48 protein-coding genes and 2 pseudogenes (1 of these 50 running past the window's edge) are annotated in these 56736 nt (G+C 71.7%); 19 read left to right on the forward strand and 31 right to left on the reverse strand.

The genetic code is table 11. The features are described from left to right. Both pyk and ACZ4N5_RS16870 read right to left on the reverse strand, forming a co-directional pair. On the reverse strand, positions 1–537 hold the 5' end (the start) of the coding sequence (gene pyk / locus ACZ4N5_RS16865) for a pyruvate kinase (protein ID WP_467757833.1). Its footprint begins 900 nt before the window's first position; 537 of the gene's 1437 nt are visible here — the first part of the coding sequence; it begins with the start codon at positions 535–537; its stop codon lies beyond the left edge, outside the window. A gap of 239 nt (positions 538–776) precedes the next feature. Beyond that, positions 777–1511 (reverse strand): SIMPL domain-containing protein, encoded by a 735-nt coding sequence (locus ACZ4N5_RS16870; protein WP_467757834.1) that lies wholly within the window; start codon positions 1509–1511, stop codon positions 777–779. A 138-nt stretch (positions 1512–1649) separates the two neighbouring features. Here ACZ4N5_RS16870 and ACZ4N5_RS16875 point away from each other — a divergent pair, with 138 nt between their 5' ends. Beyond that, the gene (locus ACZ4N5_RS16875; RefSeq protein WP_467757835.1) at positions 1650–3455 is read left to right on the forward strand and encodes a bifunctional metallophosphatase/5'-nucleotidase; all 1806 of its coding nucleotides are present in this window, start codon (positions 1650–1652) and stop codon (positions 3453–3455) included. Positions 3456–3655: 200 nt separating this feature from the next. Here ACZ4N5_RS16875 and ACZ4N5_RS16880 read toward each other — a convergent pair whose 3' ends face one another. The 7 genes and pseudogenes from ACZ4N5_RS16880 to ACZ4N5_RS16910 all read right to left on the reverse strand — a co-directional run bounded on the left by ACZ4N5_RS16880 (position 3656) and on the right by ACZ4N5_RS16910 (position 12177). Next, positions 3656–5101: a lysine N(6)-hydroxylase/L-ornithine N(5)-oxygenase family protein gene (locus ACZ4N5_RS16880; protein WP_467757836.1), complete on the reverse strand. Its 1446-nt coding sequence runs from the start codon at positions 5099–5101 to the stop codon at positions 3656–3658. Further along, a complete protein-coding gene (locus ACZ4N5_RS16885; RefSeq protein ID WP_467757837.1) occupies positions 5098–6459 on the reverse strand; it encodes a pyridoxal phosphate-dependent decarboxylase family protein in 1362 nt (453 codons plus the stop codon). The genes ACZ4N5_RS16880 and ACZ4N5_RS16885 overlap by 4 nt, the downstream gene beginning before the upstream one ends. A 218-nt stretch (positions 6460–6677) precedes the next feature. Next, entirely contained in the window at positions 6678–9170 is a 2493-nt protein-coding gene (gene pepN / locus ACZ4N5_RS16890; protein WP_467757838.1) for an aminopeptidase N, read from the reverse strand. 309 nt (positions 9171–9479) lie between these two features. Continuing rightward, positions 9480–9968: pseudogene (locus ACZ4N5_RS16895) on the reverse strand (response regulator); the annotation flags it as partial. Between the two features lie 193 nt (positions 9969–10161). Next, complete coding sequence (locus ACZ4N5_RS16900) at positions 10162–10506, reverse strand: chorismate mutase (RefSeq protein ID WP_467757839.1); 345 nt, start codon at positions 10504–10506, stop codon at positions 10162–10164. Positions 10507–10585: 79 nt separating this feature from the next. Further along, positions 10586–11041, reverse strand: coding sequence for a GNAT family N-acetyltransferase (locus ACZ4N5_RS16905; protein WP_467757840.1), 456 nt, complete (start codon positions 11039–11041; stop codon positions 10586–10588). 353 nt (positions 11042–11394) lie between these two features. After that, positions 11395–12177 carry a serine protease gene (locus tag ACZ4N5_RS16910; protein ID WP_467757841.1) on the reverse strand — a complete coding sequence of 261 codons (783 nt, stop codon included), beginning with the start codon at positions 12175–12177 and terminating at the stop codon, positions 11395–11397. Between the two features lie 222 nt (positions 12178–12399). Between ACZ4N5_RS16910 and ACZ4N5_RS16915 the strand changes: the two genes are divergently transcribed. Next, positions 12400–13293: a hypothetical protein gene (locus tag ACZ4N5_RS16915; RefSeq protein ID WP_467757842.1), complete on the forward strand. Its 894-nt coding sequence runs from the start codon at positions 12400–12402 to the stop codon at positions 13291–13293. Between the two features lie 114 nt (positions 13294–13407). Further along, positions 13408–14154 (forward strand): ankyrin repeat domain-containing protein, encoded by a 747-nt coding sequence (locus ACZ4N5_RS16920; RefSeq protein WP_467757843.1) that lies wholly within the window; start codon positions 13408–13410, stop codon positions 14152–14154. A 190-nt stretch (positions 14155–14344) separates the two neighbouring features. Here ACZ4N5_RS16920 and ACZ4N5_RS16925 read toward each other — a convergent pair whose 3' ends face one another. Together ACZ4N5_RS16925 and ACZ4N5_RS16930 are read right to left on the reverse strand one after the other, a co-directional pair. Next, complete coding sequence (locus tag ACZ4N5_RS16925; protein ID WP_467757844.1) at positions 14345–15259, reverse strand: SDR family oxidoreductase; 915 nt, start codon at positions 15257–15259, stop codon at positions 14345–14347. Then, on the reverse strand, positions 15256–16011 hold the full coding sequence (locus tag ACZ4N5_RS16930) for an SDR family oxidoreductase (protein ID WP_467757984.1): 756 nt from the start codon (positions 16009–16011) through the stop codon (positions 15256–15258). The genes ACZ4N5_RS16925 and ACZ4N5_RS16930 overlap by 4 nt, the downstream gene beginning before the upstream one ends. 121 nt (positions 16012–16132) lie before the next feature. Here ACZ4N5_RS16930 and ACZ4N5_RS16935 point away from each other — a divergent pair, with 121 nt between their 5' ends. The 4 genes and pseudogenes from ACZ4N5_RS16935 to ACZ4N5_RS16950 all read left to right on the forward strand — a co-directional run bounded on the left by ACZ4N5_RS16935 (position 16133) and on the right by ACZ4N5_RS16950 (position 19696). After that, on the forward strand, positions 16133–16885 hold the full coding sequence (locus ACZ4N5_RS16935) for an enoyl-CoA hydratase family protein (protein ID WP_467757845.1): 753 nt from the start codon (positions 16133–16135) through the stop codon (positions 16883–16885). Further along, positions 16882–17748, forward strand: coding sequence for a CoA transferase subunit A (locus ACZ4N5_RS16940; protein ID WP_467757846.1), 867 nt, complete (start codon positions 16882–16884; stop codon positions 17746–17748). Before ACZ4N5_RS16935 ends, ACZ4N5_RS16940 begins: the two co-directional genes overlap by 4 nt. Next, a pseudogene (locus ACZ4N5_RS16945) lies at positions 17745–18467 on the forward strand (CoA-transferase subunit beta); the annotation flags it as partial. The gene ACZ4N5_RS16940 and the pseudogene ACZ4N5_RS16945, both read left to right, overlap by 4 nt. 164 nt (positions 18468–18631) lie before the next feature. Beyond that, positions 18632–19696: an NAD(P)H-dependent flavin oxidoreductase gene (locus ACZ4N5_RS16950; protein ID WP_467757847.1), complete on the forward strand. Its 1065-nt coding sequence runs from the start codon at positions 18632–18634 to the stop codon at positions 19694–19696. A gap of 52 nt (positions 19697–19748) precedes the next feature. Here ACZ4N5_RS16950 and ACZ4N5_RS16955 read toward each other — a convergent pair whose 3' ends face one another. From ACZ4N5_RS16955 to ACZ4N5_RS16965, 3 genes are read right to left on the reverse strand one after another with little or no spacing between them, the layout of a single operon-like run. Then, entirely contained in the window at positions 19749–20906 is a 1158-nt protein-coding gene (locus ACZ4N5_RS16955; protein ID WP_467757848.1) for an acetyl-CoA C-acetyltransferase, read from the reverse strand. Positions 20907–20948: 42 nt separating this feature from the next. Beyond that, positions 20949–21566: a TetR/AcrR family transcriptional regulator gene (locus ACZ4N5_RS16960; RefSeq protein ID WP_467757849.1), complete on the reverse strand. Its 618-nt coding sequence runs from the start codon at positions 21564–21566 to the stop codon at positions 20949–20951. 15 nt (positions 21567–21581) lie between these two features. Next, a complete protein-coding gene (locus ACZ4N5_RS16965; protein WP_467757850.1) occupies positions 21582–22373 on the reverse strand; it encodes an SDR family oxidoreductase in 792 nt (263 codons plus the stop codon). A 150-nt stretch (positions 22374–22523) separates the two neighbouring features. On the opposite strand from ACZ4N5_RS16965, the gene ACZ4N5_RS16970 reads away from it, so the two are divergent. Both ACZ4N5_RS16970 and ACZ4N5_RS16975 read left to right on the forward strand, forming a co-directional pair. Next, a complete protein-coding gene (locus ACZ4N5_RS16970) occupies positions 22524–23705 on the forward strand; it encodes an acyl-CoA dehydrogenase family protein (RefSeq protein WP_467757851.1) in 1182 nt (393 codons plus the stop codon). Then, a complete protein-coding gene (locus ACZ4N5_RS16975) occupies positions 23705–24703 on the forward strand; it encodes an acyl-CoA dehydrogenase family protein (RefSeq protein ID WP_467757852.1) in 999 nt (332 codons plus the stop codon). The genes ACZ4N5_RS16970 and ACZ4N5_RS16975 overlap by 1 nt, the downstream gene beginning before the upstream one ends. Here the strand turns inward: ACZ4N5_RS16975 and qcrB are convergent. The 3 genes from qcrB to ACZ4N5_RS16990 form a co-directional block, all read right to left on the reverse strand. Beyond that, positions 24678–26339, reverse strand: a complete 1662-nt coding sequence (gene qcrB / locus ACZ4N5_RS16980) for a cytochrome bc1 complex cytochrome b subunit (protein ID WP_467757853.1) — start codon at positions 26337–26339, stop codon at positions 24678–24680. The two genes, ACZ4N5_RS16975 and qcrB, sit on opposite strands and share 26 nt — an antisense overlap. An 81-nt stretch (positions 26340–26420) precedes the next feature. Beyond that, entirely contained in the window at positions 26421–26975 is a 555-nt protein-coding gene (locus ACZ4N5_RS16985; protein WP_467757854.1) for a HutD/Ves family protein, read from the reverse strand. Beyond that, positions 26972–27691 (reverse strand): vWA domain-containing protein, encoded by a 720-nt coding sequence (locus ACZ4N5_RS16990; protein WP_467757855.1) that lies wholly within the window; start codon positions 27689–27691, stop codon positions 26972–26974. The genes ACZ4N5_RS16985 and ACZ4N5_RS16990 overlap by 4 nt, the downstream gene beginning before the upstream one ends. 172 nt (positions 27692–27863) lie before the next feature. Here ACZ4N5_RS16990 and ACZ4N5_RS16995 point away from each other — a divergent pair, with 172 nt between their 5' ends. Further along, complete coding sequence (locus ACZ4N5_RS16995) at positions 27864–28784, forward strand: rhomboid family intramembrane serine protease (RefSeq protein ID WP_467757856.1); 921 nt, start codon at positions 27864–27866, stop codon at positions 28782–28784. 258 nt (positions 28785–29042) lie between these two features. Then, a complete protein-coding gene (locus ACZ4N5_RS17000; RefSeq protein WP_467757857.1) occupies positions 29043–29942 on the forward strand; it encodes a chitosanase in 900 nt (299 codons plus the stop codon). 285 nt (positions 29943–30227) lie between these two features. On the opposite strand, the gene ACZ4N5_RS17005 is transcribed toward ACZ4N5_RS17000, so the two are convergent. The 3 genes from ACZ4N5_RS17005 to ACZ4N5_RS17015 form a co-directional block, all read right to left on the reverse strand. Further along, a complete protein-coding gene (locus ACZ4N5_RS17005) occupies positions 30228–31688 on the reverse strand; it encodes a glutamate synthase subunit beta (protein ID WP_467757858.1) in 1461 nt (486 codons plus the stop codon). Then, complete coding sequence (gltB, locus tag ACZ4N5_RS17010) at positions 31681–36300, reverse strand: glutamate synthase large subunit (protein WP_467757859.1); 4620 nt, start codon at positions 36298–36300, stop codon at positions 31681–31683. Before gltB ends, ACZ4N5_RS17005 begins: the two co-directional genes overlap by 8 nt. Before the next feature lie 397 nt (positions 36301–36697). Further along, complete coding sequence (locus ACZ4N5_RS17015; protein ID WP_467757860.1) at positions 36698–37429, reverse strand: VIT1/CCC1 transporter family protein; 732 nt, start codon at positions 37427–37429, stop codon at positions 36698–36700. 272 nt (positions 37430–37701) lie between these two features. Between ACZ4N5_RS17015 and ACZ4N5_RS17020 the strand changes: the two genes are divergently transcribed. The 7 genes from ACZ4N5_RS17020 to ACZ4N5_RS17050 all read left to right on the forward strand — a co-directional run bounded on the left by ACZ4N5_RS17020 (position 37702) and on the right by ACZ4N5_RS17050 (position 46016). Then, complete coding sequence (locus ACZ4N5_RS17020) at positions 37702–38832, forward strand: ADP-ribosylglycohydrolase family protein (RefSeq protein ID WP_467757861.1); 1131 nt, start codon at positions 37702–37704, stop codon at positions 38830–38832. Positions 38833–39323: 491 nt separating this feature from the next. Continuing rightward, positions 39324–40562, forward strand: a complete 1239-nt coding sequence (locus ACZ4N5_RS17025) for an ADP-ribosylglycohydrolase family protein (protein ID WP_467757985.1) — start codon at positions 39324–39326, stop codon at positions 40560–40562. A gap of 7 nt (positions 40563–40569) precedes the next feature. Continuing rightward, positions 40570–41739, forward strand: a complete 1170-nt coding sequence (locus ACZ4N5_RS17030; protein WP_467757862.1) for an ADP-ribosylglycohydrolase family protein — start codon at positions 40570–40572, stop codon at positions 41737–41739. After that, positions 41727–43091, forward strand: a complete 1365-nt coding sequence (locus tag ACZ4N5_RS17035; protein ID WP_467757863.1) for an ADP-ribosylglycohydrolase family protein — start codon at positions 41727–41729, stop codon at positions 43089–43091. Before ACZ4N5_RS17030 ends, ACZ4N5_RS17035 begins: the two co-directional genes overlap by 13 nt. Beyond that, on the forward strand, positions 43088–43981 hold the full coding sequence (rbsK, locus tag ACZ4N5_RS17040; RefSeq protein WP_467757864.1) for a ribokinase: 894 nt from the start codon (positions 43088–43090) through the stop codon (positions 43979–43981). The genes ACZ4N5_RS17035 and rbsK overlap by 4 nt, the downstream gene beginning before the upstream one ends. After that, entirely contained in the window at positions 43978–45180 is a 1203-nt protein-coding gene (locus ACZ4N5_RS17045) for a CaiB/BaiF CoA transferase family protein (RefSeq protein WP_467757865.1), read from the forward strand. The genes rbsK and ACZ4N5_RS17045 overlap by 4 nt, the downstream gene beginning before the upstream one ends. Then, positions 45177–46016: an HpcH/HpaI aldolase/citrate lyase family protein gene (locus tag ACZ4N5_RS17050; protein WP_467757866.1), complete on the forward strand. Its 840-nt coding sequence runs from the start codon at positions 45177–45179 to the stop codon at positions 46014–46016. The genes ACZ4N5_RS17045 and ACZ4N5_RS17050 overlap by 4 nt, the downstream gene beginning before the upstream one ends. Positions 46017–46182: 166 nt before the next feature. On the opposite strand, the gene lgt is transcribed toward ACZ4N5_RS17050, so the two are convergent. The 11 genes from lgt to hisI all read right to left on the reverse strand — a co-directional run bounded on the left by lgt (position 46183) and on the right by hisI (position 55911). Further along, entirely contained in the window at positions 46183–47289 is a 1107-nt protein-coding gene (gene lgt / locus ACZ4N5_RS17055) for a prolipoprotein diacylglyceryl transferase (protein WP_467757867.1), read from the reverse strand. 138 nt (positions 47290–47427) lie between these two features. Beyond that, positions 47428–48204: a DsbA family protein gene (locus tag ACZ4N5_RS17060; RefSeq protein ID WP_467757868.1), complete on the reverse strand. Its 777-nt coding sequence runs from the start codon at positions 48202–48204 to the stop codon at positions 47428–47430. Between the two features lie 176 nt (positions 48205–48380). Next, positions 48381–49196 (reverse strand): tryptophan synthase subunit alpha, encoded by an 816-nt coding sequence (gene trpA / locus ACZ4N5_RS17065; protein WP_467757869.1) that lies wholly within the window; start codon positions 49194–49196, stop codon positions 48381–48383. Beyond that, positions 49193–50485, reverse strand: coding sequence for a tryptophan synthase subunit beta (gene trpB / locus ACZ4N5_RS17070; RefSeq protein WP_467757870.1), 1293 nt, complete (start codon positions 50483–50485; stop codon positions 49193–49195). The genes trpA and trpB overlap by 4 nt, the downstream gene beginning before the upstream one ends. Positions 50486–50741: 256 nt before the next feature. Beyond that, the gene (gene trpM / locus ACZ4N5_RS17075) at positions 50742–50951 is read right to left on the reverse strand and encodes a tryptophan biosynthesis modulator TrpM (protein WP_467757986.1); all 210 of its coding nucleotides are present in this window, start codon (positions 50949–50951) and stop codon (positions 50742–50744) included. A 244-nt stretch (positions 50952–51195) separates the two neighbouring features. After that, a complete protein-coding gene (trpC, locus tag ACZ4N5_RS17080; RefSeq protein ID WP_467757871.1) occupies positions 51196–52005 on the reverse strand; it encodes an indole-3-glycerol phosphate synthase TrpC in 810 nt (269 codons plus the stop codon). Between the two features lie 166 nt (positions 52006–52171). Continuing rightward, positions 52172–52624, reverse strand: coding sequence for a DUF2752 domain-containing protein (locus ACZ4N5_RS17085; RefSeq protein WP_467757872.1), 453 nt, complete (start codon positions 52622–52624; stop codon positions 52172–52174). 93 nt (positions 52625–52717) lie between these two features. Continuing rightward, a complete protein-coding gene (locus tag ACZ4N5_RS17090; RefSeq protein ID WP_467757873.1) occupies positions 52718–52966 on the reverse strand; it encodes an HGxxPAAW family protein in 249 nt (82 codons plus the stop codon). Between the two features lie 158 nt (positions 52967–53124). Further along, positions 53125–53778, reverse strand: coding sequence for a TIGR02234 family membrane protein (locus ACZ4N5_RS17095; RefSeq protein WP_467757874.1), 654 nt, complete (start codon positions 53776–53778; stop codon positions 53125–53127). A gap of 220 nt (positions 53779–53998) precedes the next feature. Continuing rightward, complete coding sequence (locus ACZ4N5_RS17100) at positions 53999–55486, reverse strand: anthranilate synthase component I (RefSeq protein WP_467757875.1); 1488 nt, start codon at positions 55484–55486, stop codon at positions 53999–54001. 11 nt (positions 55487–55497) lie between these two features. After that, positions 55498–55911 carry a phosphoribosyl-AMP cyclohydrolase gene (gene hisI, locus ACZ4N5_RS17105; protein WP_467757876.1) on the reverse strand — a complete coding sequence of 138 codons (414 nt, stop codon included), beginning with the start codon at positions 55909–55911 and terminating at the stop codon, positions 55498–55500. Positions 55912–56053: 142 nt separating this feature from the next. On the opposite strand from hisI, the gene ACZ4N5_RS17110 reads away from it, so the two are divergent. Then, the gene (locus ACZ4N5_RS17110; protein ID WP_467757877.1) at positions 56054–56689 is read left to right on the forward strand and encodes a TIGR03085 family metal-binding protein; all 636 of its coding nucleotides are present in this window, start codon (positions 56054–56056) and stop codon (positions 56687–56689) included. Positions 56690–56736 lie beyond the last annotated feature (47 nt).

Below are 56736 nucleotides of genomic sequence, written 5' to 3' on the forward strand. Positions count from 1 at the left end.
CCAGCGGAGGTCGTCTTCGTCCTTGTCGGAGAGGGCGGGGACGGAGACGGCGACGCCGGGGAGGTTGAGGCCTTTGTGGTCGGAGACCATGCCGCCTTCGATGACGGCGGTGTGGACGCGGGGGCCGTCGACGGAGGTGACTTCGAGGCAGACTTTTCCGTCGTCGACGAGGATGCGTTCACCGGGAGTGACGTCGGCTGCCAGTCCGTCGTAGGTGGTTCCGCAGTGTTCGCGGTCTCCTTCGGCGCCTTCTTCGACGGTGATGGTGAAGGTGTCTCCGCGTTCAAGGAGTACGGGGCCTTCGGTGAAGCGGCCGAGTCGGATCTTCGGGCCTTGAAGGTCGCCGAGGATTCCGACGCTGCGGCCGGTCTCGTCGGAGGCCTTTCGCACGTGTCGGTAGCGCTCCTCGTGGTCGGCGTGGGTGCCGTGGCTGAGGTTGAAGCGGGCTACGTCCATTCCGGCTTCGACCAGGGCTTTGATCTGGTCGTACGAGTCGGTGGCGGGGCCCAAGGTACAGACGATTTTTGCTCGGCGCATGATTCGAGCCTAGGCCTTACCGGTCGGTAGAGAATTCGTCGCGCATGACTACTCAACAACCTTTGCGTGAAGGGTTATTGACAACTGTTGAATTGTGCGCCGGGGTGCTCCGATGAGCAGAATGGTTCCCGGTGCATCCGGTGTATTTATCTGCCGGCATCCGTCCAGTATCCGTCCGGCTGTGCGATGGGTACGCGGCAGAGTCGGTGGGTGACTTTCCGTGATGTTTTCATGAGCGGCTAGAGCCGTGGCGGTGCCATGGTGAAGCGGGCGTTGACCTGGGCGTGGACGTGTTGGCGTTGGGGTTCGAGGTCGAGGGGGGCGGGTTCGTCCTCGAAGGATCCTGCTCCGGGGGTGGCTGCGCGCAGGGAGCGGGTGGCTTGGGGGGTGTAGGCGTTGCGGTGGGTGTCTTCGGCGCCGATGTCGGCGAGTTCGACGAGGGCGGTGAGGGTGGTGTCGAGGGCTTCGGCGTATTCGCGGGCGCGTTGGACGGCTTCGCGGACGGCTTGCCGGCGTGCGGTGCGGTGGGCGGGTGAGGTGGGGCGCAGGGCCCACCAGGGGCCGTCGACGCGGGTGAGGTCGAGGTCGGCGAGGGCGGTGGTGAGTTCGCCGAGTGCGGTGAAGTCGTTGAGTTCGGCGGTGATGTGGACGAGGCCGTGGTGGGTGCGGACGCGTTCTCCGCGGCCGTGTCGGCCGAGTTCGGGGCTGATGGTGAAGGCGCCGGTTTCGAGGTGTTCGACGGCGTCGCCGTAGGTTTTGACGAGGTCGAGGACGAGGGTGTTGCGGCGGGTGAGGTCGGCGAGGGCTTCGCGGCGGTCTTTGCCGCGGGCGGTGACGGAGATGCCGATGCGGGCGATTTCGGGGTCGACTTCGAGGTGGGCTTCGCCTCGGACGGCGATGCGGGGTGTGTCGGGGGTGCCGTAGGGGACGGCGGGTGAGTTCTGCTGGTTGGTGGGGGCGGCGTTGGGGGTCATACGTCCCACTGTGTCACTGGGCGGGTGGTGTGTGATGCCGTCGGGTCATCAGATGGAAACCTCCAGGGGCTTTTGCGGAGGCGGGTGTTGGGTCAGAATCTACGCGCGTCGTTGACCTTTTCCCGAGGAGTTCGAGACATGCCGTTGAACCGCCGGAAGTTCCTGAAGAAGTCCGCCGTGACGGGTGCGGGGGTGGCGCTCGCGGGTGCGGGCGCGGCTCCGGTGGCGCAGGCCGCAGAGGCGAAGGGGGGTCCCGGGCCGGTGAAGCGGTATGCGCTGACGGTGATGGGGACGACTGATCTGCACGGTCACGTGTTCAACTGGGACTACTTCAAGGACGCGGAGTACTCGGACAAGGCGGGCAATGCGCAGGGTCTGGCGCGGATCTCGACGCTGGTGACCGACATCCGTGCGGAGAGGGGCCGTTGCAACACGCTGCTCATCGACGCCGGTGACACGATCCAGGGCACTCCGTTGACGTACTACTACGCGAAGGTGGATCCGATCACCGCCAAGGGTGGTCCGGTGCACCCGATGGCGCAGGCGATGAACGCGATCGGCTATGACGCGGTGGCGCTGGGGAACCACGAGTTCAACTACGGCATCGAGACGTTGCGGAAGTTCGAGTCGCAGTGTCGCTTCCCGCTGTTGGGGGCGAACGCGCTGGACGCGAAGACGCTGAAGCCGGCGTTCCCTCCGTATTTCATGAAGGAGTTCCATGTCCATGGCGCTCCGCCGGTGAAGGTGGCGGTGCTGGGTCTGACGAACCCGGGTATCGCGATCTGGGACAAGGCTTATGTGCAGGGGAAGTTGACGTTCCCGGGTCTTGAGGAGCAGGCGGCGAAGTGGGTGCCGAAGCTGCGGTCGATGGGTGCGGACGTGGTGGTCGTGTCGGCGCACTCGGGTGCGTCGGGGACTTCTTCGTACGGTGACCAGGTGCCGTATGTGGAGAATTCGGCGGCGCTGGTGGCTCAGCAGGTGCCGGGGATCGACGCGATCCTGGTGGGTCACGCGCACCTGGAGATCCCGGAGTTGAAGGTCACGAACACGGCGTCGGGGAAGACGGTGGTGTTGTCGGAGCCGCTGGCGTACGCGGAGCGGATGTCGGTGTTCGACTTCGAGCTGGTCTTCGAGAAGGGCCGTTGGACGGTCGAGTCGGTGGCGGCGTCGGTGCGCAACACGAACGCGGTGGCGGACGACCCGAGGATCACGCGGCTGCTGAAGGACGAGCACGACGTGGTGGTGGCGTACGTCAACCAGGTGGTCGGCACGGCGACGGAGACGCTGACGACGGTGGAGGCGCGGTACAAGGACGCGCCGATCATCGATCTGATCACGAAGGTGCAGGAGGACGTGGTCAGGGCGGCGCTGGTGGGGACGCAGTACGCGTCGCTGCCGGTGATCGCGCAGGCGTCGCCGTTCTCGCGGACGTCGGAGATCCCGGCGGGCGATGTGACGATCCGGGATCTGTCGAGTCTGTATGTGTACGACAACACGCTGGTCGCGAAGGTGTTGTCGGGTGCGCAGGTGCGGGCGTACCTGGAGTACTCGGCGAACTACTTCGTGCAGACGGCCGCGGGTGCGGTGGTCGACACGGAGAAGCTGACGAACGCGAACAACCGTCCGGACTACAACTACGACTATGTGTCGGGGCTCCGGTACGACATCGACATCGCGCAGGCCGAGGGTTCGCGGATCAAGAATCTGACGTACAACGGTGCGGCGCTGGATGATGCGCAGCAGTTCGTGTTCGCGGTGAACAACTACCGTGCGAATGGCGGCGGTGCGTTTCCGCATGTCGCTTCGGCGACCGAGGTGTGGTCGGAGTCGACGGAGATCCGGACGCGGATCGCGGAGTGGGTGACGGCGAAGGGTGTGCTGGACCCGAAGGAGTTCGCTTCGGTGGACTGGAAGTTGACGCGGGACGGTTCGCCTGTGTTCTAGGGCGGGGCGGGTTCGGTTTCACGGCGTCGGCGCGGTTTCTCGCGTCGGCGCCGTTGCCGTTCGGGCCTGCGGATTCGGCCTCACGGGTGTGCGAGCGGCCGGGTCTGCGGGCGGGGTGCGCCTGCTGGGTCTGCAGGCGTGCCTGCCCGCTGGGTCCGGGGGCGTTCGGGCCGGCGTCTCCGCCGTCTCCCGCCGGTTCTTCATCTTCCTTCGACCAGGGGGATCAGGGGAACGAGGGGGGTGAGGGTCCGGGTTTCCCGGCCCTGGCGGGCGTTCGGGATGCGGGGGGTCTGTTCGAGGCCGAAGGTGGTGAAGGCGGTTCGGCCGGGGAGGGGGTAGGGGTCCTTGCCGGTGAGGGAGTTGAGGATGGTGGCGCTGCGCCAGGCGGCGAGGCCGAGGTCGGGGGCGCCGACGCCGTGGGTGTGGAGTTCGGCGTTCTGGACGTAGACGCGGCCGGTGACGGCGGGGTCGAGGATCAGGCGGAACTGGTTGTCGATGCCGGGGCGTTCGGCGTTGTCGCGGCGCAGGTAGGGGTCGAGTCCGGCGAGGAGTGGGGCGATGGGGCGTTCGCGGTAGCCGGTGGCGAGGACGACGGCGTTGGTGGTGAGGCGGGAGCGGGTGCCCTGCTGGCCGTGTTCCAGGTGGAGTTCGATCTTGGTGGTGGCGATGCGTCCGGCGGTGCGGACGGTGACGGCCGGGGTGAGGACGGCGTCGGGCCAGCCGCCGTGCAGGGTGCGGCGGTAGAGCTCGTCGTGGATGGCGGCGATGGTGTCGGCGTCGATGCCTTTGTGGAGTTGCCATTGGGCGGCGACGAGCCGGTCGCGGACGGGTTCGGTGAGGGCGTGGAAGTAGCGGGTGTAGTCGGGGGTGAAGTGTTCGAGGCCGAGTTTGGAGTACTCCATGGGTGCGAACGCTTCGGTGCGGGCGAGCCAGTGGATCTTTTCTTTTCCGGTGGGGCGGTTGCGCAGGAGGTCGAGGAAGACTTCGGCGCCGGACTGGCCGGCGCCGATGACGGTGATGTGGTCGGCGGTGAGGAACTGGTCGCGGTGTTTGAGGTAGTCGGCGGCGTGGATGACGGGCACGCCGGGTGCTTCGACGAGTGGTTTGAGTGGTTCGGGGATGTGGGGGGCGGTGCCGACGCCGAGGACGATGTTGCGGGTGTGGGTGCGGCCCAGGGCCTGTGCTTCGCCGTTGGCGTCGAGCTTGGTGAAGTCGACTTCGAAGAGGTCGTGTTCGGGGTTCCAGCGGACGGCGTCGACCTGGTGGGCGAAGCGGAGTCCGGGGAGGTTGTCGGCGACCCAGCGGCAGTAGGCGTCGTATTCGGCGCGCTGGATGTGGAAGCGCTCGGCGAAGTAGAAGGGGAAGAGGCGGTCGCGGGCCTTGAGGTGGTTGAGGAAGGACCAGGGGCTGGTGGGGTCGGCGAGGGTCACGAGGTCGGCGAGGAAGGGCACTTGGAGGGTGGCGCCGTCGATGAGGAGGCCGGGGTGCCAGTCGAAGCCGGAGCGTTGTTCGTAGAAGACGGTGTCGAGTTCGGTGAGGGGGTGGGCGAGGGCGGCGAGGGAGAGGTTGAAGGGGCCGATGCCGATGCCCACCAGGTCGCGGGGTGTTTCGGCGGCGGGTCGCTGGGGGTGGGGCGTCGGGCTCATCGGGGGGTGTGTCCTTCCACCAGTTTCAGGAGCACGGCCAGGTCGCCCGGCCGGGTGTGGGGGTTGAGGAGGGTGGCTTTGAGCCAGCGGCGGCCGTCGAGGGTGGCGCGGCCGAGGACGGCGCGTCCTTCGTTCAGGAGGGTGCGGCGTACGGCGGCGACGGTGTCGTCGGTGGCGCCGGTGGGCCGGAACAGGACGGTGCTGATGGCCGGTCGGTCGTAGAGCTCGAAGCCGGGGTGGGCGGTGATGAGGTCGGCGAGTTCTTGGGCGTGGGCGCAGACCTGGTCGACGAGTTCGCCGATGCCGTGCCGTCCGAGGGTTTTGAGGGTGACGGCGATTTTGAGGATGTCGGGGCGGCGGGTGGTGCGCAGGGAGCGGCCGAGCAGGTCGGGGAGGCCTGCTTCGGTGTCGTCGTCGGCGTTGAGGTAGTCGGCTCGGTGTCCGAGTGGGGTGAGGTCGGCGGGGTCGCGTACGGCGAGGAGTCCGGCGGCTGCGGGCTGCCAGCCGAGTTTGTGCAGGTCGAGGGTGACGGTGTCGGCGCGGGCGAGTCCGTCGAGTTTGGTGCGGTGCCGGTCGCTGAAGAGGAGGCCTCCGCCGTAGGCGGCGTCGATGTGGAGGCGGGCGCCGTGGGTGGCGCAGAGTTCGGCGATGTCGGGCAGTGGGTCGATGAGTCCGGCGTCGGTGGTGCCGGCGGTGGCGGCGACGAGGAGGGGGCCGCGCAGGTCGGTGAGGGCGCTGTCGAGGGCGGCGGGGTCGAGGGTGCCGGCGTCCGCGGGGACGACGACGGGTTCGGGGAGGCCGAGGAGCCAGGTGGCGCGGTGGAGGGAGTGGTGGGCGTTCGCCCCGCAGACGAGTTGGACGCCGTTGTGGGTCTCGCGGGCGAGGAGGAGGGCGAGTTGGTTGGACTCGGTGCCGCCGGTGGTGATGAGGGCGTCGCCCCGGGTGCCGTAGACCTGGTGGGCGAGGGCCTGGGTGAGGAGTGTTTCGAGTTCGGAGGCGGCGGGGGCCTGGTCCCAGGAGTCGAGGGAGGGGTTGAGGGCGGAGGCGGCGAGGTCGGCGGCGGTGGCGACGGCGAGGGGTGGGCAGTGCAGGTGGGCGGTGCACAGGGGGTCGGCGGGGTCGGCGGCGCCTTCGGCGAGGGCGCGGACGAGGGTGTGCAGGGCGTCGTCGCTGCCGTGGTGGGGCAGGGGGTCGCCGAGGGCGGCGCGCAGGCGCCTGGCGACGTGTTCGGGTCCTCCGGCGGGGAGGGGGCCTCCGCGTGCGGCGGTGCCTTCGGCGAGTGCGTGGAGGACGGTGTCGAGCAACGGCCGTAGTGCGTCGGGGCCTTCGGGTCCTGAGGCGAGGGGCGGCGTGCTCATGGGTGTCCTCCGGTGGACGCGCGGCGGGGTCTTTCCCGGCGTGTACGCGTTTTGGGCAGGTGCGCCCGCCAAGAAGAACGATTCGGTCCCGGCGGGGGTACTGCCGTACGGAGGAAATGTGTGGGAGGGGGTCGGCAGGCGGCCGGGTGCGTCGAACGCCGGAGGGCTGCGGGGCAGCCGTCCGGCGTTCGGGTTCGAGTCCTGGTGTCTGGGGGTGTCTAGGCCTGCCTCACCCGCAACGCCCGTGCGAGGTCGTCGAGTTGGTCGGTGAGTTTGCGGCGCAGGGCCGGGATGGGGTCGGCGTCGCGGAGGCAGGTCTCGCCGAGGGCGAGGGTCTCGGGGGCGACGGCGCCGGCGGGGAAGGCCCAGCGGCCGGCGGCTTCGGCCATGGCGGGGCCGCGCCGTCCGGCGACGGCCACGGCGTCGGGCCAGTAGCGCTCGACGTACTCGCGGACGAGGTCGGTCTGTTCGGGCTGCCAGAAGCCCTGGGCGGTGGCGGTGAACAGGTAGTTGGAGAGGTCGTCGGTGGCGAACATCGCGTCCCAGGCGGCGCGTTTGGCCTGCGGGTCGGGCAGGGCGGCGCGGCAGCGGGCGGCGCCTTCCTGGCCGGTGGCGCTGGGGTCCTGGACGAGTTCGGCGTCGATCACCGCGTCGTCGACGGCGCCGAGGACGGAGAGTCGGCCGAGGATGCGCCAGCGCAGTTCGGGGTCGAGTTCGGGGCCGCCGGGGACGGTGCCCTCGGAGAACCAGGCGCTGATGGTGTCGGGGTGGGCGGCGACGTCGATGAGGTGGCGTACGGCGGTGAGGCGCAGGCCGGGGTGGGAGCCGTCCTCGGTGCGGCGGATGAGGTCGCGGCACAGGTCGGTGAGGGTGGCGAGGGCTGCGGGCCGCTGCTCGGGGCGCAGGTAGCGGTCGGCGACGTGGGCGGTCGCGAAGGACAGGATGCCCTGGACGAGGGCGAGGTCGGTCTCGTGCGGCAGGTGGGTGCGGGCGGCCTCGATGTAGGCCGTGGCGGGCAGTTCGCCGTCGCGTACGGCGTCGCGGAGGGCGTTCCAGACGACGGCCCTGGTGAGGGGGTCGGGGAGGCCGGAGAGGGCGGCTCGTACGGTCTTGAAGGACTTGGGGTCGAAGCGGACCTTGGCGTAGGTGAGGTCGCCGTCGTTGAGGAGGAGCAGGTCGGGGCGGCGGCCGGGGCGGGGCCCGGCGGAGTCGCCCTGGGGGACGTCGAGTTCGAAGCGGTCGCGCAGGATCAGCCGGTTGTCCTCGCCGGGGACGGTGTCGTAGGCGCCGACGGCGATGCGGTGGGGGCGGCTGCCCTGGTGGTCGACGGTGAGGTGCCACTGGCCGTCGGCTTCGGTGATCTCGGGCCGGAGGGTGTCGACGCCGGTGGTGCGCAGCCAGGCGTCGGCCCAGGCGTGGACGTCGCGTTCGGTGGCGGAGGCGAGGTTGTCGATGAAGTCGGCGAGGGTGGCGTTGGCGAACTTGTGGCGGGCGAAGTGGGTGTTGATGCCGGCGAGGAAGTCCTTCTCGCCGAGCCAGGCCACGAGTTGGCGCAGTGCGGAGGCGCCCTTGGCGTAGGAGATGCCGTCGAAGTTGAGCATGGCGGACGCGGTGTCGGGGACGGCGTCCGGGTCGGGGGCGACGGGGTGGGTGGAGGGGCGCTGGTCGGCGTCGTAGCCCCAGGACTTGCGGGCGACTCCGAAGTCGACCCAGGTGTCGGTGAAGCGGGTGGCTTCGGTGAGGGTCTGGTAGCCCATGTACTCGGCGAAGGACTCGTTGAGCCAGATGTCGTCCCACCAGCGCAGGGTGACGAGGTCGCCGAACCACATGTGGGCCATCTCGTGGGCGATGACCATGGCGCGGGTCTGCCGCTCGGTGTCGGTGACGGCGGAGCGGTAGATGAACTCGTCGCGGAAGGTGACGAGTCCGGGGTTCTCCATGGCGCCGGCGTTGAATTCGGGGACGAACGCCTGGTCGTAGGAGTCGAAGGGGTAGGGCTCGTCGAACTTCTCGTGGTAGCGGTCGAAGCAGGCGCGGGTGATGTCGAGGATCTCTTCGGCGTCGGCGTCCAGGTACGGGGCGAGGGAGCGGCGGCAGTGGAGGCCGAAGGGGAGGCCGCGGTGCTCGGTGCGTACGGAGTGCCAGGGGCCGGCGGCGACGGCGACGAGGTAGGTGGAGACGAGGGGGGTGGGGGCGGCTTTCCAGTGGCCGTCGCCGAGGTGTTCGGTGATGCCGTTGGCAAGGACGGTCCAGCCTTCGGGGGCGGTGACGGAGAGTTCGAAGACGGACTTGAGGTCGGGCTGGTCGAAGGCGGCGAAGACGCGCTGGACGTCTTCCATGAACAGCTGGGTGTAGAGGTAGGTCTCGCCGTCGGTGGGGTCGGTGAAGCGGTGCATGCCCTCCCCGGTGCGGGAGTAGCGCATGCTCGCGTCGACGCGCAGTTCGTGTTCGCCGGCGGTGAGGCCCTTGAGGGGCAGCCGGTTCTCGTCGAGGGTCTCGGGGTCGAGGGGCCGGCCGTCGAGGGTGACGGAGCGCAGTTCGGCGGGCTTCAGCTCGACGAAGGTGTCCGCGGCGGTGCGGGTGGTGAACCGGATGACGGTCAGGGAGTCGAAGGTCTCGTCCCCTCCGGTCAGATCGAGTTCGATCCCGTAGTGGTGGACGTCGAGGAGCTTGGCACGGGTCTGCGCTTCGTCGCGCGTCAGTACGGACATGGGAACATGCTGCCCGATGCCGCAGGCAGGACACAGGGGTGGTCCGGCATGTGCGTTTTGTCGCCTCCCGGTCACGGGCTGCGGTTACGGTGTGCGGCCCTGTTCCAGCCGGCCGCTGTCCCGCGAGGCGTGCCGGTCGTCGGGCGCGGGGTGCCGGTTCCCGTTGGGCTCGTGGGGCTCGTGGTTCCCGTTGGGCTCATGGGGCTTGTTGGGCTCGTGGGGCCCGCGCGGATCCTTCCCGGACTCCGGTCGGTCCTCTCCCGGCTCGTGCGGGTCCTCCCGCGGCGGGTGCGGGTCCTGCTCGGGCCTGCGCCGGCCGGGGATGCGTCCGTCGGGGTGCGCGAGGGCCGGGTCGGGGGCGTGTCCCTTGACGAGGGCGCGCAGTTCGCGCAGTTCCGCTTCGAGGGCCTGGTGGCGGCGCTGGGCTTCGTAGAGGTAGCGGACCTTGGTGCGCAGGACCCAGGGGTCGACCGGTTTCATGAGGAGGTCGGCGACGCCGAGGGCGAAGGCGGTGGCGGTGAGTCCGGCGTCCGGGCCGAAGCCGGTGAGCAGGATGACGGGGATGTGCTGGGTCTGCTCCAGGCGCCGCATGTAGCGGACGACGTCGAGGCCGCTGACGCCGGGCATGCGCACGTCGAGGAGGAGCAGGGCGACCTGGCCGCGCAGGACTTCCTTGAGCGCCTCGTCGCCGCCCGTGGCCCGCACGACCCGGTAGCCGAGCGGGGCCAGGGCGCTCTCCAGGGCGTACAGGGTGCCCTCGTGGTCGTCGACGATGAGGATCTTGGCATCCGACGGCATGGCCCGACGTCCCCTCGTTTGGGCATACCAGCTTATGCCCGTACGGACGCACGACGCGGGCCCGTGGTGGTGACGGAAGTGCTCGCCGACGAGGACGGGCGTGGCGTGCTCGACGGCGCCCACGGACGGTGTGTGTTGGGCAGGAAGTGTGCGGGAGTGCACAGCGCAGGATGCCCGCTGTGGGCCCCCGGTGTCACTCCCCCGGGTCGGCCGTGGCGGTTCCCGCGTCGTCCGCGATGCGCTCGTGGTGCCGGATGACCTCGGCAATGATGAAATTCAGCAGTTTTTCGGCGAAGGCCGGATCCAGCTTGGCGCTCTCGGCGAGGCGGCGGAGCCGGGCGATCTGGTGGGCCTCGCGGGAGGGGTCCGCGGGCGGCAGCTGGTGGGCGGCTTTGAGGTGGCCGACCTGCTGGGTGCATTTGAAGCGCTCGGCGAGCATGTGCACGACGGCCGCGTCGATGTTGTCGATGCTGTCGCGCAGCCGGGCGAGTTCCGTGCTGACGGCGCGATCGACTTCCTGGGGCTTGCTGGTGCTCATGACGTCCAACCCTACGTGGCCCGCGGGGGTCCGATCATGGGCGGCTCCGTCCGGCGGGACCGCGCCGAAGGGCAAGTTCTTACGGCTGTGGGCCGGTGAGCACCTTGTGGAAGTGCACGTCCTGGTGACCGCCCGGGATGCCGTCCGTGCGGCCGGTCTCGCGGTAGCCGTGCCCGCGGTAGAAGTCGGGGGCCTGGAAGGTGAACGAGGAGACGATCATCTCGGTGCAGCCGCGCCGGACGCTCTCCTCCTCGGCGGCAAGGAGCAGTTTGGTGCCCCAGCCCGCGTGGCGCTGGTCGGCCCGTACCCAGAGCATGTCGACGGCGCAGCAGCTGCCCCATACCCAGGCGGTGAGCCCGCCGACGAGTTCCCCGTCGGCGTCGGTGACCCGGACCGAGACCGGCTCGGGGTCTCCGGCACCGGTCGCCTTCGCGTTGAAGGCGGTGAGTTCGTCGTCGAGCCGCTGTTGCAGGGCGTCGTCCTTGGCGCCGATCAGCAACGACGCGGTGACGGGCGGGTGGTGTCGGCTGGTCATGGCGGTGAGTATGCCAACGCCGGGGCGTGGGTGACGAGTGCGTTTCCGCGCCCGCCCCGGGCTCCCGCATCCGGGCCGCACGCTCCCCGCGCGTTCCCCGCGGACGCCTGCACGCCCCCCGTGTGCTCCCTGCGGGCCGTCGCACGCCCCCATAGGCTCCCGTAGGCCGTCCGCGCGCTCGGCGCGGGTCCTCCGCTCCCCACGGGTCTCGCGGGCTCCGCATGGGCCGTCCACGCCCTCCTGCCGCGGCGCCGCGCGGGTGCCGCGGCGGTCGCCCGCGACCGGGGTCGCGGGCGCCGCTGATGCTGGTGCTGCTGGTGCTGCTGGTGCTGGTGCTGGTGCGGCCGGCAAGGTCAGAGGCCGGCGGCCGCCCTGGCTATGTCGGCGGCGAAGGTCGAGACCTCGCTGTACACGCCGGGGTATCCGGGCTCCGCGCAGCCCTGGCCCCAGCTGACGATCCCGACCTGGATGTAGGCGCCCGTGTCGTCCTTGCGGAACATGGGTCCGCCGGAGTCGCCCTGGCAGGTGTCGACGCCGCCCTGGGCGACGAATCCGGCGCAGATCTCGTCACTGGGGACGAGGTCGCTGCCGTACGCCTGCTGACAGGTGGCGTCGTCGACGAAGGGGACGGTGGCCTTGAGCAGGTAGCGCTGCTGCCCGCCGCCCTCGCGGGTGGCACCCCAGCCGGCGACGGTGAAGTCGCCGTTGTTGTAGGCGGTGTTGGTGGCGATCTTCAGGGTGGGCTGCTCGATGGGCTTGGCGAGTTTGATGAGGGCCCAGTCCTTGCCCTTGCCGGTGTAGCCGGGGGCCTGGAGCAACTTGGTCGACTTGACCTTGACGGCGCTGCTGCTCTGCAGGTCCACGACGCCCGCGGTGGCGGTGATGGAGGTGTTGGTGCCGGAGCCGTTCACGCAGTGCGCGGCGGTCAGGACGATGCTCTTGGTGTAGAGGGCGCCGCCGCAGCCCATGGAGAGGCGGACCATGAACGGGAACTCGCCCTGCGCGGCACGTGTTCCGCCGACGACGGGTGCGGGTGCGGCGTGTGCGGACAGCGGCTGGAGGGACACGGCGGCGAGTACGACCGCGGCGACGGCGAGCAGTCTTCTGATGACGCCGAGCTTCTTGAGAGACTTCAACGTGCTTCCTTTCGTGGGGGGTTGTCCGCTGGGCAGGCGCACAGGAAACGGCCTATGGCATGCTCCTGCCAAGCTGGTGCGGATTATGGGGACCGGCCGCCGAACCGGGCAAGAACCGCATTCCGGCCAGCCGCCGCCCCGACCCGCCACCGCGCCCCCCGCCACCGGGCGGAACCCCGCTTACAGTGGAGAGGAGTTCCGGCGTCTTCTGGGGGTGCGGGCGTGGCGAACGGCGGACCCGTCGAGCACGGCTACCCGCATCTGGAGACGGTGCGGGCGGCGATCACCGCGCTCTACAAGCGGCTCTCGTACGACACCATCCACACCTTCGCGACCAGCGTCGCCCCCGCCGACGTGGCCTTCGCCGACGTCGACGACCTGCATCTGGGCGCCCAGCGCGTGGCCCGCGAGATGGTGCGGCACTACCGGCTGCCGGACGCCCGTATGATCGTCGGCTTCCGCGAGATGACTCACGCGGCGCACGTCGAACTCGCCGCGGGGCCCGAGTACTTCATCGAGCTCAACGACCGCTTCCGCACCCACCGCAGGGACATCGGCGCCGCCCTCGCCCACGAGGTGATGCACGTCTATCTGCACCGCCTCGATCTCGCGTTCCCCGGCACCCGCGACAACGAGATCCTCACCGACACGGCCGCCACCTACCTCGGCGCGGGCTGGCTCCTCCTCGACGCCTACCGCGAGGACTCCGCGTCCTCGCAGAAGCTCGGGTATCTGACCCCGGAGGAGTTCGGTTACGTCCTCGCCAAGCGTGCCCTGGTCTTCGGCGAGGACCCCTCGGTGTGGTTCACCAGCCCGCAGGCGTACACCGCGTACACGAAGGGCATGACGCTGGCCCGCCGCGACGAGCAGCAGCCCCCGCTGACCGCGGCGGGCTGGGCGGGCCGCCGCCGCTATGCCAGGGACCGCCGCCGCGCCCAGGACCACCACACCCCCGACCACTCCGGTGTCCCCTACGCCTTCGCGCCCGACGACCGCGGCCCGCTGCGTGTGTCCTTCCCGTGCCCGACCTGCCACCAGCGCATCAGGGTGCCGGTACGCGGCCGGGTGCGGGCACGGTGCGCGCTGTGCCGGACGGTCCTGGAGTGCGACACGTAACGGACGAGCCTCGGGCGCTTCGGGGCGGAAGGGCTGACACCCGCGATGTGCGGGTGAGGCAGAACACCCCAAAAGTCTTTGCCTCGCGGGTCCGTGGCGAGCGAGGGTCGAAGGATGAGCGCGAACGACCCGACCGCACGACTCTTCCCCGCCCTGTACGAGGGGGACGAGGACGCGGTCGTACGGCTGCTGCGCGCGGGAGTGAGCGTCGAGGCGGTCGACGAGGACGGCCAGAGCGCCCTGTACCTGGCGGCGGTGAGCGACCGGCCCGGCATCGTGCGGCTGCTGCTGGCCGGTGGCGCCGAGCCCGACCGCCTCAGCCTGGGCACGGACGCTCCGCTGTGCGGCGCGGCCTGCGGTGGTCACACGGAGGTGGTCCGCGCCCTGCTCGCGGCCGGGGCGAACCCGGACACCGTGGAGGCGTTCGGTTTCACCGCACTGACCTGGGCGCTGCGGCGGGGGCACACCGCCGTGGCGGAGGCGCTCCTCATGGCGGGCGCGGACCCCGACCGGCCCGGCCCGGCGGGCGAGCCCCCGCTGGTGACGGCCGCGCACCGGGGCTCCGTCGGCTGCGTACGGGCTCTGCTCGCGCACGGGGCGGGCGCGCGGGGCGAGGCGCTGGCGGAGGCCCGCCGCCTGCTCGGCGTGGGCATCGAGGTCGAACTCAAGGGGAGTCTGGCCCGCACGCACGGCCCCGGCCACCCCTCGGTCACCCACCGCCACCCGTCGCCCGAGGGCATGACCATCGAGGTCCAGCTCCTGGACGCCCGGGGACGGCCCTTCGCCGGAGACGACCTCCAGACCGGCCACGCGGAGATCACCACCCTGCTGAAGGCGAGCACGACACGCCCCGGACGCTGAACGCCGGGTGTTCCGGGCCGGCACGGCTTCGCGCACGCCGGCTCCCGGACGTGGACGGGACGCCGCCTGGTCCCCGCCGAGCGCCGTCGGCCGACCCGACGTCCCCGTCTTCGCCCCCTGGGGTGCCGCCCCCGGGGAGCCTCCGCCGCGGGGCCGGCGGGGACAACGGGGCGGGACAACGACGGGCCTCCTACCGTGCGCCGTACACCGCCCCCGGAGTCTGTGCCGCCGTCAGGAGTTTCCTGGCCGTTTCGCCGGCCTCCGCCGGGGTCCACCTGGCTCCGTTGTCGGCGCTCGGGCCCGGTCGCCAGCCCTCCATCACGGTGATCCGGCCGCCCTCGGTCTCGAAGACGCGGCCGGTGACCCCGGCGCTCGCGGCCGATCCGAGCCAGACGACCAGCGGCGAGACATTGCCGGGGGCCATGGCGTCGAAGCCACTGCCCGGGGCGGACATGGTGTCGGCGAAGGTCCGCTCGGTCATCCGGGTGCGGGCGGCCGGGGCGATGGCGTTGACGTGGACGCCGTACCGTCCCATCTCGGCGGCCGCGACCAGCGTCAGGGCGACGATGCCGGCCTTGGCTGCGCTGTAGTTGCCCTGCCCGACCGACCCCAGCAGGCCCGCTCCGCTGCTGGTGTTGACGACACGGGCGTCGGGCGCGCGGCCCGCCTTCGCCTCCGCCCGCCAGTGCGCCGCCGCCTGCCTGAGCGGCAGGAAGTGCCCCTTCAGATGGACCCGCATCACGGCGTCCCAGTCGTACTCGTCGAGGTTGACCAGCATCCGGTCGCGCAGGAACCCGGCGTTGTTGACGAGCGTGTCGAGACGCCCGTACGTCTTCAGGGCGGTGCGGAGGAGGGACTCGGCGCCCTCGGTCGTGGCGATGTCGCCGCCGTGGGCCACCGCTTCGCCGCCCGCCGCCCGGATCTCCTCGGCCACCTGCCGGGCCGGGCTGTCCGGTCCGGGGGTGCCGTCGAGACCGACGCCGAGGTCGTTCACGACGAGCCGGGCGCCCTCGGCGGCATACGCCAGCGCGTGCGCCCTGCCGAGCCCGCGGCCCGCGCCCGTGACGATCACGACCCGCCCCTCACACAGCAATCGTGCGCTCATACCGCTTCTCCCTGCTGGTCCTTGTTGGCGGTGGCGGCGTCGAGGAAGGCGGGCCTCTCCCCGCCTCCGTGGACGAGGATCGAGGCACCGCTGATGTAGGCGGCGGCGTCCGAGGCGAGGAAGACGGCTGCGGCGCCGACGTCGGACGGCCGGGCGAGGCGGCCCAGCGGGACGGTGCGGGCGACGGCGGCGATGCCGTCCTCGCCGCCGTAGTGCAGATGGGCGAGTTCGGTGCGGACCATGCCGACGACCAGGGTGTTGACCCGGATCCGGGGCGCCCACTCGACGGCCATCGAACGGGCCAGGTTCTCCAGTCCCGCCTTGGCCGCGCCGTAGGCCGCGGAACCGGGCGAGGGGCGCGACCCGCTGACGCTGCCGATCATCACGATGGAGCCCCGGGCCCGCCGGAGGTGCTCGTACGCGGCGATCGACGCGGTGAGCGGGGCGGTGAGGTTGAGCTCGATCACCCGGGCATGCCGCTCGGCGTCCGCCTCGGCCAGCGGCCGGTAGGGGGCGCCGCCCGCGTTGTTGACCAGGACGTCGAGCCGGGGCAGGGCGTCGAAGAAGGCCCGCACCGCGGCCGGGTCGCGCAGGTCGACGGGGACGAAGTCGGCGTCCTCGAGGGGGACTTCGGGTGGCCGGCGGGCGCAGACCACGACGTGTGCGCCGGCCCGCGCGAAGGCCTGTGCGATGCCCGCCCCGACTCCTCTGGTGCCGCCGGTGACGACGACGGTCCGGCCGCCGAGGTCCACGGCGGCGCCTTCGCGGTCCTCGGTGTCCACGTTGTCCACAGGGCCTCCCGCACGGCCGCGATCGCTGCTAGCTTCGCATCACACCTAACAAACGTTTGGTGGAAAGGTAGCTGATGCGCCCATGGGTGTCTCCACCTCGTCCCCGGAAAAGGGGATTTCCGTCGTCACGGTCGACTTCCCGCCGGTGAACGCACTGCCGGTGCGGGGCTGGTTCGACCTCGCCGACGCCGTGCGCGCGGCGGGCGGCGACCCCGGGATCCGCTGCGTGGTCCTCGGAGCCGAGGGACGCGGTTTCAACGCGGGCGTCGACATCAAGGAGATGCAGCGCGACACCTCCGGTCACGGCGCGCTGATCGGCGCCAACCGCGGCTGCGCCGAGGCCTTCGCGGCGGTGTACGAGTGCGAGGTGCCCGTCGTCGCGGCGGTGCACGGCTTCTGCCTGGGCGGCGGCATAGGACTCGTGGGGAACGCGGACGCGATCGTGGCGAGCGAGGACGCCACCTTCGGCCTGCCGGAGCTGGACCGCGGGGCGCTCGGCGCGGCCACGCATCTGGCCCGGCTCGTCCCCCAGCACCTGATGCGCGCCCTGTACTACACCTCGCGCACGGCGACCGCGGCCGAGCTGCACACGCACGGCTCGGTGTGGAGGGTCGTACCGCGCGAGGGACTGCGGGCGGCCGCGCTGGAGCTGGCACGCGAGATAGCCGCCAAGGACGGGCACCTGATCCGTCTCGCCAAGGCCGCCATCAACGGCATCGACCCCGTCGACGTGCGCCGCAGCTACCGCTTCGAGCAGGGCTTCACCTTCGAGGCCAATCTCGCCGGAGTGGCCGACCGCGTCCGCGACACCTTCGGCAAGGAGGCCCCCCGGTGAGCGACAAGACCATGTCGGCGCAGGACGTCGTCGGCCGGCTGGAGAGCGGGATGACCCTCGGCATCGGCGGCTGGGGCTCGCGCCGCAAACCGATGGCCCTGGTGAGAGCACTGCTCCGTACCGAGATCACCGATCTCACCGTCGTGGCGTACGGCGGCCCGGACGTCGGCCTGCTCGCCGCCGCCGGACGGATCCGCACGCTCGTCACCGCGTTCGCGACGCTCGACTCCGTCCCGCTCGAACCGCATTACCGCGCGGCCCGCGAGCGCGGCGCGTTCGAGCTGACGGAGGTGGACGAGGCGATGTTCATGTGGGGGCTGCACGCGGCGGCGAACCGGCTGCCGTTCCTGCCGGTGCGCGCGGGTCTCGGCTCGGACGTGATGCGGGTCAACCCGGGTCTGCGGACGGTCACCTCGCCGTATCCCGACCCGGGATCGGGGATACGGGAGGAGCTCGTCGCGATGCCCGCGCTGCGCCTGGACGCGGCCCTGGTCCACCTGAACCGCGCGGACCGCCTGGGCAACGGCCAGTACCTGGGCCCGGACCCGTACTTCGACGACCTGTTCTGCGAGGCCGCGGACACGGCGTACGTCTCCTGCGAGCGGATCGTCGACACGGCGGAGCTGACCAAGGAGGCCGCGCCGCAGACCCTGCTGGTCCAGCGGTCGTCCGTGACGGGCGTGGTGGAGACTCCGAACGGCGCGCACTTCACCTCGTGCGTCCCGGACTACGGGCGGGACGAGGCATTCCAGAAGCTGTACGCGACCACGCCGTACGCCGAGTTCGCCGAGCGGTTCCTCGGCGGCGGCGAACACGCCTATCAGAGCGCCGTCCAGGCCTGGCAGAGGGAGGGGGACCAATGAGCGCCGACCGAGCCGAGTACTGCGTGATCGCCTGTGCCGAGGCCTGGCGGGACAACGGCGAGGTACTCGCCAGTCCCATGGGCCTGATCCCGTCCATCGGCGCCCGGCTGGCCCGGCGCACCTTCTCGCCCGACCTGCTGCTGACCGACGGCGAGGCGCTGCTCGTCGGCCTCGACGGCACCCCGGAGGGCTGGCTGCCGTACCGCAGACATCTGACCGCGGTGACCGGCGGGCGGCGGCACGTGATGATGGGCGCGAGCCAGATCGACCGCTTCGGCAACCAGAACATCTCCTGCGTCGGCGACTGGTCCCGGCCCCGGCGCCAGCTGCTGGGCGTGCGCGGCGCCCCGGTCAACACCCTGAACAATCCGACCAGTTACTGGATCCCGAAGCATTCCCCGCGCGTCTTCGTGGAGCGGGTCGACATGGTGTGCGGGGTGGGGTACGACCGGGCCGCCGCCGCCGGGCCGAGCGCCACCCGCTTCCATCGCCTCCCCCGGGTGGTGACCGACCTCGCCGTCCTCGACTTCGCGACGCCGGACCACTCGATGCGGCTGGTGTCCGTCCACCCGGGTGTCACCGCCGAGCAGGTCGGGGAGGCGACGGGGTTCGAGCTGACGATCCCGGACAAGGTGCCGTTCACCCGCGAACCGACCGCGGAGGAGCTGGAGTTGATCCGCACGGTGATCGACCCGAAGGGCCTGCGGAACCGGGAGGTACCCGATCCGGGGAGTGCCGCCCGGGGCGGGGAAATACCCGGCGGGGGCAGCGACGCGCGGAACCCGGAGACACCTGGCGGAGCCCGGGACCGGGAAACGGCCGGCGAAGGCGGCGGCCCGCGGGACCGGGGTGTCCCCGGTGGTGCGCGTGGGGGTGGGCGCTGATGGAGACCGCGCTGACCGGGCTCGTCGGCGTCCGGCATCCCATCGTGCAGACGGGCATGGGCTGGGTGGCGGGGCCCCGGCTGGTCTCGGCGACGGCGGACGCGGGCGCGCTGGGCATCCTGGCCTCCGCGACGATGACACTCGACCAGCTCCGCGACGCGGTGCGGGAGGTCAAGTCCCGTACGGACCGGCCCTTCGGCGTGAATCTGCGCGCCGATGCCGGGGACGCCGGCGACCGGGTGCGGATCATCGTCGACGAGGGCGTGCGCGTCGCGTCGTTCGCGCTCGCCCCCTCCCGCGAACTGATCGCCGGGCTGAAGGAGGCGGGCGTGATCGTCGTGCCGTCCGTCGGCGCCCGGCGGCACGCCGAGAAGGTGGCCGCCTGGGGCGCCGACGCGGTGATCGTGCAGGGCGGCGAGGGCGGCGGCCACACCGGGGAGGTGGCGACGAGCGTGCTGCTGCCGCAGGTGGTGGACGCCGTGGACATCCCGGTGGTGGCGGCGGGCGGCTTCCACGACGGGCGGGGGCTGGTGGCGGCGCTGGCTTACGGGGCGGCGGGCATCGCGATGGGCACGCGTTTCCTGCTGACCTCCGACTCGACCGTCCCCGACGCGGTGAAGGCGAGGTATCTGGCGGCGACGGTGAAGGACGTCACCGTGACGACGGCTGTCGACGGGCTGCCGCACCGCATGCTGCGCAGTGAACTCGTCGACGCCCTGGAGGGTGCGGGCCGTACGAGGGCGTTCGTCCAGGCCGTGCGGCGCGCGGCCGGATTCCGGCGGATCTCCGGCCTGTCCTGGTCCCGGATGATCCGCGACGGCCTCGCCATGAAGCACGGCAGGGACCTGTCGTGGAGTCAGGTCCTGCTCGCCGCCAACACCCCGATGCTCCTCAAGGCGTCGATGGTGGACGGCCGGACGGATCTCGGGGTGATGGCGTCGGGACAGGTCGCGGGGGTGATCGAGGATCTCCCGTCGTGCGCGGAACTGGTCGAACGGGTGATGGCCGAGGCCCGGGAAACCCTCAACTCCCTTGCTGTGAAGGGTGCTTCACTGCGGGGATGACTCAACCGATCCGAGAACCGCGAGTCCCGGCGGCTGACGTCCGTCCCGGGCGTCAGAGCCGCTCGATGATCGTCACGTTCGCCTGGCCGCCGCCCTCGCACATCGTCTGAAGTCCGAACCGGCCGCCGGTCCGCTCCAGTTCGTGCAGCAGGGTCGTCATCAGCCGCACGCCCGTGGCGCCGAGGGGATGGCCGAGGGCGATCGCGCCGCCGTTGACGTTGACCTTCTCCGGGTCGGCGCCGGTCTCCTTGAGCCAGGCGAGGACGACCGGGGCGAAGGCCTCGTTGATCTCGACGAGATCGATGTCGCCGATGGACATGCCGGTCTTCTTCAGGGCGTACGCGGTGGCCGGGATCGGGGCCGAGAGCATCCTGATGGGATCCTCGCCGCGCACCGAGAGGTGGTGCACGCGGGCTCGGGGGATCAGGCCGTGTTCGCGGACCGCGTGCTCGGAGGCGAGCAGCATCGCGGCGGCGCCGTCGGAGACCTGGGAGGAGCAGGCGGCCGTGATGGTGCCGCCTTCGACGACCGGGTTCAGGGCCGCCATCTTCTCCAGGGTGGTGTCCCGGCGGGGGCCCTCGTCGACGGTGACCCGGTCGTGGGCGACGGTCTCGCGGGCGAAGCGGCCCTCGTCGACGGCGCGGATCGCCCGCTGGTGGGAGCGGAGGGCGAACTCCTCCTGGTCGCGGCGGCTGATGCCCCATTTGGCGGCGATGAGTTCGGCGCCGTGGAACTGGTTGACGGGGCGGTCTCCGTAGCGGGCGCGCCAGCCCTCGCTGCCCGCGAAGGGGCCCTCGGTGAGGCCGAGCGGTTCGGCGGCCTGGCGGGAGGCGAAGGCGATGGGTATCTGGCTCATGTTCTGCACGCCGCCGGCGACGACGAGGTCCTGGGTGCCGGAGAGGACGCCCTGGGCGGCGAAGTGCACGGCCTGCTGGGAGGACCCGCACTGCCGGTCGACGGTGACGCCCGGCACCTCCTCGGGCAGTCCGGCCGCCAGCCAGCTGGTGCGAGCGATGTCCCCGGCCTGTGGTCCGACCGTGTCCAGGCAGCCGAAGACGACGTCCTCGACGGCTGCCGGGTCCACGCCGGACCGTTCGACCAGGGCCCTGAGCACGTGCGCGCCGAGGTCGGCCGGGTGGACCCCGCTCAGCCCTCCCCTGCGCCGCCCGACGGGCGTGCGGACCGCTTCGACGATGTAGGCCTCGGCCATGACGACTCCCTTGCGGACGTGGGTGGTTCGCGCGTGGTTCGCTTACGTCTCCTCGCGGACGGAGATGCCGTCGAGCACCATCGACAGGTACTGCCGGGCGATCTCCTCCGGGCTGTGCTGACCGCCGGGCCGGTACCAGGAGGCGGCGACCCACACGGTGTCGCGCACGAACCGGTAGGTGAGGCGGATGTCGAGGTCGGCCCGGAAGACCTCGGCGTCGACTCCGCGTTCCAGGGTGCTCAGCCACGCCTTCTCGAAGTTGCGCTGGGACTCGGCGAGGAAGGCGAAGCGCTGCTGTGCGGCGAGGTGCCGGGCCTCCTTCTGGTAGATCGCGACGGCCGCGCGGTGCCGGTCGATCTCCCGGAAGGATTCGGTGACCAGTGCCTCCAGGGTTTCCCGGGGGCCGAGTTCGGAGTCCAGGACGGTGTCGTAGCCGTCCCAGAGCTCGTCGAGGAAGGTCCGCAGGATCTCCTCCAGCATCGATTCCTTGGAGTCGAAGTGGTAGTAGAGACTGCCCGCGAGCATCCCGGCCTCGTCCGCGATCTTGCGGACGGTGGTGGCGTTGTAGCCCTGTTCGGCGAACACCTCGGCGGCGGTGCCGAGCAGTTCGCGGCGGCGCTCCGGGGTGGCGGTCACCTGGGGCTTCTTCTTGGTAGGCACACGGTCATTGTCGCCCTATGGGTGCTGGCTGCTCACGGACACGACCTCGCCGGTCAGATACGAGGAGTAGCCGGAGGCGAGGAACACGATCACGTTGGCCACCTCCCAGGGTTCGGCGTACCGGCCGAAGGCCTCGCGGGCGGTCAGTTCCTCCAGCAGTTCGGGGGTGGTGACCTTCACCAGGTGGGGGTGCATGGCGAGGCTGGGCGAGACGGCGTTGACCCGCACCCCGTACGCGGCGGCCTCGATCGCGGCGCAGCGGGTGAGCGCCATGACACCTGCCTTCGCGGCGGCGTAGTGGGCCTGTCCGGACTGGGCGCGCCAGCCGACGACGGAGGCGTTGTTGACGACGACTCCGCCGTGGCCGCGCTCCCTGAGCCGCCGCAGCGCGGCGCGGGTACAGCGGAACGTGCCGTTCAGGGTCACGTCGAGGACCTTCGACCACTGTTCGTCGGTCATGTCGACGAGGGGTGAGGTGCCGCCGAGGCCCGCGTTGTTGACGACGATGTCGAGTCGGCCGTGGAGGTCGGCGGCGGTGTCGAAGAGGGCCTGGACCTGGTCCTCGGCGGTGACGTCGCAGGGCAGTGCGGTCACCTTGCCGGGGCCGAACTCCGCTGCCAGGGTCTCGGCGGTCTCCTTGAGCCGGCGGGTGTGCGCGTCGCTGATCAGGACGCGCGCGCCCTCCTCCAGGAACCGGCGTGCCGTGGCCCCGCCGATGCCTGCGCCCGCCGCGGCGGTGATGACGGCGGTGCGGCCCTTCAGCAGCCCGTGCCCGGGTACGTACGCCGGACTCTCGACGTCGTTCATGACCCCAAGCTAACCTACCAAACACTTGTTAGGGAACCTTGCCGTCACTCCCGGGACCCTCTCCCAAGCCGACCGGGAAACCCCGCCCGGGACGGCGTCGCCCACCCTGGGCCCACGCCGTCCGGAGCCCGCCGCCGAAAGGTGCCGCCGATGGATCTCACCCGCTCCCCCGCCGACGAGGCGTTCCGTGCCGAGGCCCGCGCCTGGCTCGACGCCCATGTCCCGGCGGCTCCGCTGCCCTCCCTGGAGACCGCGGAGGGCTTCGCAGCTCATCGCGCGTGGGAGGCCGAACTGGCTGCGGACCGCTGGTCGGTGGTGTCGTGGCCGGCGGAGTACGGCGGCCGGGACGCGGACCTCGTGCGCTGGCTGGCCTTCGAGGAGGAGTACCACGCGGCGGGCGCGCCCGGCCGGGTCGGGCAGAACGGCGTCAGCCTCCTCGCGCCGACCCTCTTCGACCACGGCACCGCGGAGCAACGCGCGCGGGTGCTGCCGCCGATGGCGACGGGCGAGGTGGTCTGGGCGCAGGCGTGGTCCGAGCCCGAGGCGGGCTCGGACCTGGCGTCGCTGAGGTCGCGCGCGGTGCGCGCGGACGGCGGCTGGCGCTTGACGGGCCACAAGACATGGTCGTCGCGGGCCGCGTTCGCCGACCGCGCGTTCGGCCTGTTCCGCAGCGAGCCGGGTCTGGCGAAGCCCCATCAGGGCCTGACGTATCTGATGTTCGACCTGAGCGCGCCGGGTGTGACGGTCCGCCCCATCGGGCGCCTGGACGGCAGGCCGGCCTTCGCGGAGCTGTTCCTGGACGAGGTGTTCGTCCCCGACGAGGACGTGATCGGCGAGCCGGGGCAGGGCTGGCGGGTGGCGATGTCGACGGCGGGCAACGAACGCGGTCTGACGCTGCGTTCGCCGGGCCGTTTCCTGGCCGCCGCCGACCGGCTGGCCGCGTTGTGGCGCACCCACGGCGACCCGTCCGACTCGGCGCTGCGCGACCGGGTGGCCGACGCGGTGATCGGCGCCCGCGCCTACCAGCTCTTCACGTACGCCAACGCCTCGCGGTTCCTCGAAGGGAGTGGGGGCGCCCCCGCTCGAGCGGAGCCGAGAGTGGGGGACGTCGGCCCGGAGTCCAGCCTGAACAAGGTGTTCTGGTCGGAACTCGACATCGCGCTGCACGAGACGGCGCTCGATCTGCTGGGTGCCGAGGGCGAGTTGGCGGACACCGAGTGGTCCGAGGGACATGTGTTCTCGCTCGCGGGCCCCATCTACGCGGGCACCAACGAGATCCAGCGCGACATCATCGCCGAGCGGCTGCTCGGCCTCCCGAAGGGCCGCCGCTGATGCGCTTCCTCCTCGACGCCGAACAGCGCGCCTTCGCCGACTCCCTGGACGCGATGTTGACCTCCGCGGACACGCCGTCGGCCGTACGGGCGTGGGCCGACGGCGACCACGCGCCCGGCCGGTCCCTGTGGTCGCGGCTCGCCGACGCGGGGGTCTTCGCGCTGGCGGTCCCGGAGGCCTACGAGGGGGTGGGCCCGCTGCCCGTGGAACTGACGGTCGCGTTCGTGGAGTTGGGGCGGCACGCGGTTCCGGGTCCGGTGGTGGAGACGGTCGCCGCGGCCGTTCTGCTGAGCGAACTGGGCGAACTGGGCGAGCCGGGCCCGGCGGAGCGGCTGCTGCCGGGGCTGGCCTCGGGCAAGAGCGTCGCCACGCTGGCCCCGGCCGGCGGGTACGCGCTCGACGCGGACGCGGCGAAGGTCCTGCTCGCGGTGGACGGCGACGGTCTGCGGCTCGCGCCCGGCCACGGCCCGGTGCGGGCGTCCGTGGACCGGGCCCGGCGGCTCGCCCTTCCGGCGGCGGGCGGCGAGCTCCTGGCCACGGGCCCGCAGGTCACCCGCGCCGTTCGCCGGGCCCTGACCTGGGCCCGGCTCGCCACCGCCGCCCAGGCCCTCGGGGTCGGCCTCGCGCTCCTCGACCGGACCGTCGAATACGTCGGGCAGCGCACGCAGTTCGGTGTTCCCGTCGGCTCGTTCCAGGCGGTCAAGCACCGGCTCGCGGACGCGATGATCGCCCTGGAGTTCGCGCGCCCGCTGCTGTTCGGCGCCGCGCTGTCGATGGCACCGGCGGACGTGGCCGCCGCGAAGGTCACGGCGGGCGAGGCCGCGTACAGCACGGCCCGGACGGCGCTGCAACTGCACGGCGCGATCGGCTACACGGCCGAGTACGACCTGTCCCTCTGGTTCACCAAGGCCCGCGCCCTGCGGACGGCCTGGGGCACCCCGGCCGAGTGCAGGGCCGAGGCGCTGGCCGGTCTCAGTGGTGGTCGTCCCCGCTCGTGATCTCCCGGTACTCCTTCGCCGTCGGCTTCGGGATCCGGGTGCCGGGCCCGTACAGGGCGCGCGCCAGCCGGGCGCGCAGTCTCCGGGCGGGTCCGACCCGGCGGACCACTCCGTTGGCGTCGACGAGCGGGCCCACCTCGTAGGGCGGCGTCTGTTCGTGCTGGGTGAGGGTGAACCGCTGTGCCGGGGTGAGCGGTTCGTGGACCTCGACGTACTCGCCGTGCGGCAGGAGCTTGATGATGCCGGACTCGCGTCCGTGCAACACCTTGTCGTGGTCGGCGCGTTGCAGCCCGAGGCAGACCCGTTTCGTGACGACGTAGGCGAGGGCGGGCCCGGCGAAGACGGCGACGCGGACGAACCAGGTGATCGCGTTGATCGACAGATGGAAGTGGGTGGCCCACAGGTCGTTGCCGCCGCCGACCAGCAGGACGGCGTACAGCGTCAGCCAGGCGACGCCGAGCGCGGTGCGGGTGGGCACGTTGCGGGGCCGGTCCAGGATGTGGTGCTCGCGCCGGTCGCCGGTGACCCATGCCTCGATGAACGGGTAGACGGCGATGGCGGTCATGATGAGCGGGAAGAGCGAGAAGGGGATGAAGACGCCCAACTGGAGTGTGTGGCCGAAGGCGTTGATCTCCCATCCCGGCATCACCCGGATCAGTCCCTCGGAGAATCCGAGGTACCAGTCGGGCTGGGCGCCGGTGGTCACCAGGTCGGGGCGGTAGGGCCCGAAGGCCCATACGGGGTTGATGGTGGCGATCGCTCCCATGATCGCCAGGACCCCGAAGACCAGGAAGAAGAAACCGCCGGCCTTGGCCATGTAGACCGGCATGAACGGCATGCCGACGACCGACTTCTGGTCACGTCCGGGCCCCGGATACTGCGTGTGCTTGTGGTAGAAGACCAGGATCAGATGGGCGACGACCAGTCCCAGCATGATGCCCGGCAGCAGCAGGACATGGATGGGGAAGAACCTCGGGATGATGTCGTGCCCCGGGAACTCCCCGCCGAAGAGGAAGAAGGAGATGTACGTCCCCACGACCGGGATCGACAGGATGGCGCCCTGCGCGAAGCGGACGCCGGTGCCGGAGAGCAGGTCGTCGGGGAGCGAGTAGCCGGTCAGTCCGGTGATGAGGCCGAGCATCAGCAAGGTCCAGCCGAACAGCCAGTTGACCTCGCGCGGCTTGCGGAACGCGCCGGTGAAGAACACCCGCATCATGTGCGTGAGCATCCCGGCGAGGAAGACGAGCGCCGCCCAGTGGTGGATCTGCCGGATCAGCAGTCCGCCGCGCACGTCGAAGCTGATGTCGAGCGTGGACTCGTACGCCCGCGTCATGATGATGCCGTTCAGCGGCCCGTACGAGCCGTGGTAGACGACCTCGACGCCGCTCGGCTCGAAGAACAGGGTGAGATAGACGCCGGTGATGATCAGGACGAGGAAGCTGTAGAGGCAGACCTCGCCCAGCATGAACGACCAGTGGTCCGGGAAGACCTTGCGCATATTGGCCTTGGCCAGCGAGTAGACGCCCAGCCGCCCGTCGGCCCAGTCGGCGAGCCGCTCGCCCTTACCGGTCTCGGCTCGTCGCCGGGTACCTGAAGTCTCGTCGTTCCGGGTTGAGTTGATCTCTCGCGCACCCATAAGCCGCCCCCTCGGCCCACCAGGGTGGCACGCCCCTTCCCGGAAGCCAACGGTGCGACGTACGCCAAGCCGAGGAAACGCTCATGGGGCCGAGCGGATCACGGCGACGGGACCCGGCGCCCGGAGTGCGGCGTCGTCGTGGGTCAGCAGCACGGCGTCGTACCGCCCGAGCACCCGGCCCCCCACCTCGGCGGACTCTCCGAGCGCGACGACCAGAACGGCCGGTCCCGCCGGGACGAGGACGGGCACCCCGGGATGCAGCACCTCGACCTCCGGCGCCGGCGGACCGTCCCGGCGCCACATGACGTTGAGGTTCACGACCGGGCCCGCGAGCAGCCGGCAGTCGGTGGGCAGGTCCCCGGGAAAGCGCTGGGGCACGTACCGGGTGTCCACGCGCCGGTGCTCGCCGCCGACGGTCAGGTCCATGCCGACGCCCTCGACCATGGTGAGGATCCGGTCCACCCCGGTGAACGCCGAGAACGGCCCGTCGGCATCGACGTCGGCCAGGCTCACCCGCCACGCGAAGCCGGACATGTCCGCGCCCTCGGGCCGGACGACGATCTCCCGGGTGACCCCGCCGCCGTTCTTCCAGGGCACGGCGGTCCGCCCCGCCGCGGGCAGCAGGTCCACGGTCACGCGACGATCCCGTGGGCCCGCGCCGCCGCCAGCCACTGCGGGAACTCCGCCACCAGGCGGTCGTACAGCTCCCCGTCGGTCACCTTCCGCGGATCCGAACCGGCGTGGAAGAAACCGGCGTTGTCGACGACCCGCTTCCGCGGCACCGCCAAATCGTCGAGCTTGCGCAGGAACTCGAACTGGCGGCTGCCCGGATCGCCGAACCCTATGAACTGCCAGAACAGCGGCAGCCGGGCCGCCTTGCACAAGTACCGTTCGGCGGCGAGTTTGTTGATCGGCCCCCCGTCGGTCTGGAAGACGACGAGGGCCGGGGCATCGGACCCGCTGTCGAGATAGTGGTCGATGACGGCGTCCATCGCGAGGTGATAGCTGGTCCTGCCCATGTGCCCGAGCCCGGCCGCGATCCGTTCGATCCGCCCCTGGTGGTTGTCGAGCGCGATGTCGGTGACCGCGTCGACGTCCGTGGAGAAGAAGACGACCGGGACGGTGCCGTCGTCGTCGAGGTGGGCGGACAGACCGAGCACCCGGTCGGCGAGGGCCTGCACGCTGCCGTCGTCGTAGTACGGCTTCATCGAGCCCGAGTAGTCGACCACCAGGTACACGGCGGCCCGTTGTCCGCTCAGCCCGTGCTTGGTGAGGCAGACCCCGGCGCTCTTGTACGCGCCGACCAGCGCGGGCGCGGTCTCCTCGACCTTGGTGAGGCTGATTCCGGCCATACGGGGCTCCCGTCGCGCGAGGGTCACGGAACGCCGAGATTACGTCACGGTGTCGGCCCGCCCGCCTCACGGACCCCGCCGTTCCCCTGCGCCCGGAGTGTCGCTATTTTGATCTTCGCCGTCCCCACCGGCTCACCGTTACCCCTTACCCGTGCGTTCCGAGGAGCCGGCCGTGGAGTCCGAGTCCGCCGTCACCACCTGCTACCGCCACCCCAAGGTGGAGTCGCATGTGCGCTGCACCCGCTGCGACCGCTACATATGCCCGAGCTGCATGCGCGAGGCGGCCGTCGGCCATCAGTGCGTGGAGTGCGTGAAGGAGGGCGCGAAGTCCGTCCGGCAGGCCCGCACGGCCTTCGGCGGCAGGATCTCGACGGTGCCCGCGGTGACGTACACCCTCATCGGCCTCAATCTGCTGGCCTACCTGGCCGAACTGCTCCGCTCGTCGGTCGTGGACCGGTTCGAGATGCTCGGCGCGGGTCTGGTGGACGGAGACGGGATCCACTATCTCTGGGACGCCGTGTACTCCCCGGACTACCACGCGGAAGGCCTGGTCAACGGGGAGTGGTACCGGCTGCTGACCGGCGCGTTCCTCCATCTGCCGCCCACCGAGGGCACCTTCGGGATCGCTCACATCGCGATGAACATGTTCGCGCTGTGGAACATCGGCCGGACCGTCGAGGCCCAGCTCGGCCGGGTCCGCTACCTCGCCCTGTATCTGCTGTCGGCGCTCGGCGGCTCGGTCCTCGTGCTGCTGATCGCACCCGACGAGCACACGGTCGGCGCGTCGGGCGCGATCTTCGGCATCGGCGCCGCGTACTACGTGATGGCGCGCCGGTTCGGCACGGACATGGGGGGCGTCAACCGGTTCATGGGGGGCCTGCTGATCTGGCTGCTGATCTCGGCGGGGCTCACGTCCTGGCAGGGTCACCTGGGCGGCCTGCTGGCGGGCGGGGTCGTGACGGCGGCCTTCGCGTACGCTCCCCGCAACCGCTGGCGGGCGGCGGTCCAGGCGGCCGTCTGCGTGGGGCTTCTCACACTGCTGGTGGTCCTCGCGGTGCTCAAGGTGTCGGCCCTGAGGAACGGCTCCGTGTAGAGGGGCCCGAGGGCGGGCACGCCCGCCGCGGCGCGGGCTGCGGCCCAGGGCCGCAGGACGGGCAACAGCCCCTGCCCGCACCCGTGTCGGGCCCCGCGCGGGCGCAGCGCGGGCCCTGCACGCGACGCCCGACCGGCCGTGCCCCGGGTGGCTTGCCCGGGTGGCGCACGCGTGCCGCCCGAAGGGCACAGGCGTGCTGTACCCGTGCGGCATCCCGGCTTCCCCACCCGTACGCCATCCCTGCGTACCCTGTGCGTCATGAAACGTGCGGGTTGCCTGTTGTTCGCCGTCGTCCCCGTACTGGTCACGGCGGCGGTCTACTTCGCCACGCCCGAGCACACGTCCACGGCCGACGACAAGGGCTCGGCGTCCGTGTCGCAGCAGGCCCGCGAGAAGGCCAAGGCCAAGGCCGAGCGGACGGCCGACGACGAGGTCGTCGCCGACATGCCGGCGGGTCTCGCCGCTCCGGACAAGAAGGAGCTGGCGCAGGAGATCGTGGCGAGTGCCGAGAACTCCACGCTGAAGTGGCACGAGGCGTACCGCTACATCGAGGACATCGGTGACGGCCAGGGCTACACGGCGGGCATCGTCGGCTTCTGCACCGGCACCCACGACCTGCTCACCCTCGTCCAGCGCTACACCGACCAGCATCCGGACAACGGGCTCGCCCGCTATCTCCCGGCCCTGCGCAAGGTCGACGGCACGGACTCCCACGAGGGCCTGGACCCGGGCTTTCCCGCGGCCTGGCGCCACGAGGCCACCCTCGCCGCCTTCCGCAAGGCCCAGGACCACGAACGCGACAGCGTCTACTTCGACCCCGCCGTCCGGCTCGCCAAGCTCGACGGTCTCGGCACACTCGGCCAGTTCATCTACTACGACGCCATGGTGCTGCACGGTCCCGGCACCAGCGACAACAGCTTCTACGGGCTGCGCGAGCGCGCCATGCGCGAGGCGAACCTGCCGTCCGACGGCAGCGACGAGAAGGCGTACCTCGACATCTTCCTGGACATCCGCCGCGAGGCCATGAAGGCCAAGAACCCGAAGCGCGACACCACGCGCATCGACACGGCCCAGCGCCAGTTCCTCTACGACGGGAACCTCGACCTGCACACACCGCTGCAGTGGAAGGTGTACGGCGAGACGTACCGCGTGCCCTAGCGCGGGCCCTCGCCGCATCCGGGCCGGGTGCACCCGGCCCGGCGTTCCCGGTCGCGTTCACCTGCGCCGGACTCCCCTGTCCGCGCGGCAGGACGGAAGCCGGCACCGAGGACAGCGCGGTGGAGTTCCCCGCCACCTGGACGAGTTGACCCCGAGAAGCACCCGGGCATGCGGCGGCGCCTGCCAGGTCGTCCGGTCGGGGACAGTGAGGCAGGCGCCGTCTCGTGTTCCGCACGCCTTTGTGCGGGACGTTTTTGAGTGACCGTCAGGTCACGCGTTCTCGGGTCAGACCATCAGCGAGCGGTCCGTGGGACGGATCGGGGCCGGCAGGTCGCTCGCACCGGTGAGGAAGCGGTCGACACCACGGGCGGCCGAGCGGCCCTCCGCGATGGCCCAGACGATGAGGGACTGGCCGCGGCCCGCGTCACCGGCGACGTACACGCCGGGAACGTTGGTCGCGAAGTCGGCGTCGCGGGCGATGTTGCCGCGCTCGTCGAGCTCCAGACCGAACTGGGAGACCACGCCGTTCTCGACGTCCGTGCCGGTGAAGCCCATCGCCAGCGTCACCAGCTGGGCGGGGATCTTGCGCTCCGTGCCCGGCTTCTGGTTCAGCTTGCCGCCGGTGAACTCTACCTCGACCAGGTGCAGCCACTGGACGTTGCCGTCCTCGTCGCCCTCGAAGTGGGTGGTGTTGACGGAGTAGACCCGCTCACCGCCCTCCTCGTGCGCGGAGGTGACCTTGTAGAGCATCGGGAACGTCGGCCAGGGCTGGCCCGGGTTCCGCTCCTCGCCCGGCCGCGGCATGATCTCCAGCTGCGTGACCGAGGCCGCGCCCTGGCGGTGGGCGGTGCCCACGCAGTCCGCGCCCGTGTCACCGCCGCCGATGACCACGACGTGCTTGCCCTCGGCGGTGATCGGGGGCGCCACGAAGTCGCCCTCCTGCACCTTGTTGGCCAGCGGCAGGTACTCCATGGCCTGGTGGATGCCGTTCAGCTCCCGCCCGGGGACGGGCAGGTCACGGGCGGTCGTCGCGCCGGCGGCGATGACCACGGCGTCGTACCGCTTGCGCAGGTCCGTCGCCTTGAGGTCGCGGCCGATCTCGATGCCCGTGCGGAAGCGGGTGCCCTCCGCGCGCATCTGCTCGATGCGGCGGTTGATGTGCCGCTTCTCCATCTTGAACTCGGGGATGCCGTAGCGCAGCAGGCCGCCGACGCGGTCGGCACGCTCGTACACGGCGACCGTGTGACCGGCCCGCGTGAGCTGCTGCGCCGCGGCGAGACCGGCGGGGCCCGAACCGATGACCGCGACCGTCTTGCCCGACAGGCGCTCGGGGATCTGCGGGGCGACGTCGCCCGTGTCCCACGCCTTGTCGATGATCGAGACCTCGACGTTCTTGATGGTCACGGCGGGCTGGTTGATGCCCAGCACACACGCGGACTCGCACGGCGCGGGGCACAGCCGGCCCGTGAACTCCGGGAAGTTGTTCGTGGCGTGCAGGCGCTCGGAGGCGGCCTGCCAGTCCTCGCGGTACGCGTAGTCGTTCCACTCGGGGATCAGGTTGCCCAGCGGACAGCCGTTGTGGCAGAACGGGATGCCGCAGTCCATGCAGCGCGAGGCCTGCTTGGAGATGATCGGGAGCAGCGAGCCCGGAACGTAGACCTCGTTCCAGTCCTTGACGCGCTCCTCGACCGGCCGGGACCTGGCGACCTCACGGCCGTGGTTCAGAAAGCCCTTGGGATCAGCCATTGGTCGCCGCCTCCATCATCTTCTCGGTGATCTCGGACTCGTTGAGTCCGGCTCGCTCGGCGGCGTCCTTGGCGGCGAGCACTGCCTTGTAAGTGCTGGGAATGATCTTGCTGAAGCGGTCCACGGCCGCGGGCCACTCGGCGAGCAGCTTCTCGGCGACCGTCGAAGCGGTCTCCTCCGCGTGCCGGCGCACGACGTCGTGCAGCCACTGCTTGTCGGTGTCGTCGAGTTCCTCGACGGCGTCCGCGTTGCCGACGTTCACGTTGTCGCGGTCGAGGTCGATCACGTAGGCGACACCGCCGGACATGCCGGCCGCGAAGTTGCGGCCCGTCTCGCCGAGAACGACCGCGCGACCTCCGGTCATGTACTCGCAGCCGTGGTCGCCCACGCCCTCGGAGACCACCGTCGCTCCGGAGTTGCGGACGCAGAAGCGCTCGCCGGTGCGGCCGCGCAGGAAGAGCTCGCCGCCCGTGGCGCCGTACGCGATGGTGTTGCCCGCGATGGTCGAGTACTCGGCGAGGTGGTCGGCGCCCCGGTCGGGACGGACGATCACCCGGCCGCCGGAGAGGCCCTTGCCGACGTAGTCGTTGGCGTCGCCCTCCAGGCGCAGCGTGACGCCGCGCGGCAGGAAGGCGCCGAAGGACTGGCCGGCCGAGCCCGTGAAGGTGATGTCGATGGTGTCGTCGGGCAGGCCCGCGCCACCGAACTTCTTCGTCACCTCGTGGCCGAGCATGGTGCCGACCGTGCGGTTGATGTTGCGGATCGCGACCTGGGCGCGGACCGGCTGGGCGTCGGTCGCGGAGTCCGCGGCGAGCGCGTCGGCGGCCAGCTTGATCAGCTCGTTGTCGAGCGCCTTCTCCAGGCCGTGGTCCTGCTCGATGACCTGGTGCAGCGCCGCGCCCTCGGGCAGTTCGGGCACGTAGAAGAGCGGGGACAGGTCCAGGCCCTGCGCCTTCCAGTGGGTGACGGCGCGCTCCACGTCGAGGTTCTCGGCGTGGCCGACTGCCTCCTCGATGGTGCGGAAGCCCAGCTCGGCGAGGATCTCGCGGACCTCTTCGGCGATGAACTTGAAGAAGTTCACGATGTACTCGGCCTTGCCGGCGAACCTCTCGCGCAGCACCGGGTTCTGGGTGGCGATGCCGACCGGGCAGGTGTCGAGGTGGCAGACGCGCATCATGATGCAGCCGGAGACGACGAGCGGCGCGGTCGCGAAACCGAACTCCTCGGCGCCGAGCAGCGCGGCGATGACGACGTCACGGCCGGTCTTGAGCTGGCCGTCGGTCTGGACGACGATGCGGTCGCGCAGGCCGTTGAGCAGCAGGGTCTGCTGGGTCTCGGCGAGGCCGAGCTCCCAGGGGCCGCCCGCGTGCTTGAGGGAGGTCAGCGGGGAGGCGCCCGTACCGCCGTCGTGGCCGGAGATGAGGACGACGTCCGCGTGGGCCTTGGAGACACCGGCGGCGACCGTGCCGACGCCGACCTCGGAGACCAGCTTCACGTGGATGCGGGCCTTCGGGTTGGCGTTCTTGAGGTCGTGGATCAGCTGAGCCAGGTCCTCGATGGAGTAGATGTCGTGGTGCGGCGGCGGGGAGATCAGACCGACACCCGGGGTGGAGTGACGGGTCTTGGCCACCCACGGGTAGACCTTGTGGCCGGGCAGCTGGCCGCCCTCGCCGGGCTTGGCGCCCTGGGCCATCTTGATCTGGATGTCGTCGGCGTTGACGAGGTATTCGCTCGTCACGCCGAAGCGGCCGGACGCGACCTGCTTGATCGACGAGCGGCGGGCCGGGTCGTACAGCCGGTCCGCGTCCTCGCCGCCCTCACCGGTGTTGGACTTGCCGCCCAACTGGTTCATGGCGATGGCGAGGGTCTCGTGCGCCTCCTTGGAGATGGAGCCGTACGACATGGCGCCCGTCGAGAAGCGCTTGACGATCTCGGAGACGGGCTCGACCTCGTCGAGGGAGATCGAGGGGCGGTCCGAGGTGAAGCCGAACAGGCCGCGCAGCGTCATCAGACGCTCGGACTGCTCGTTCACGCGGTCCGTGTACTTCTTGAAGATCTCGTAGCTGCCGGAGCGCGTCGAGTGCTGGAGGCGGAAGACCGTCTCCGGGTCGAACAGGTGGGGCTCGCCCTCGCGGCGCCACTGGTACTCGCCGCCTATGTCCAGGGCGCGGTGCGCGGGCGCGATGCCGGAGGCCGGGTAGGCCTTGGCGTGCCGGGCGGCGACCTCCTTGGCGACGACGTCGAGGCCGGCGCCGCCGATCTTGCTGGCCGTGCCGTTGAAGTACTTCTCGACGAAGGCCTTCTCCAGGCCGACGGCCTCGAAGACCTGGGCGCCGCGGTAGGAGGCGACGGTCGAGATGCCCATCTTGGACATGACCTTCAGGACGCCCTTGCCGAGCGCGTAGATCAGGTTGCGGATGGCCTGCTCGGGCTCGATGCCCTGGAGGAAGGTGCCGGCGCGGACCAGGTCCTCGACGGACTCCATGGCCAGGTACGGGTTGACCGCCGCGGCGCCGAAGCCGATGAGCAGGGCGACGTGGTGGACCTCGCGGACGTCTCCGGCCTCGACCAGCAGGCCCACCTGGGTGCGCTGCTTGGTGCGGATGAGGTGGTGGTGGACGGCCGCGGTGAGCAGCAGCGAGGGGATCGGCGCGTGCTCGGCGTCGGAGTGGCGGTCCGACAGGACGATCAGGCGGGCGCCGTTCTCGATGGCGGCGTCGGCCTCGGTGCAGATCTCCTCGATGCGGGCGGCGAGGGATTCGCCGCCGCCGGAGACCCGGTACAGGCCGGACAGCGTCGCGGCCTTCATGCCGGGCATGTCGCCGTCGGCGTTGATGTGGATGAGCTTGGCCAGCTCGTCGTTGTCGATCACCGGGAAGGGCAGGGTGACACTGCGACAGGAGGCGGCCGTCGGCTCCAGCAGGTTGCCCTGCGGGCCCAGCGAGGAGCGCAGGGAGGTGACCAGCTCTTCGCGGATCGCGTCCAGCGGCGGGTTGGTGACCTGCGCGAACAGCTGGGTGAAGTAGTCGAAGAGCAGACGCGGGCGCTGCGAGAGCGCGGCGATCGGCGAGTCGGTGCCCATCGAACCGATCGGTTCGGCGGCGGCCTTGGCCATCGGCGCGAGGATGATCCGCAGCTCCTCCTCCGTGTAACCGAAGGTCTGCTGGCGGCGGGTGACCGAGGCGTGGGTGTGCACGATGTGCTCGCGCTCGGGGAGGTCGGAGAGCTCGATCTCGCCGGCTTCCAGCCACTCCGCGTACGGCTTCTCGGCGGCGAGACCGGCCTTGATCTCGTCGTCCTCGATGATGCGGTGCTCGACGGTGTCGACGAGGAACATCTTGCCGGGCTGGAGGCGGCCCTTGCGGACGACCTTGGCGGGGTCGATGTCGAGGACGCCGACCTCGGAGCCGAGGACGACGAGGCCCTCGTCGGTGACCCAGTAGCGGCCGGGGCGCAGACCGTTGCGGTCGAGGACCGCGCCGACCTGGCTGCCGTCGGTGAAGGTGACGCAGGCCGGACCGTCCCAGGGCTCCATCATCGTGGAGTGGAACTGGTAGAAGGCGCGCCGGGCCGGGTCCATGGAGTCGTGGTTCTCCCACGCCTCCGGGATCATCATCAGCACGGAGTGCGGGAGCGAGCGGCCGCCGAGGTGCAGGAGTTCGAGCACCTCGTCGAAGGAGGCCGAGTCGGAGGCGTCCGGGGTGCAGACGGGGAAGATCCGCTGCAGCTTGTCGTTGTCACCGCTGTGCCCATTGTCGGCGGAGCCGAACAAGTCGGAGACGAGCTGGGACTCGCGGGCGACCATCCAGTTGCGGTTGCCCTTGACCGTGTTGATCTCGCCGTTGTGCGCGACGAAGCGGTATGGGTGGGCGAGCGGCCAGCTCGGGAAGGTGTTGGTGGAGAACCGGGAGTGCACGAGCGCGATCGCGGAGGCGAAGCGGCGGTCGGACAGGTCCGGGAAGAAGGGCTCCAGCTGGCCGGTGGTCAGCATGCCCTTGTAGACGATGGTCCGTGCGGACAGCGAGGGGAAGTAGACCCCGGCCTCGCGCTCGGCGCGCTTGCGCAGCACGAACGCGGTGCGGTCGAGGTCGATGCCCTGGCTGCTGCCATCGCCGACGAAGATCTGGTGGAAGGCGGGCATCGTCGAGCGGGCGGTGGCGCCGAGGAGTTCGGGGGCGACCGGGACCTCGCGCCAGCCGAGGACGGTGAGGCCCTCTTCGGCGGCGATCGTCTCGATGCGTGAGACGGCGTCGGCCGTGCCGTCCTCGGGGAGGAAGGCGATGCCCACCGCGTACGCGCCGGCTGCGGGAAGTTCGAAACCGGCCACCTCGCGGAAGAAGGCGTCCGGGACCTGGGACAGGATGCCCGCGCCGTCGCCCGAGTCGGGCTCGGAGCCGGTGGCACCGCGGTGTTCCAGGTTGCGCAGAACGGTGAGCGCCTGCTCGACCAGCGCGTGGCTCGCCTCGCCGGTGAGGGTGGCCACGAAGCCGACGCCACAGGCGTCGTGCTCATTGCGGGGGTCGTACATACCCTGCGCAGCAGGGCGAGCATCCATGAAGGACCACTTCTGGTCGTTCGTGGAGTGCTGGGACGGCTGGCGCGGCGTACGCATCGGCTCTCCCGTCGTCGTCGGGGCGGGGGGTCCCTCCCAGGCCTTGAGGCTCAGGGGGGAGACAGCTGCCGAGGGACGACGTTGGCCCTCTGTTGGTGCAAAATTTCGTGCAGGTTACATGATGGAGCGATTCTCGGGAACCGGATACTCCGTTCCAACATGCGGACACCACGGGGTCGCGGCGGGGGTACCGCCCTCGGCGGTGGAAGGTATGAGGACCTAAGCGGACAGATCGATGACCGTCGGCCCGGTTCGCGGCAGAGATCGTGATCCGCCGCGAGAAGTGCGGAGCAGGCGTCATTGCCTGCGGCGCTTACGGCTCATGCCCAGCGGTTAAGGAATCGAAACCGCCGGGTAACGACTACTTATGCAGTCCCATGCATAGGTGATCGAGGCCTCATCCTACGGCCGCGCCGAACAGACTGCCCAGGGCGTACGTCACACCCGCCGCGGCACCACCGAGAGCGAGCTGCCGCAGCCCGCTGAACAACCAGGACCGCGCGGTCACCTTGGCCACGACGGCACCGCACGCGAAGAGCCCGAGCATCGCGAGCAGCAGCGCCGGCCACAGCACGGTCGCACCCAGCAGATACGGCAGTACGGGGAGCAGGGCGCCGAGTGCGAACGAGCCGAAGCTGGACACGGCGGCGACGGCCGGGGAGGGCAGGTCGCCGGGGTCTATGCCGAGCTCCTCGCGCGCGTGGATCTCCAGGGCCTGCTCGGGATCGCGGGAGAGCTGCCGGGCGACCTCCTGGGCCAGCTCGGGCTCGACCCCGCGGGCCTCGTACAGCGCGGCCAGTTCGCGCTCCTCGTCCTTGGGGTGCTTGCGCAGCTCGCGCCGCTCGACGGCGAGTTCCGCCTCGACGAGCTCGCGCTGCGAGGCGACGGAGGTGTACTCGCCGGCGGCCATCGAGAAGGCGCCTGCGGCGAGGCCCGCGAGTCCGGTGATGACGATCGTCTGCTGGGAGACCGACCCGCCGGCGACGCCGGTCATCAGGGCGAGGTTGGAGACCAGGCCGTCCATCGCGCCGAACACGGCGGGGCGCAGCCATCCGCCGTTCACATCACGGTGGGTGTGGTTGTCGCGGTGCGCGACGTGCAGCGTCGCCTCGGTCTCGATGATCGCCATACCGGTCCCCCAGAGTGCTTGATTGGACTGTTTCCACTTTTTGACAACTAAGAAAGTACGCCTCAAATTTCCTTGCCGCCAGCAAGGAAAGGCTGGGCTAACCTGCACTTTTACGTCTCGATGCTCATCCGTGGCATGTCATGCACATATGTCGACCGGGTGACAGTCAGGCCCGCGAGGCTCCTGTCAACCGCCAAGGTGGGACAGATCCGCAAAGGGTTCCGCGCGCCGCATTCCGCGCACCGGCAGGGGCCCTGAGAGGAGAGGCACGTATGGCTTCCATCGCCTGCATTCCCTCGGCCCCGGCATCCGGGAGCGCCGCCGCTCTCCGCGACCGGGCACGCGGCGCCCTGCTCGGACTCGCCGTCGGGGACGCGCTGGGCGCCCCCGCCGAGAACATGAAGCCGTCGGAGATCCGCGCCAGGTGGGGCCGGATCACCGGGTACGTCGCCGAGCACCCGGCCGGGACGGACGACACCGAGTACGCGATCTTCTCGGGGCTGCTGCTGGCCCGGCACGGCACGGCGCTGACCGTGGCACACGTCGAATCGGCCTGGCACCAGTGGATCGCGGACCGCGACGAGGGGCCGTTCCGCGGCGCCGGATTCAGCGAGCGCGGCACGCTGGAGAACCTCCGCCGGGGGCTCGCGGCGCCCATCTCCGCCCAGCACCGGCACGCCTGGAGCGACGGTCTCGCCATGCGCGCGGCGCCCTTCGGCGTCTTCGCGGCCGGCCGGCCCGCCGAGGCGGCCCGGCTCGTGGCGATCGACGGCTCGGTGAGCCACGAGGGCGAGGGCATCTACGGCGGCCAGGCGGTCGCGGCGGGGGTCGCCGCCGCGATGGCGGGCGCTCCCACCATCGCGGTCGTGGCCTCCGCCCTGGCCGTCGTGCCGGACGACTCCTGGACGGCCCGCTCCCTGCGCCGCGCGGTCGCGGTGGCCCACCGCGGCGAGCGGGCGGTGCGCTCCGCGGTGGTGATCGGCGGCTACCCGTGGACCGACCTGGCCCCCGAGGCCGTGGCCCTCGCCTTCGGCGCGTACGCGGCGGCGGACGGGGCGTTCACCGAGTCGGTCCTCACCGCGGTGAACATGGGCCGCGACGCCGATACGACGGCCGCGGTGGCCGGCGCGCTGGCGGGCGCGACCCGGGGCATGTCCTCGATCCCCGCCGAGTGGGCGGCGGCCATCGGACCGGCCCGCGGCAGTTGCCTCCCCTCGATGGAGGGCCACCACATCCTGGACGTGGCGGAACTCCTGACCCCGGAGAACGAGGAGAAGTGGGGTGCCGGGGGGCGCGCGCTTCCCGCCCCTGACGCCTGCGCCGTACCTGCCGCGGACACCTCCGTCCGCTCGGACACGGACGCACGCGAGCCCGCCGCCGGTGGCGACGCGGTGCGGTCATGAGGCCCGGCCTGGCCGGGGACGAGTCCGGCCCGACACCGGGCGAGGGCGCCGCGTCGGCCGCGCCCCCCGAACTGGCACCGCCCGACCCGGTGGAGCCCGGCAGACGGCCCCGAAGCACCCCCGCAACGCCCACACCGACACCGCTCGCCCCGGCGGCATCTGCCGAGGGCACCCGAAAGCCGGGGGCGACGCCACCCTCCACAGCCACGGAACCGACGGCACGCGCCGAAGGCACGCGGCCGGTGGCGCTCGCCGGGCGCCCGGACCCGGTGGCGGTCGACCCGGCCGCGGAGCCCGTGAGCACCCCCGCAACGCCCACACCGACACCGCTCGCCCCGGCGGCATCTGCCGAGGGCACCCGAAAGCCGGGGGCGACGCCACCCTCGACACCAACCAAGCCGGCGGCACGCGCCGAAAGCGCGCGGCCGGTGGTGCTCGCCGGGCGCCCGGACCCGGTGGTGGTCGGCGGCGGCGCCCCTGGTCGAAGCGGCATGCCGACCGGCCGCGACCGGGCCGCGGGGCCCGCGCTGCTCGCGGAGGGGGTCCAGGAGCCGGGGATCTCCCCGGTGGAGGCACGCCCGGCGGCGCCCCCGCGCCGCATCGAGGGGCTTCTCCTCGGGCTGGCCGCGGGGGATGCCGCGGGATGGCCCGCCGCACGGCACCGGGCCGCGCGGATGCCCGAGTGGACCCGGCGGCTGACCCGCGAGCTGGACACCTTCGCGGAGCAGAACGCGACGACGACCCTGCCCGTGCCGATCGCACTGAACCAGCCGCCGGAACCGTTGCGGCTCGGCGCCTCGGACGACGCCGAGTGGGCGGCGTTCGCGGCGGAGGCCGTGCTGCGGGCCGGGGAGACGACGGCGCTCGGCGACCTCAGCCTCCAACGCCGGATGCGCGCGTCCATCGACCTGTCGTGGAACGCCGTCGCCAGCGAGGTCGCCGCCGCGGCGGACCGCGCCCCCGAGGTCGAGTCCGCCCTGCTCCCGCTGCGCGCCCGGATCTCCGTACGCGCCGGACTCGGCAACCTCGCCACCGGTCTGCGCCCGCCCGCCACCGGCCACGACAACCCCCACTACTTCGACGACGCGGCCTGCGTACGGGCCTGCGTGCTGGCCGTGGCGCACCCGGGAGACCCCCGACTCGCCGCGGAACTCGCCGAGTTCGACGCCCGCTACACCCAGGACGGCGACGGTGTCCACGGCGCCCGCGCGATGGCCGCAGCGGTGGCGCTCGCCCTCGCCGGGCACGACGTCGACACCTGCGTGGAGGCGGCCCTCGCCGAACTGCCCGCCGCGACGGAGATCGGCCGCAACGCCCGGCACGCCCTCGCGCTGGCCCAGGACAGCGAGAGCACCTTCGCCCTGGTCCCCCTGCTGGAGCACCAGATCGTCGACCACGTCTACAGCTACGGCATCGCAGCCGCCGAGACCGTCCCCGTCGCCCTGGCCCTGGCCGCCGCCGCGCGCGGCCGGATCGCCGAGGCCGTGCCCGCCGCCGCGTGTCTGTCCCGGGTCGCCGACTCGGCCCCCGCCCTGGCCGGAGCGCTCACCGGAGCGCTCGGCGGCGCCGCCGCGATCCCCGCCTCCTGGCGCGACGCCTGCCGCACCCTGTCCGGCTGCGCGCTGCCCCGGCTGACCGGCACGGATCTCATCGGGCTCGCCGAACTCCTGGAGGCGACAGGACTCGCCGACCCGCTCGATTCCCCGGAACTGGCCGCCCCAGAGGGATGATTCGGGCATGACGCCCAAAGGAGAAGAAACGGGAACCCTCGACGAGCGGATCAACGGAGCCCTCGTCGGAGCCGCCGTCGGCGACGCCCTCGGCGGCCCCGTCGAGGGGTACTCCCCCGAGCAGATCACCGAACGCCACGGCGGCCGCGTGCACGGCGTCGTCGGCCCCTGGAACGGCGACGACTGGCCCACCGCCCGCCCCATCGCCCCGTACCACAAGGGCGACGGACACGTCACCGACGACACCCTGATGACGCATGCGCTGGTACGGGTGTACGCCACCGTCCGCGACCACCTCGACGCCTACGCCGTCGCCGAGCACCTGGTCCCCGACCTGATGACCACCCCCCGCTGGATTCCGGAACTGGAGGCCGAGGCCCTCCCCCTCCAGCGCATCTTCCTCGCCGAGAAGTGGCTGGTCGCCCGCCTCCACTACGGCCATGTGGACCCCCGGGAGGCCGGCGCCGGCAACATCGTCAACTGCGGTGCCGCGATGTACATGGCCCCGGTCGGCCTCGTCAACGCGGCGAACCCGGCGGGCGCGTACTCCGAGGCACTCGACATCGCGGGTGCCCACCAGTCCTCGTACGGGCGCGAGGCCGCGGGCGTCTTCGCGGCGGCGGTGGCGGCGGCCTGCGCACCCGGCGCGACCCCCGACTCGGTCGTCGCCGCGTGCCTGTCGCTCGCCAAGGACGGCACCCGCGCCGCCGTCGAGGCGGTCTGCGAAGTCGCCTCGCGGCACACGGACTTCGAGTCGGCGCTCGCCCCGCTGCGCCGGGCGGTGGCCCCGTACGACACGGTAGGCCCCGACTACCGCTCCCCCTCCCTCGGCGCCCGCCGCCCCTCCCGGCTCCACGCCATCGAGGAACTCCCCGTCGCGCTCGGCATGTTGCTGGTGGCGGGCGACGACTTCCGGCACGCGGTCCTCGGTTCGGTCAACTACGGCCGCGACTGCGACTCCATCGCCACCATGGCAGGCGCCCTCGCGGGCGCGCTCGGCGCCGAGGTCCCGCACGACTGGGCCAAGTCGGTGGCCGAGTCCAGCCGTCTCGACCTGGACGCCCCGGCGCGTACGCTCGCCGACGTGACCCGGGAGATCTTCGACCGTGACGTCCACCGCCGCCGGGCCCACGAGGCGGCGTACGCCAGGTTGGCGGGAACACCGTGCTCCGGCTGACCTGGGTCCAGCCCGAGGACCTCCTCGGCCACGAGCTCCACCAGGCCGTCCAGGACGGCCGCGAGCCGGCCCGCATCGCCGCCCGCTGGCACGCGGCGGGTGGCCGCCCGGCCCCGCTGCGCGCGGGCGCGTCGGCGACTCCGGCCTCCCCGTCCCTGCGCCGGCTCGCGGCCGACCTCCTCGACGAACTCGCCGCTCTGCCACGCAGGCTGGCGGACGACGAACCGACGGATCTGGCGCTGATCAAGGCCCAGTGCCCCGCCTGGCCGCCCCCGCGGTACGCGCCCGTGCCCCCTCCCGACCGGTCCCGCCTGGAAGCGGCCTGGCTCGGCCGGGCCGTGGGCTGTCTGCTGGGCAAACCCGTGGAGAAGCTCCCCCTCGACGGGATCCGGGCACTCGCCCGAGCCTCCGGCAACTGGCCCCTGCACACCTGGTTCACCGCGCGGGGCGTACCCCGGGAACTCCTGGAGGCGCACCCCTGGAACCGACGCTCCGCCGCCACCTCCCTGGCCGAGAACATCGACGGCATGCCGGAGGACGACGATCTCAACTACCCGCTCCTGAACCTCCTGTTGCTCCAGCGGTACGGCCGGGACTTCACCACCGCGGACGTGGCCCGCCTCTGGCTGGACGAACTCCCCGCCGGCCGCACCTTCACCGCGGAGCGCGTCGCCTACCGCAACCTCCTCAGCGGCATCGAGCCCCCGGACACCGCCCGCCGTCACAACCCGTTCCGCGAGTGGATCGGCGCCCTGATCCGCGCGGACGTGCACGGCTGGACCAACCCGGGCGACCCGGCGGGGGCCGCGGAACAGGCGTACCGCGACGCCGCCCTCACCCACACGGCCAACGGTGTCTACGCGGCCATGTTCACGGCCGCCGCCATCGCCGAGGCGGCCACCGCGACCCATGACGTCCACTCCTGTCTGCGCGCCGGACTGAGAGTCGTCCCGCCCGGCTCCCGGCTGGCCCGAGCGGTCCGCCACGCCGTCCGGCTCGCCCGTACGACACCCGACTTCGCCACGGTCGTCGACGAACTGCACGCCACCCACCGCGACTGTCACTGGGTCCACGCCGTCCCCAACACCGCGCTGATCGCCGCCGCCCTCACCCACGCCGACGGCGACTTCAGCGGCTCGATCTGCCGCGCGATGTCCGGCGGCCTGGACACCGACTCGAACGGCGCGACGGCCGGAAGCATCGCCGGCCTGCTCACGGGCGACCCCGCCAAGCTGCCCGACCGCTGGACGGGCCCCCTCAAGAACCGGCTCGCCACCTCCGTCGCCGACTTCAACGGCATCGGCTTCGACGCCCTCGCCCACCTCACACAACGGGAGACCGTTCGCCCATGACCCATATCGCCGTGCTCGGCAGCACGAACATGGACCTCGTCGCGTATGTCGCCAAAGCCCCGCAGCGCGGAGAGACCGTCACGGGACGGGAGTTCCGTACGATCCCCGGCGGCAAGGGCGCGAACCAGGCGGTGGCCGCCGCGCACGCGGGCGCCGACGTCTCCCTGGTCGGCGCGGTGGGCGCCGACTCCTTCGGCAGCCAACTCCGTTCCACGCTGGAACACTTCGGCGTGAACACCGACCATCTGCGCACCACCGAGGGGCCGTCCGGCACCGCGCACATCGTGGTGGACGACGAGGGCGGCAACGCGATCGTGGTCATCCCCGGCGCCAACGGCACCGTCACCTCCCTCGCCCCCGGCGACGAGGGCCTCATCGCCAGCGCCGACGCGCTTCTCCTCCAGCTCGAAATCCCGCTGGAAGCCGTGCTCTCCGGCGCGGAGGCCGCACGCCGGCACGGCGTCCGGACGATCCTGACCCCGGCCCCCACACAGTTCCTGCCGCCCCAACTGCTTTCCACCATCGACCTGTTGGTGCCCAACCAGCACGAGGCCACCGCACTCACCGGCTTCACCGACCCGCGCGGAGCCGCCGCCGCGCTGCTCGAACAGGTCCCCGAGGTCGTCGTCACGCTGGGTGCGGAGGGCAGTCTGTACGCGGCCCGGGGCGCCGACCCCATCACGGTGCCGGCGCCCAAGGTGACCGCCGTCGACTCCACCGGCGCGGGAGACACCTTCGTCGGCACCCTCGCGGTCGCGCTCGCCGAGGGCCGGGAGATGTCGGAGGCCCTGGTGTGGGCGTCGGCGGCGGCCGCGATGTCGGTACAGCGGCCCGGCGCGACGTCCTCGATGCCGTACCGCTCCGAGATCGACGCCCAGGCCGCCTCATGAGCGGGCACACCGGGGACGGCCCCCTCAGCGGCCTGCGCGTCCTCGACCTCGCGACCCTGTTCGCGGGGCCGCTCGCCGCCACCATGCTCGGCGACTTCGGCGCGGAGGTCGTCAAGGTCGAACACCCCGCCCAACCGGACCCGTCCCGGGGACACGGCCCCTCGAAGGAGGGCATCGGCCTGTGGTGGAAGCTCCTCGGCCGCAACAAGCGCACGATCACCCTCGACCTGTCGAAGCGCGGCGGCCGCGAGACCCTGCTCCGGCTCGCCGCCGACGCCGACGTGATCATCGAGAACTTCCGTCCGGGCACGCTGGAGAAGTGGGACCTGGGCTGGGCGGAGCTGTCCGCGGCCAACCCCCGTCTGGTGCTCGCCCGGGTCACCGGCTTCGGCCAGTTCGGCCCGTACGCGCACCGCCCCGGCTTCGGCACGCTCGCGGAGGCGATGAGCGGCTTCGCGGCGATCACCGGCGAAGCGGACGCGCCGCCGACCCTCCCGCCGTTCGGCCTGGCCGACTCGATCGCCGGACTGGCGACGGCGTACGCCGTGCTGACCGCGCTGACCGCCCGCGAGCGCACCGGCGAGGGCCAGGTGATCGACATGGCGATCATCGAGCCGATCCTGACCGTCCTCGGCCCGCAGCCGATCTGGTACGACCAGCTGGGCCATGTCCAGCCCCGCACCGGCAACCGCTCGGCGAACAACGCGCCCCGCAACACCTACCGCACGGCGGACGGTTCCTGGGTCGCGGTCTCCACGTCGGCGCAGTCGATCGCGGAGCGCGTGATGCGGCTGGTGGGCCGCCCGGACGTGATCGACGAGCCGTGGTTCGCGACCGGCGAGGACCGGGCACTCCACGCCGACATCCTGGACGGCGCGGTCGGGGCGTGGATCGCCGACCGCACCCGGGACGAGGTCCTCGCCGCCTTCGAGAAGGCGGAGGCGGCGATCGCCCCCGTCCAGGACGTACGGGACGTCATGACCGACCCGCAGTACCAGGCCCTGGACACCGTCACCACCGTCGACGACCCCGAACTGGGCCCGCTGCGCATGCAGAACGTCCTCTTCCGGCTCTCCGCCACGCCCGGTGCGATCCACTGGGCGGGCCGCCCGCACGGCGCGGACACCGACGCCGTGCTCACCGAACTCGGCCTGACGGGGCCGGAGATCGAGGCGCTGAGAGCGGAGGGCGCGCTGTGACCGCGGACCTCCTGCCCCTCACCTGGCTGTACGCGCCGGGTGACCGTCCCGAGGTGGTGGCCAAGGCCCTGGTCTCCGGTGCGGACGTCGTCCTCGTCGACCTGGAGGACGCGGTCGCACCGCACCGCAAGGAGTACGCCCGCTCCGCCACCGCCGACCTGCTCGCCGACGCGCCGCCCGTCCCGGTGCACGTCCGGGTCAACGCCCTCGACGGTCCCTTCGCCGACGCCGATCTGAAGACGCTCTCGTCGCTCCGCGGCCTGTCCGGTCTGCGGCTGCCGAAGGTGACCTCGCGCTCCGACGTCGTACGGGTGGCGGAGAGCGCGACCCCCGCGGAAGGCGGCGCGATCCCGCTCTACGCCCTGCTGGAGACGGCGCTGGGCGTGGAGCATGCCTTCTCCATCGCGTCGTCCCATCGCGCTCTGCGGGGTATCGCGCTCGGTGAGAGTGATCTGCGGGCCGATCTCGGCGTCCGTGACGAAGCGGGCCTCGACTGGTCCCGGGCCCGCCTGATCGTGGCCGCCCGGGCGGCGGGGCTGCCGCCGCCGGTCCAGTCGGTCTACCCCGACATCCGCGACGTGGAGGGCCTGGCCTCGTCCTGCGCGCACGGCCGCGCCCTCGGCTTCCTCGGGCGCGCGGCGATCCACCCCCGCCAGCTCCCGATCATCGAGCGGGCCTACCTTCCCACCCCGGCCGAGGTCGATTCCGCCGAGGCCGTCATCCGGGCCGCCGCCGCCGATCCGGGCGCCCAGGCACTGCCGGACGGCCGCTTCATCGACGCGGCGGTGGTCACGGGCGCCCGCCGCACCCTCGCCCTCGCACAGCGCCTGGCCTGAACCGACACGACCTGGGACGACAGGATCTGGGACGACAGGATCTGGGACGACAGGATCTGGGGCGACAGGATCTGGGGCGACAGGATCTGGGGCGACAGGATCTGGGGCGACACGAAGGGGGCGCCGCGTCCCGGACGCGGCGCCCCCTTCTGTGTACGGGGAGAACTCAGCTCTTCTTGGCCGACCCGGCCTCGTCCCGCGACACGGACTCCGCCCCGGACCCGGCGTCGATCTCCGTCTCGGATTCCTTCTCGGCCGCGGATCCGGCGGGCTCGGAGGACTCGACGGACTCGGCGACGGACGGCTTGTCGAGGTCGACGGAGTCGTCGTCGGTCCCGGCGCCGGTCCCGCCCTCGTCCTCGCTCTTGTCCCCGCCCTTGTCCTTGTCGTCGGCCTTGGCCTCGGCCGCGTCCTTGCCGGAAGCGGTCTCGTCGCCCTCGGCCGGCGCGTCCTCGTCGGCGTGGGGCTCCACGATCTCCTCACGCCCCGGACGCAGCCGGAACGAGACCACGATGTAGACCACCGCGAGGAGGAAGACCACCAGCGCCGTCCAGTCGTTGAGACGCAGGCCCAGGATGTGGTGGGCGTCGTCGACGCGCATGTACTCGATCCAGCCCCGGCCGACGCAGTAGGCGGCGACGTAGAGGGCGAAGGCGCGCCCGTGGCCGAGCTTGAAGCGGCGGTCGGCCCAGATGACCAGGAATCCGACGCCCACGCACCACAGGGACTCGTACAGGAACGTCGGGTGGTAGTAGCCGGGGACCCGCCCGTCCGTGGAGGACGTGATGTGCAGCGCCCACGGAAGGTCCGTGGCCCTGCCGTACAGCTCCTGGTTGAACCAGTTGCCCCAGCGCCCGATCGCCTGCGCGAAGGCGATGCCCGGCGCGAGGGCGTCGGCCCAGGCGGGCAGCGGGATGCCCCGGCGGCGGCACCCGATCCAGGCGCCCAGCGCACCGAGGGCGATGGCGCCCCAGATGCCGAGCCCGCCCTGCCAGACCTTGAAGGCGTCCACCCAGTCACGGCCCTCGCTGAAATACAGCTCGTAGTCCGTGATCACGTGGTAGAGCCGGCCGCCGACGAGGCCGAAGGGCACGGCCCAGACCGCGATGTCGGCCACTGTGCCGGTCCGCCCTCCCCGGGCGATCCAGCGCTTGTTGCCGAGCCAGACGGCTACGAAGACGCCGATGATGATGCAGAACGCGTAGCCGCGCAGCGGAATGGGGCCGAGGTGCAGCACACCGTGCGACGGGCTGGGAATGTAGGCAAGTTCCATGGCAAGGTCGACGCTACCGTGCCGGACGCCACCGACGGTGGGCAGCCCCGCAACGGGTCCATAACGTGCGACGCCCCGACCTGTGGACAGGCGGGGGCGCCGGGGCGTACGGACGGGAAGCCGGAGCGTCCGGACGGCTCAGCCCTTGTTGGCCGCCTCCACCATCTGCTTGAGCTTGGCGGGGGTCATCGACTGGTCGGCGTAGATGTTCTTGCCGCCCAGGAGCACGGTCGGGGTGCCCGTGAAGCCGTTGCTCTGGAACGCGGCGTTCGACTTGTGCACCCATGAGTCGTGGGTGCCGCCGTTGACGCAGCTGCGGAAGGCCGGGGTGTCCAGACCCTCGACCTTGCCGGCGAGCTCGATGAGCTTGGCGTTGTCGGCGAAGGCGTCGTCGGTCTCCTTGGGCTGGTTCTCGTACAGCACGTCGTGGTAGTCGCGGAACTTCCCGGCGTCCTGGGCGCACGCGGCGGCGTTGGCGGCCTTGAGGGAGCCGCTGCCGCCCAGGTTCCCGTCGATCAGCGTGACGAGGTGGTACTCGACCTTCAGCTGCCCGGAGTCGGTCAGTTCGTGGATCGTCGGGCGGTAGGCCGTCTCGAAGGCCTGGCAGGCCGGACAGCGGAAGTCCTCCCACACCGTGAGGGTCGACTTGGCGCTGTCCTTGCCGACGGGGATCGCGAGACTGTCCTTGCCGGTGGCGCCCGAGGGCGACACGACCGGGCCCGACGCGCCGCTCTTCTTGTCCTTGCCTGCGTTGGCGGCCACCACGCCGATCACGGCGGCCAGACCGAGGACGCAGACCACCGACGCTCCCACGATCAGCGCGCGCCGGCGCTTCTCCCCGGCCTTCTGCTTCTCTCGCTCGACCGCCAGCCGCTCGCGGGCGCTGCGCTTTCCGTCACGGTTCTTCTCGCTCACATCCGGCAGAACGAACCGGGGAGGCGCAGCGCGCCTCCCCGGTCCAAGGTCCACTCGTTCGAGTGAGCGGATTGTCCGGTACGCGCGGATCCGCGTTGTGGCGTACGCGCGGACCCGCGCGGTGGCGTTACCTACGGATCCGGGTCGTGGCGTACGTACGGATCCGCGTGGTGGCGTTACGCCGTTCCGCGCACGCCCTTGGCGAGGTCGGCCGCCAGCGTCCGTACGGCTTCGATCCCGGCCGCGTCGTCCGGCGCGTCCAGCATCCGCTTCACGAACGCCGAGCCGACGATCACGCCGTCGGCGAAGCCGGCCACCTCGGCGGCCTGTGCGGCGCTGGAGACGCCGAGGCCGACGCAGACGGGCAGTTCCGTCGTGGCCTTGGTACGCGCCACCAGATCCTGGGCCTGGGTCCCGACCGACTCCCGGGTTCCGGTGACCCCCATCAGCGAGGCCGCGTACACGAAGCCGCTGCCGGCCGCGGTGATCTCGGCGAGCCGGGCGTCCTTGCTGCTGGGCGCGACGACGAAGACGGTCGCGAGGCCGTGCTTCTCGGCGTGCTCCCTCCACTGCGCCGACTCCTGGACGGGCAGGTCGGGCAGGATGCAGCCCGCGCCGCCCGCCTCGGCGAGCTCGGCGGTGAAGCGCTCGACGCCGTAACGGTCGATCGGGTTCCAGTACGTCATGACGAGGACGGGCTTGCCGGTGGCGTCGAAGGCCTCCCGGACGGTCCGCATCACGTCCGCGATCTTGACGCCGCCGCGCAGGGCGATGTCGTCGGCGGTCTGGATGACGGGGCCGTCGAGGACCGGGTCGCTGTGCGGCAGCCCGATCTCGACGACGTCGGCGCCGCCGTCGAAGACGGCCTTGACGGCGGCGATGCCGCCGTCGACGGTCGGGAACCCGGCCGGCAGGTACGCGATGAGGGCGGACCGCCCCTCCGTCTTCGCCGCGGCGAGGGTGTCGCCCAACAGCTGGATGTTGCCGCTCACTTGGCGTCCCCCTCGATCTCGGCGTTCTCGCTGTCGGCGTCCGCGGCGACGACGGCGTCGACGCCGTTGTCGTAGAGGCCGAAGTAGCGGGCGGCCGTGTCCATGTCCTTGTCGCCGCGCCCGGACAGGTTGACGACGATCAGTCCGTCCCTGCCCAGCTCCTTGCCGACCTCCAGGGCCCCGGCGAGCGCGTGGGCGCTCTCGATCGCCGGGATGATGCCCTCGGTGCGGGAGAGCAGCCGCAGGGCCTGCATCGCGGCGTCGTCGGTGACCGCGCGGTACTCGGCGCGGCCGCTGTCCTTGAGGTAGGAGTGCTCGGGGCCGATGCCGGGGTAGTCGAGTCCGGCCGAGATCGAGTAGGGCTCGGTGATCTGGCCCTCCTCGTCCTGGAGGACGTACGACCGTGATCCGTGCAGGATGCCGGGCTCGCCGGCGGTCAGGGTCGCCGCGTGCTCGCCCGTCTCCACACCGTGCCCGCCGGGCTCGCAGCCGATCAGGCGTACGCCGCTGTCGGGGATGAAGGCGTGGAAGAGGCCGATGGCGTTCGAGCCGCCGCCGACGCAGGCGACGGCGGCGTCGGGCAGCCGGCCGGCCCGCTCCAGGATCTGCCGCCGGGCCTCCACACCGATGACCCGGTGGAAGTCGCGGACCATCGCGGGGAAGGGGTGCGGGCCCGCGACGGTCCCGAAGAGGTAGTGGGTGTGGTCGACGTTGGCGACCCAGTCGCGGAACGCCTCGTTGATGGCGTCCTTGAGGGTGCGGGAGCCGGACTTCACGGCGATGACCTCGGCGCCGAGCATGCGCATCCGGGCCACGTTCAGCGCCTGGCGCTGGGTGTCGATCTCGCCCATGTAGATGGTGCATTCGAGGCCGAAGAGCGCGCAGGCGGTGGCCGTGGCGACGCCGTGCTGGCCGGCGCCGGTCTCCGCGATGACGCGGGTCTTGCCCATGCGCCGGGTCAGCAGGGCCTGGCCGAGCACGTTGTTGATCTTGTGCGAGCCGGTGTGGTTGAGGTCCTCGCGCTTGAGGAAGATCCGCGCGCCACCGGCGTGTTCGGCGAAGCGCGGCACCTCGGAGAGGGAACTCGGGCGTCCGGTGTAGTGGACGAGCAGGTCGTCGAGCTCGCGGGCGAACTCGGGGTCCGCCTTCGCCTTGTCGTACTCGACGGCGACCTCGTCCACGGCGGCGACCAGCGCCTCCGGGATGAACTTGCCGCCGAACGCGCCGAAGTAGCCTTCGGCGCTGGGGACTTGACCTTCGGGGTCGGGAATGAAGAACTCGCTGGGCATGCGGATACCTCGCAGGGGCGACAGCCCCGGTTACGGGATCGGACAGGGGTCACGGAAGCCGGACGCACCCGCGCTCCGCGGTCACCGGCTTGCCTGTCGGTGACACCGCCCACCCTGCCGCCGGTCCGCCCGCGCACGCGACGGACGTGCCGTCGCGAGGACCGGGTGTGCCGGACTCGGCTCGGTCCATGTGCGGGGTGGATTCGGCCCGGTCCACGCGTGCGGTGGACTCGGCCGGGCCCACCCGCGAGGGGGACTAGGCCGGGGAGGGCGTGAGCGCGCGTACGCGCTCGGGCCATCGCATGCCGTTGACCTGACCCGGCTCGTCGCCGATGACGTAACGGACCCGGCGCCCGTGCACACGGCGTGCGGGCGCCCGGCAGCCGCGCGGCCGGCAGCCGCGGGCGAGACGGGCGTAGGGGTCACGGGCCGCCGAAGGGACCGGGAGCACCGCGGCGGACGGCACACAGGGACGCCCGTCGTACAGGTCCCCGGGGAGGGAGAGGTGGGCGTCCGAAGCGACGGGCGGCAGCGGACTCCCGCTGTCCGCCCTCGGCACGGGCGATCCGGCCCGCGACCGCGAGACCGCGCCGACCGGACGAGGTACGGCCGGACGGGGTACGGCCGACTCCGCGCACGCCGGTACGCCGTCGGGGCGGACGCCCGGACGGGGTACGGCGGGGGCGAGGGTCGGGGAGGACACCGGCAGGTCAGTCCCGTCCGTGCCGCAGGGCCGGGTGGGCGCCTGCCGCGACCAGGTCGGAGACGGCGGTCTTCGGGTCGCGGCCGGTGACGAGGGACTCGCCGACCAGGACCGCGTCGGCGCCGGCGTTGGCGTAAGCGATGAGGTCGTGCGGGCCTCGGACACCGGACTCGGCGATCTTGACGATGCCGTCGGGGATCTCGGGGGCGACCCGCTCGAAGGTCGTACGGTCGACCTTCAGCGTCTTCAGGTTGCGCGCGTTGACGCCGATGATCTTGGCGCCGGCGTCCACCGCCCGCTCGACCTCGTCCTCGTCGTGCACCTCGACGATCGGCGTGAGCCCGATGGACTGGGCCCGCTCGATGAGGGACTCCAGGGCGGGCTGTTCGAGGGCCGCGACGATGAGCAGCGCCAGGTCGGCACCGTACGCGCGGGCCTCCCAGAGCTGGTACGACGTGACGATGAAGTCCTTGCGCAGCACCGGGACGTCCACGCGGGCGCGGACGGCCTCCAGGTCGGCGAGCGAACCGCCGAAGCGGCGCTGTTCGGTGAGGACGGAGATGACGGCCGCGCCGCCCGCCTCGTAGTCGGCGGCCAGGGCCGCCGGGTCGGCGATCGCGGCGAGCGCGCCCTTGGACGGGCTGGACCGCTTGACCTCGCAGATGACCTTGACGCCGTCACCGCGCAGGGCGGCCACGCCGTCCTTGGCCGCCGGAGCCTTCGCCGCGCGCTCCTTGAGCTCGTCGAGGCTGACGCGCGCCTGCCGCTCCGCGAGGTCGGCACGGACTCCGTCGATGATCTCGTCGAGCACACTCACGCGAGCGGCCCCCTTCCCTGCGGTGGACGGTTGAAGCGGTTGAGCAGCCGACCCGGGTTCACCGTCCCTGACGGAAAAGTCGGGTCACTGCGATGGTATCCGGAGGAAGGCGTAGCCCTCGCATCCGGTTGACGCCGGTCCCATTACCTGGACATTTGTCATTTGATCAAGGGTGCAGCCAGCCGCCGGACGGCAGGTTCCGGACAACGGTGAAGACCAGCACCAACGCGCCCAGGCTCCACAGGTGGACCGGTCCGAGATCGAGCCGCATCGGCCGTCCGCGCACCGCGCGGATCACCCAGACGGCCCACAGCACGGCGAAGGCCAGGTAGCCGCCGACGGCGAGCGCGTTGTCCGTGAGCGCCGTGACGAGGTCTCCGTGCGCGAAGGCGTGCGCGCTGCGCAGACCGCCGCAGCCCGGGCAGTAGATGCCCGTGAGGCGCAGCAGCGGGCAGACGGGGTAGTGGCCGGGCTGATTGGGGTCGACGGCCCCGACGTACGCGAAGGCCCCGGCGACGGCCGCGAGCATCCCGCCGGGAACGGCGAGCCGCCGCAGCAGGTCACCGGCGCCCGGCCCGGCCTGCGTCACCCTCTGGGTTTCGGCGTTCACGCGACGCATTCTGCCTCGCGCGCGGGGCGGGCGCTCGCCCGGGTACGCGGAAGGCGGCCCCCGCAGCTGCGCGGGGGCCGCCTTCCGTCAAGCCTCAGTGGGTCAGGCGTCGGCGCTCACGGTCGAGCGCGCCGTGTTCGCGGGGTGCGCGGCGGAGGTCTTCGGCTGGCCGAGACCCATGCTCCGCATGACCATGCCCACGACACCGCCGAGGACGACGACGACCATGCCGGCCCAGAAGCCCAGCGGTTCGGCCATCACCATGTAGGCACCCGCGATGCAGAAACCGATGAAGGCGATGATGACACCGGTCCAGGCGGCCGGGGTGTGACCGTGGCTGCTGCCCGCCATGACTTGCTCCTCGTTGCTGTATGCGTGTGTGAGTCGGACGCTCACGTCCATTGTCCCGTACGCGCGGGCCTGCCGTGAGCGGGGGGTCGCCCCTCGCGCGTCGGTCCGGCCGGGTCAGGACGAAGGCCCCGGGGCGCGGGACCCCGGGACGCCGGGACCTAGGTCCCGGCCGGGTCGGGACCGGTGGGGTCCTCGCCGCGGTCGAGTGCCTTCCAGATGTCCTCGGGGCGGTCCGGGTCGACCGGCTTGACCTTGCGGGGCCGGGGCCTGCCGTCCCGCTCGTAGCGGCCGGACATGGCGGGCCACAGACGTCCGTAGCGCAGGGCGAGCAGCCCCGCGAGCAGGATGAGCGCGCCGCCCGCCGCGGCCACGTACGGCCAGACGGTGTGGCTGAGGCCGGCCGCGGTGGCGGCGGTGTTGCCGGAGGCGGCGGCGGCCCGCTCGTCGAGGGCGGAGCTGTCGCTCGCGCCGAGGACGGCGGCGACGACCGTGCCCGCGCCGGAGAGCGCGAGCAGCGCGGAGACGAGAAGGCGGCCGGAGCGGCGGACGGCGAAGACGGCGACGAGCGCGGCGAGGCCGACTATGGCGAGCGCCGCGGGCACACCCGTGATGTCGCTGCCCTTGGCAGTCAGCGGGAAGGCACCGCCGGCCACGGTCGCGGTTCCCTGTGCCCAGTTCTGCCGGGTGGACAGCAGGGCCACGGCCGCGCCGAGCGCGCCGCTCAGCAGGGTCACAGCGAGGCTGCGGCGGCCGGACCGGGAGGGTCCCGCGGCTTCGGATCGGGGGTGAGGTACAGCAGTCACAGACCCCACTATCGCCTGAACCCCGGGCGAACCGTCATTCGGGGTTGCGTGAGCCTCGTCCTACTGCCCGCGATTCGCCCACGATCCGCGCCCGGTCGTACGGCCCGGGGCCTCGGTCGGGGCACCATCGGGCACTGCGACAAGTGCCCGCCACCCGGCCGCCCGAGCCTGCCCCCGACTGCCCGAGCCGGCCCGGCACCGGCACATCCGGGCCGGAGTCGGCCCCTCGCTACTGTCCGAGCCGGTTCGCCGTGTGTACGGCGCGCAGGACCGCCGCCGCCTTGTTGCGGCACTCGTCGTCCTCCGCGGCCGGGACCGAGTCGGCGACGATGCCGGCGCCGGCCTGGACGTATGCCGTGCCGTCGCGCAGGAGGGCCGTACGGATGGCGATGGCGGTGTCGGAGTCGCCGGCGAAGTCGAGGTATCCGACGCAGCCGCCGTACAACCCGCGCCGGGACGGCTCCAGTTCGTCGATGATCTGCATCGCGCGCGGCTTGGGCGCGCCGGAGAGGGTGCCGGCGGGGAAGCAGGCGGTGAGCACGTCGAAGGCCGTACGGCCGGCGGCGACCCGGCCGGTCACCGTGGAGACGATGTGCATCACGTGCGAGTACCGCTCGATGGACATGAAGTCGACGACCTCGACGGAGCCGGGCTCGCAGACCCGTCCGAGGTCGTTGCGCCCAAGGTCGACGAGCATGAGGTGCTCGGCGCGCTCCTTGGGGTCGGCGATCAGCTCGTCGGCGAGGGCCTGGTCGTCCTGGACGGTCGCGCCTCGCGGCCGGGTGCCCGCGATGGGGTGCACCATCGCCTGGCCGCCCTCGACCTTGACCAGGGCCTCCGGGGAGGAGCCGACGACGTCGAAGCCGTCGAAGCGGAACAGGTACATGTACGGCGACGGGTTGGTCGCCCGCAGGACCCGGTAGACGTCCAACGCGCTTGCGGTGCACGGCGTTTCGAAGCGCTGGGAGGGGACGACCTGGAAGGCCTCACCGGCCCGGATGCGCTCCTTGATGTCCTCGACGGCGTCCTGGAAGTCGGGGCCGCCCCAGAGCGCGGTGTACTCGGGGAGTTCGGAGGGCGGGAGCGCGGCGGGCGGCTGCGACACCGCGCGCGAGAGGTCGGCCTCCATGGCATCGAGGCGGGCGACGGCGTCCGCGTACGCCTCGTCGACGCCTGTGTCCAGGTCGTTGTGGTTGATCGCGTTGGCGATCAGCTGGACCGAACCGTCCCAGTGGTCCAGGACGGCCAGGTCGCTGGTGAGCAGCATGGTCAGCTCGGGCAGCTTCAGGTCGTCCCGCTCGCCGGGGCCGATCTTCTCCAGGCGGCGCACGATGTCGTAGCCCAGATAGCCGACCATGCCGCCGGTGAACGGGGGCAGCCCCTCGCCCTGCGGGGTGTGCAGCGCCTCGATGGTGGCGCGCAGGGCCGCGAGCGGATCGCCGTCCACCGGGACGCCGACGGGCGGGGCGCCGAGCCAGTGCGTCTGTCCGTCCCGCTCGGTGAGGGTGGCGGCGGAGCGGACGCCCACGAAGGAGTAGCGGGACCAGGACAGGGAGGTGCGGCCGTTCTCCGCGGATTCGAGGAGGAACGTGCCGGGGCGCTCGGCGGCCAGCTTGCGGTACAGCGCGACCGGCGTGTCGCCGTCCGCGAGCAGTTTGCGGCTGACGGGGATGACACGGCGGTCGGTGGCCAGCTTGCGGAACGTCTCGAGGTCCATGGCGGCTGACCTTACTGATTTCCGGCCGGTATACCGGAATCGGCGCCGTCCGGCCGGTCGCCGGCGTCCTTCAGCAGCACGTCGGCGTCGAAACAGGTGCGGGCTCCGGTGTGGCAGGCGGCGCCCACCTGGTCGACCCGCACCAGGACGGTGTCGGCGTCGCAGTCCAGGGCCACGGACTTGACGTGCTGGAAGTGGCCGGAGGTGTCGCCCTTGACCCAGTACTCCTGGCGGCTGCGCGACCAGTAGGTGCAGCGGCCCGTGGTGAGGGTGCGATGCAGCGCCTCGTCGTCCATCCAGCCGAGCATCAGCACCTCACCGGTGTCGTACTGCTGGGCGATGGCGGGGACGAGTCCGTCGGCGCTGCGCTTGAGGCGGGCGGCGAGCTCGGGGTCCAGGCTGCTGGGCAAAGGCGTGCTGGTCATGCGTGCCATTGTGCCGCGCCGGACCGTCGCGGCCGGCCGTTGTCCACAGGCCGGACCGCTTGGTTGTCCACAGGCCGGACGGGACCGGATCCGCCGCGCTGTCCACTGGGCGGAGCGGCTGCCCGGTCGTAGGCTGGCTGGTATGTCGACCCATGCGAAGCGCGAACGGCTCCTCCTCGCCGATCTGTTGGAAGCCGTGGGACCGGACGCCCCCACCCTGTGCGAGGGGTGGAACAGCCGGGATCTCGCCGCGCACGTGGTGGTGCGCGAGCGCCGCCCGGACGCCGCTGGCGGTCTCGTCGTCAAGCAGCTCGCGCCCCGCCTGGAGCGGGTGATGGCGGAGTTCGCCGCGAAGCCGTACGAGGAGCTGATCCTGCTGATCCGTACGGGGCCGCCGCGCTTCTCGCCGTTCTCCCTGAAGCAGCTCGACGAGGCGTCGAACGTGGTCGAGTACTACGTCCACACCGAGGACGTGCGCCGCGCACAGCCGGACTGGACGCCGCGCGAGCTGGACACGGTGTTCCAGGAGGCCCTGTGGTCGCGCCTGGATCGCACGGCCCGGCTGATGGGCCGCAGCGCCCCGACGGGTGTGGTCCTGCGCCGGCCGAACGGCCAGACGGCGGTGCTGAACAAGGGCACGCCGGTCGTGACGGTGACGGGCGAGCCCTCGGAGCTGCTGATGTTCGCGTTCGGCCGGCAGAGTGTGGCGGACGTCGAGCTGGACGGCGACAAGGACGCGATCACCAAGCTCCACGAGGCGAAGCAGCTGGGGATCTAGGCCGCCGGGTCACCGGCCTCCTCGGCCGGCACCGGTCATCAGGCCCC

Source organism: Streptomyces sp. NPDC026500 (assembly GCF_055567635.1).

Bases quoted from the DNA above. Each gene is read 5' to 3' on its own strand.
- ACZ4N5_RS16870 (WP_467757834.1), bottom strand. From the start codon at position 1,511: ATGACCCCCAACGCCGCCCCCACCAACCAGCAGAACTCACCCGCCGTC.
- ACZ4N5_RS16875 (WP_467757835.1), top strand. From the start codon at position 1,650: ATGCCGTTGAACCGCCGGAAGTTCCTGAAGAAGTCCGCCGTGACGGGT.
- ACZ4N5_RS16880 (WP_467757836.1), bottom strand. From the start codon at position 5,101: ATGAGCCCGACGCCCCACCCCCAGCGACCCGCCGCCGAAACACCCCGC.
- ACZ4N5_RS16885 (WP_467757837.1), bottom strand. From the start codon at position 6,459: ATGAGCACGCCGCCCCTCGCCTCAGGACCCGAAGGCCCCGACGCACTA.
- pepN (WP_467757838.1), bottom strand. From the start codon at position 9,170: ATGTCCGTACTGACGCGCGACGAAGCGCAGACCCGTGCCAAGCTCCTC.
- ACZ4N5_RS16900 (WP_467757839.1), bottom strand. From the start codon at position 10,506: ATGAGCACCAGCAAGCCCCAGGAAGTCGATCGCGCCGTCAGCACGGAA.
- ACZ4N5_RS16905 (WP_467757840.1), bottom strand. From the start codon at position 11,041: ATGACCAGCCGACACCACCCGCCCGTCACCGCGTCGTTGCTGATCGGC.
- ACZ4N5_RS16920 (WP_467757843.1), top strand. From the start codon at position 13,408: ATGAGCGCGAACGACCCGACCGCACGACTCTTCCCCGCCCTGTACGAG.
- ACZ4N5_RS16925 (WP_467757844.1), bottom strand. From the start codon at position 15,259: ATGAGCGCACGATTGCTGTGTGAGGGGCGGGTCGTGATCGTCACGGGC.
- ACZ4N5_RS16935 (WP_467757845.1), top strand. From the start codon at position 16,133: ATGGGTGTCTCCACCTCGTCCCCGGAAAAGGGGATTTCCGTCGTCACG.
- ACZ4N5_RS16950 (WP_467757847.1), top strand. From the start codon at position 18,632: ATGGAGACCGCGCTGACCGGGCTCGTCGGCGTCCGGCATCCCATCGTG.
- ACZ4N5_RS16955 (WP_467757848.1), bottom strand. From the start codon at position 20,906: ATGGCCGAGGCCTACATCGTCGAAGCGGTCCGCACGCCCGTCGGGCGG.
- ACZ4N5_RS16965 (WP_467757850.1), bottom strand. From the start codon at position 22,373: ATGAACGACGTCGAGAGTCCGGCGTACGTACCCGGGCACGGGCTGCTG.
- ACZ4N5_RS16970 (WP_467757851.1), top strand. From the start codon at position 22,524: ATGGATCTCACCCGCTCCCCCGCCGACGAGGCGTTCCGTGCCGAGGCC.
- ACZ4N5_RS16975 (WP_467757852.1), top strand. From the start codon at position 23,705: ATGCGCTTCCTCCTCGACGCCGAACAGCGCGCCTTCGCCGACTCCCTG.
- qcrB (WP_467757853.1), bottom strand. From the start codon at position 26,339: ATGGGTGCGCGAGAGATCAACTCAACCCGGAACGACGAGACTTCAGGT.
- ACZ4N5_RS16990 (WP_467757855.1), bottom strand. From the start codon at position 27,691: ATGGCCGGAATCAGCCTCACCAAGGTCGAGGAGACCGCGCCCGCGCTG.
- ACZ4N5_RS17000 (WP_467757857.1), top strand. From the start codon at position 29,043: ATGAAACGTGCGGGTTGCCTGTTGTTCGCCGTCGTCCCCGTACTGGTC.
- ACZ4N5_RS17005 (WP_467757858.1), bottom strand. From the start codon at position 31,688: ATGGCTGATCCCAAGGGCTTTCTGAACCACGGCCGTGAGGTCGCCAGG.
- gltB (WP_467757859.1), bottom strand. From the start codon at position 36,300: ATGCGTACGCCGCGCCAGCCGTCCCAGCACTCCACGAACGACCAGAAG.
- ACZ4N5_RS17015 (WP_467757860.1), bottom strand. From the start codon at position 37,429: ATGGCGATCATCGAGACCGAGGCGACGCTGCACGTCGCGCACCGCGAC.
- ACZ4N5_RS17020 (WP_467757861.1), top strand. From the start codon at position 37,702: ATGGCTTCCATCGCCTGCATTCCCTCGGCCCCGGCATCCGGGAGCGCC.
- ACZ4N5_RS17025 (WP_467757985.1), top strand. From the start codon at position 39,324: ATGCCGACCGGCCGCGACCGGGCCGCGGGGCCCGCGCTGCTCGCGGAG.
- ACZ4N5_RS17030 (WP_467757862.1), top strand. From the start codon at position 40,570: ATGACGCCCAAAGGAGAAGAAACGGGAACCCTCGACGAGCGGATCAAC.
- rbsK (WP_467757864.1), top strand. From the start codon at position 43,088: ATGACCCATATCGCCGTGCTCGGCAGCACGAACATGGACCTCGTCGCG.
- ACZ4N5_RS17045 (WP_467757865.1), top strand. From the start codon at position 43,978: ATGAGCGGGCACACCGGGGACGGCCCCCTCAGCGGCCTGCGCGTCCTC.
- lgt (WP_467757867.1), bottom strand. From the start codon at position 47,289: ATGGAACTTGCCTACATTCCCAGCCCGTCGCACGGTGTGCTGCACCTC.
- trpB (WP_467757870.1), bottom strand. From the start codon at position 50,485: ATGCCCAGCGAGTTCTTCATTCCCGACCCCGAAGGTCAAGTCCCCAGC.
- ACZ4N5_RS17085 (WP_467757872.1), bottom strand. From the start codon at position 52,624: ATGCGTCGCGTGAACGCCGAAACCCAGAGGGTGACGCAGGCCGGGCCG.
- ACZ4N5_RS17090 (WP_467757873.1), bottom strand. From the start codon at position 52,966: ATGGCGGGCAGCAGCCACGGTCACACCCCGGCCGCCTGGACCGGTGTC.
- ACZ4N5_RS17100 (WP_467757875.1), bottom strand. From the start codon at position 55,486: ATGGACCTCGAGACGTTCCGCAAGCTGGCCACCGACCGCCGTGTCATC.
- hisI (WP_467757876.1), bottom strand. From the start codon at position 55,911: ATGACCAGCACGCCTTTGCCCAGCAGCCTGGACCCCGAGCTCGCCGCC.
- ACZ4N5_RS17110 (WP_467757877.1), top strand. From the start codon at position 56,054: ATGTCGACCCATGCGAAGCGCGAACGGCTCCTCCTCGCCGATCTGTTG.